Raw genomic sequence first — 57,671 nt, 5'->3', positions numbered from 1 at the left:
TTAAATTATATTTTTGGTAGATGAAATTTTTTAGAGCCGCATTATTTTTTGTTTTGATGCTTGCAGCCTCGGGCGTATTTGCACAAAGCAGTGCCGAGCTAAAACGCAGGCGCGATAAATTGACCGATGAACTGGATCAGTTAAATCGTGAATTTGACGAAACCAAGAATAATAAAAAAGTATCTTTAAAACAGCTTAACATTCTTAAAGCGCAAATAAACCTGCGCGAAGAGAAGATAACCAACATCAACTCCGAAGTAAGAAATTTAGATAATCAAATCTCTGAGAGCAATAACACCGTACATAGTTTACAAAACCAGTTAGACCAGCTTAAGAAAGAATACGCCGGCATGGTATTGTTTGCATATCGTAACCAAAGCGCCTATAATAAGCTGATGTTTATTTTTGCAGCAAAAGACTTTAACCAGGCTTACAGGCGTTTAAAGTATTTACAGCAGTTTGGCACTTATCGTGAGCGACAGGCTGGTTATATACAAGGCACTCAAAAGGACCTGCATGTGAAAATTGTAGAACTTGATAAGGATAAGAAAGAGAAAAATAACCTGCTGCAAAGCCAGGAGAAAGAAAAAAAAGAGTTAGGTAAAGCCAAAAACAACCAGGTAAAAGTAATTACCGACCTTAGCAAGCACCAGGGCGAGTTGAAAACGCAGCAGCGCGATGTGCAAAAAAGGTTGGCACGTAACAGGCAAGAAATTGTTAATACCATTAGAAGAGAAATAGAAGAGGCAAGGCGCAAGGCCGAAGCAGAAGCGAGGGAAGCAGCAAGGATAGCCGCGGCGAAAGCCAAGGCAGAAAACCGCGAGGTAGTTGCCCCAACCAAAAAAGCGATAACAAAAACGTCGACAAACAGCGAGGTGCTGAACTCGACGCCGGAGGCAGCTAAACTGAGTAACGACTTTTTAGGAAACAAAGGCCGCCTGCCGTGGCCGGTTGCTACAGGGCAGTTGGTACATGGTTTTGGTACTTATAATGACGACGGTATCCGTAACGAAAGTAACGGTTACGAGATAAGGACTAACACCGGCGCACCTGTAAGAGCTGTATTTGAAGGCGAGGTAAAAACAATTATGGATATTAGTGGTACTTACCTTGTTATTATTAAACATGGCGAGTATTTTACCGCTTATCAAAATTTAAGAACGGTAAACGTTTCTAAAGGGCAAAAAGTAAGTACAAAACAAATGCTGGGTACTGTTGCGCTCGACCCTTCGACAGGTGACGCGACAACTATATTTACACTGTCAAAAAGTTCAACCTTTGTCGACCCAAGGTTATGGCTCGCTCCTAATTGATTTCTAATCTCGTGCAACACGTAATTGTGTATATTTGTAATCTTAAATTAATATGATGTTAAGTTCAGTTCTATTATTTCTAAATATAGGTAGCGGTGAAATGGTACTAATCGTTTTTGCCGCATTACTGCTTTTTGGTGGTAAAAAGCTGCCGGAATTAGCCCGCGGCCTTGGTAAAGGCATCCGCGATTTTAAGGACGCATCTGAAGATGTAAAGCGCGAGATAAACAATCAGATAAATAATTACGAAGAAAAGAAAACTGAAAAAGCTGCTGAGATTGAAGCGGCAGCTGAGGAAGTTAAAACTGAAGAAGCACATACAACAACCGAAGAAGTGCCTGAGCACGGTTACGAACCGGTAGCGGGTACAATACCGGCGTTTAGGGGCCATGGTGCACCTGCCGGCACTGAGCATTCAGAAGGTGCAATAATAAAAGAAATTGCCGAAGATGCTACATTTGAGCACAATGCCGAAGCAAAGCCGGCGTCAGAAACGGCACAGAGTACTATCAATTTAACCAAAACAGCAGAAGAGCCGGTTAAAAAGGTAGTTGAAGAAGAGCATAAATAACAACAAAAATATTTAACATTACATAAAACTTAAAAATCATGGGTGGATTAGGCGCACCAGAGATCATTTTGATCATCGTTGCAATTTTAATTATGTTCGGAGGTAAAAAAATACCTGAACTAATGAAAGGTTTAGGCCGAGGCGTTAAAGAATTTAAAGACGCGCAGAACGGCGAAACCACTGCAAACACAAACACAACTACAACAGAAGATAAACCTAAGGTTTAATTTCCTGCCATTTATTGCTGCAGCTAACCCTAGCTGTTTAAACGTATAAAACTTATCTGTTGAAATTGTTATGCTTCAACGGATAAGTTTTTTATTTTAGGCCCATGGCTAAAAACTATACCGCTTACATAGAAATTAAGAGCGGGTTGAACAGTGGGGAGATCACAGCTGAAAGCCTGGTAAAAGGCTACCTTCAGCAAATACAGCAAAACGTACATCTTAACGTTTTTAATGAGGTTTTTGATACTGAAGCGCTTGCTGCTGCAAAAGAAATTGACGCAAAAATTAGTAATGGTACCGCCGGCAAACTGGCCGGTATGGTTATAGCTATAAAGGATAATATTTGTTACAAGGGGCATAAAGTAACCGCCTCATCAAAAATTTTAGAAAATTTCACGTCAATATATTCATCAACCGTAGTGGAGCGCTTGCTGGCAGAGGATGCCATCATAATAGGCCGCGCCAACTGTGATGAGTTTGCCATGGGAGCCGCTAACGAAAACTCGTTTTTTGGCCCGGTAAAAAACTTTGCTGATGAAACCCGCGTATCGGGTGGTTCATCGGGTGGCTCGGCCGTTGCTGTACAGGCGGGTATGTGCCATGCGGCTATCGGTACAGATACCGGCGGCTCGGTTAGGCAACCTGCCGCCTTTTGTGGAGTTATTGGCTTAAAGCCGACTTATGGGCGTATCTCGCGCCATGGTATCATTAGCTATGCTTCATCTTTAGACCAAGTTGGCCCAATTACCAAATCAGTATCAGATGCTGCGCTGCTGTTAGAGGTTTTAGCAGGTGCCGATGACTTTGATGGTACGGTATCGCATCAACCCGTACCCGAGGCTAAGAACCTGAAAAAGGAAACAGGTAAAAAGAAGATTGCCTACATGCAGGAGGCCTTATCAAGCCCCGGTGTGGATGCCGAGGTAAAAGCCACACTTACTACGTATATCGAAAAACTACGCGCTGACGGGCATACCGTAAAGCCCATCTCGTTTGAGCATCTGGATTACCTGGTGCCAACCTACTATATTTTAGCCATGGCCGAGGCTTCATCAAACCTTGCCCGGTATGATGGTGTACATTATGGCTACCGTAGCCCTAATGCCACCGATTTGGAATCGACCTACAAGTTAAGTCGTTCCGAAGGGTTTGGTAAAGAGGTTAAGCGCCGTATTATGCTGGGTACGTTTGTGCTGAGTGCTGGTTATTACGATGCCTACTACGCCAAAGCCCAAAAGGTTCGCCGACTGATACAGGATAAAACCAATGAGATCTTAAAAGAGTTCGATTTTATACTAACCCCAACCGCGCCCGAACCTGCGTTTGCCATTGGCGTAAATGAAAAAGACCCCGTGGTAACTTACCTGCATGATATTTTTACGGTTCAAGCATCGCTTTCGGGGATGCCCGCAATATCGCTTCCGGCAGGCAATAATAGTAAAGGTTTGCCGTTAGGATTACAATTATTAACCAAGAGTTTTGGCGAACAGCAACTGTTAAATTTCTCGGAATATTTCTTACAACTATAGATATTTAATACATTAGTAAATAACTGTAAAGCCCATCGCGGCGGATGGCGGACCCTAAAATATGAAGAGACTGTTTACTTTTATTATTTGTGCATTATTCCTACAAGTAGTTAAAGCAAATATCAAAACCGAGTTTGCCATAGAGGCAGAAATGGTTCAGCAGGACACAAATGTGTTGCTCACGGTGATACAAGCTCCGGTGTATATCTACCAAAACAATATTATTAAACGCCGGTTGGATACCATTCAAAAGGAAGTGTCTTTAGATTATAACGGCTATGTGCAGGCTTACATAGATAATTATGTGCGTCGTAAAGATGAAATGGGCCGAATGATAGGCCTTTCTAAATACTATTTCCCTATCTACGAAAGGGCTTTTCAGGATGCCGGTATCCCCGACGAAATCAAATACCTGTCAATAGTTGAATCGGCGCTTAATCCGAACGCGATTTCACGGGTTGGTGCGGCTGGCCCATGGCAGTTCATGTCAGAAACGGCCAAGATTTACGGGCTTGCCATGACGGATTACGTTGATGACCGACGCGACCCGGTACGTGCCAGCATCGCCGCTGCCGAATATCTGAAAGATGCCTACCAGCAATTTGGCGACTGGCTTTTAGCCATCGCATCATACAACTGTGGTAAAAGTAATGTGGAACATGCACTGGAGAAAACGGGCACGCACGATTACTGGTCCATCCGTGAACTGTTACCTCCCGAAACCCGTGGTTATGTACCGGCATTTATCGCTATAAATTATGTAATGAAATATCACAAGTATCATTATATAGTACCACAAACCAGCGATTTGGCTATCATAACCGATACCGTTATGGTGAACAAATTCGTGTCGTTAAGTCGGATAGCTCAGGCATTGGGGATGACTTTAAAAGATATTTGTACGCTTAATCCATCGTACCGCCAGCAGCTGGTGAATGGTACGGCGGCAGTTCCACGCAAAATTGTGATACCGGTGGTGAACCAGGAAAGGCAGTCCATTTTACGGGATGCCATTGCCGACTTATCGGCACCGATACGCACGCCAAAGCCTATCCAATATGTCGCGATTCCAACGCCTTTGCAGGCGTCTTCTACACTTGATCCGGCAACTGGTGTTGCACCAGTCATCCACATCACGAAAAAGGGAGATACCCTTGCTAACATAGCAGCTAAATACAACGTTAAAATTGGCGATCTGCTGCAATGGAATAAAACGTTAGGCACTAATACAACTCTGCCGCTTTTACCGGGATTGCCCGTTAATATAGGCAGGAGATAAATTTTTTATTGAGAATCGTTACTTAGTTGTTTTAAAAGATCTAAAACAGAAGTGAAATAACTTTCCAAGTCATTGTAAGAATGTATTCCTGGTATCCCATTAGCAAACTTTAAATACTTCCAATTTAAATTGTCTGCATTTGGTGGAACCAACAGGAAATATTGTTCGTCATTCAATCCTGCAATAAGTATGCTTCTACTTAGTTCGCGCCCAACCTCTGCCAATTCATCCTGGCTCCATATCTCAATCAGGTATTCGTCAACATTTTTTAAATAGTCGATTTTGTCAATGGTTTCAAATGTTGACTCCGTGGTATCAGTTGGCGTAAAAAAGCCATTCGTTGTTAAAAGAAATTCTTTATAATCTTCGGGCAATTTAACCCCTAAACGTATTTCCGCATCGTTAACATCCGTTGTTGAGACAGCATTTGTACCCAACCATGCAGTTTTAACTTGATCGCTTGTAAAAGTATCTTTACTTAATTTGATGGCTGAGATTGATATTTTCTTAAGTACCTCTTTCATTTAAAATTTATTTGATGACAAGTTTATGTTCTGTATGTTGTTGAATTTAAAGGTTTTTTATTAGCCAGTTCAAAAAAAGTAATCGTAATTTTGGGCGCTTGAATTTTTGAGATCATGAATAAACCAAATCGTAAACAGGACGCCTTAAACTACCACTCAAAAGGCCGTCCCGGTAAAATACAGGTAGTGCCCACAAAACCTACCAACTCTCAACGCGACTTAACATTAGCATACTCCCCCGGTGTTGCAGAGCCATGCCTGCGCATAGCCGATAATGTGGAGGATGTATATAAATATACCGCAAAAGGTAACCTGGTAGCCGTTATTAGTAATGGTACCGCCGTACTTGGCCTGGGTAATATTGGCCCCGAAGCCAGTAAGCCGGTAATGGAGGGTAAGGGCCTCTTGTTCAAAATTTATGCAGATATTGATGTGTTCGATCTGGAGATCAACGCTAAAACTGTTGATGAATTTGTAAATATAGTAAAGGCGTTAGAGCCAACCTTTGGTGGCATCAACCTGGAAGATATCTCGGCCCCGACCTGTTTTGAAATAGAGCGCAGGTTAAAGGCCGAAATGAAGATCCCGGTGATGCATGATGACCAGCATGGTACCGCCATCATATCTGGGGCAGCCTTGATGAATGCCTGCGAGATACAGGGTAAAAAGCTTGATAAAATAAAATTAGTAGTGAATGGTGCCGGCGCGGCAGCGGTATCATGTACCAAAATGTACCTTTCGCTTGGGGTTAAAAAAGAGAATCTGGTGATGTTTGACATCAACGGTTTGCTAACCCCGGAACGTACCGATCTGGACGAAATGCGCCTTCAGTTCGCCACAAACCGTAAGGATATCACCACCCTTGCCGATGCCATGAAAAATGCCGATGTATTTGTTGGTCTTTCGGCAGGCAATGTGGTTACCCCTGCAATGTTGGTGAGCATGGCCAAAAACCCAATCGTTTTCGCGATGGCTAACCCCGAGCCTGAGATAAATTTCGACCTGGCAATTGCCGCCCGTAAGGATATCATTATGGCAACCGGGCGGTCAGATTTTCCTAACCAGGTGAACAACGTATTGGGGTTCCCGTACATCTTCCGCGGTGCGTTGGATGTTAGGGCAACTGCCATTAACGAAGAAATGAAGATAGCCGCGGTAAAGGCCATAGCCGAAATGGCTAAAAAGCCCGTTCCCGAGGCTGTTAATTTAGCATATAACATTACCAACCTTAAGTTTGGCCGCGATTACATCATCCCCAAACCAATGGACCAGCGTTTGATCACCGAGGTGTCTTCGGCGGTTGCCAGGGCCGCTATCGAGTCTGGCGTGGCGCGTAAAACCATTACCGACTGGGATGCTTACAACGAAGAACTACTATCTCGCCTTGGTACTAACAACAAGTTGCTGCGCGACCTGACCAATAAGGCTAAACAAGCGCCAAAACGTGTGGTATTTGCCGAGGCCGATACTTACAAAATATTACGCGCCGCCCAAATCGTTAAAGACGAAGGCATTGCCACCCCGATACTTTTGGGGAATGCCGAGCGTATCCGCGAGATCATGCGCGAGAACGAGCTTGACCTCGACGATGTACAGATCATCGACCCAAAAGTAGAAACCGGGCGTTCGCAGGAATTCGCTGAATTTTTATTCAAAAAACGACAGCGTAAAGGCGTCACCATGATCGAGGCCAAAAAGCTGATGGTAGATCGTAACTACTTTGGTGCCTGTATGGTACATTTTGGCGAGGCGGATGCATTGATCTCCGGCTTAACAAAAGACTACGCAACCACCATTAAACCGGCCCTGCAAATTATCGGTACCGAAGCAAGCGTAAACCGCGTTGCGGGCATGTATTTGATGATCACCGAAAAAGGCCCTGTTTTCTTTGGTGACACTACGGTAAACATTAACCCAACCGCGCAGGAATTGGTTGATATTACCGTGTTGATGGACAGGTCTATCAAACAGCTAAACATTAAGCCACGCATAGCGGTGTTATCCTACTCCAACTTTGGCTCAAACGAGGGCGAGATTCCCGAAAAAACCAGGGAAACCGTGCGCATCCTTCACGAGAAATATCCCGAGATAGTAGTAGATGGTGAAATGCAGGCCAACTTTGCGCTAAACTCCGAACTACTTGCGGATAACTTTGAGTTTTCTGTACTAAACGGTAAGCCTGCCAATACATTGATCTTCCCGGGATTGGCATCGGGTAATATCGCCTATAAATTATTGCAGGAAATTGGCGGCGCGGAAGCTGTTGGTCCTATCCTGTTGGGCATGAAAAAACCGGTGCATGTGCTGCAGTTGGGTAGCTCGGTTCGCGAAATAGTGAACATGGTTACCATTGCCGTAATAGATGCCCAGGTAAAATGTGCAGAAGCAAAACCATCAAAAGCAAAAAAATAACAAAAGATGTACGATTATATTGATGGTAAATTAGTTTTTAGGGGTGGTGCGCACGTGGTGATTGATGCAGGCGGCGTTGGCTACCATATTAATATATCGTTAAATACTTACGGCCAGCTGCCCGAGGGTGAGCGCTGTAAATTATACATCTGGATGCACGTAAAAGAGGATGCGCACACCCTTTATGGTTTTGCTACCGAGGGCGAGCGCAGGCTGTTTACGCACCTGATCTCTATATCCGGCATCGGGCCAAACACGGGGCGAATGATGCTCTCATCAATTACCCCGGCCGAGATCCAGGCGGCTATTGTGCAGGGTAATGTAGCGGCTATCCAGCGCATAAAAGGTATCGGCCCAAAATCGGCCCAGCGCGTGATTTTAGAGTTGCAGGACAAACTTAAAAAAGAAGGGCCAGATACATTAACGGTAATGCCGGGTGTAAAAACGGCAAAAGATGAAGCTCTTTCTGCCCTTGTGATGCTTGGATTTGCTCGTAACGTTGCAGAGAAAGTTTTAGACCAGGAAATAAGCAAAAATACAGGTGTCTTAACTGTAGAACAATTGATTAAAGCTGCACTAAAAAGCTTATAATTACTTTGCAATAATTTATACCACTTGATAAAATTTTTTACTAAGCTTTTTGTAGTGATACTCTTTGTATTTGCTTTAAGCGGAGTGGGTAAATCATATGCACAAACGCCGGTAAACACGCCTACAATACCCCAGCCAACGCGGGGGCAGCCGGGCACTCAAATTTCGGGGCAAGGGCTTCCCGGTCAACAACAGCAACAGCAACTTCCGGGCCAACAGCAGCAAACTACAGGGCCGCAACAACGCCAACCGGGCCAAGGTCAGCAGGTACCCAAAGCTACTACTACAACCTCTACTTTAAAAGTTGATACCAGCATCCAGCTGGGCCCAATAAGTTTGTCGGAACCACATAGTAAAAGGGAACGTAACGGCATATTTTTTACCAATCCCCCGGGGCTTGTACGTACCGTTGAATACGATGCTGCAACCAACAAGTATATTTTATACGAACGAGTAGGCAACCTGCTGTACCGTGCACCGCAGTATTTAACCTTTGGCGAATACCTACTGCTGCAACAGCGCGGTGTAAAGCGCGAATACTTTAAGCAGCTGTCAGACAATTACAATATCGAATCTGAAAAGCCGGGCTTTATCCCGCAGATGAAAATCAGGAGCAAAACCTTTGAGCAGATCTTCGGTAGCTCAAACATCAATATCCGCCCGCAGGGATCGGCAGAGGTAATATTGGCCGGGCAGATCAACAAGAACGAGAACCCGCTGTTCAACACCCGCCAGCGTAACCAGTTCAACTTTAATTTCGATCAGCGCATCCAGCTGAATGTTACCGGAGAGATAGGTGATAAGTTAAAGATCACTACCAACTATAATACCGAGGCACAATTCCAATTTGAGAACCAGATAAAACTGGATTATACCGGCCACCCGGACGAGATCATCCAGAAAATTGAGGCTGGTACCGTAAGCATGCCTTTAAACACTACGCTCATATCGGGCAGCCAGGCGTTATTTGGTGTTAAAACCAAGTTGAAATTTGGCAAGCTGGACGTAACGAGCATTTTCTCGCAACAGCGCTCGCAATCAAAAAATATCACTATTACCAATGGCTCGCAACAGCAAAATATAAACATTACCGCTGCCGATTACGAGGGCAATAAACACTTTTTCCTATCACAATATTTCCGCAATACCTACAACAAAACGCTGGCGAATATCCCCATCATTAGCTCTAATGTAAACATCACTAAAATTGAGGTTTGGACAACTAACCGTACCAACGTAACTACTGATTCTCGCGATATACTGGCCTTTATTGACCTTGGTGAGAACAAGCCATACAATAAAACCTTAATACAGGGCGGCGCGGGCTTTAGCGGCCTGCCCGCAGGCTTCAAAGGCCCTGGCTTTACACAACAGTCAAACTCGTTATTAAACAATTTGCCCCCGGGCACGCGTACTACCAACTCTAACGACGCGGCGGCATATTTCAGGACTACGGGCGCTACAGACAACTACGCGAAACTTACTTATGCCCGTAAACTAACGGATAAAGAATTTACCCTTCACCCGCAGTTAGGTTATATCTCCTTAAATTACCCTTTAAATAACGATGAGGTTTTGGCCGTGGCCTACCAATATTCAGTTAACGGGGTACAGTACCAGGTGGGTGAGTTTAGCAGCGACAGGGCTGTTGACCCAAATACGCCTACGGTTTTGTACACTAAATTGTTAAAGAACGAATTGCTTAAAACCAACCTGCCAACCTGGGGCCTGATGATGAAGAACATCTACTCACTTGGCGCGTACCAGATAAGTCCTACCAACTTTAAACTGAACATTTCTCGTTTGGATGATAAATCGGGCATTGAGAAAACCATTATGGACGATGGCGCAAACACCAAAAGTAAACGGTGGATGCAAATAACGGGGGTAGATAACCTGGATCAGCAAAATGATAAACGCCCCGATGGTTATTTCGACTTTTTAGAAGGTTTAACCATCGATTCGCAGCAGGGGCGCATCATGTTCCCGGTGTTGGAGCCCTTTGGCAGCGACCTTGCCAAACAGTTCACCGCCAGTGAACCAGACCTGGTTGCCCGTTATGTTTACCAGCCCTTGTATGATTCTACCAAGATCATCGCGCAGCAATTTTTCCCAAAACTGAACAGGTATTTAATAAAGGGTACATACACTTCGCAAAGCGGATCGGAGTATCAATTGAACGCCGTGAATGTGCCACAGGGTTCGGTAGTAGTTACTGCAGGGTCGGTTAAATTACAGGAAGGTTCAGATTATACTATTGATTACAGCGCGGGCCGGATCAGGATCTTAAACCAAGCCTTGCTTTCATCCGGACAAACCATTAACGTTAAGTTAGAGAATAACGAGCTTTTTGGTGTACAGCAAAAGTCCTTATTTGGCTCGCGGTTGGATTACCACGTAAGCGATAAATTATTGCTGGGTGGTACCATTATGCACCTAACTGAGCAACCCATCACCCAAAACGAAATTGTTGGCGAGGAATCTATCTCCAACACCATCTGGGGGCTTGATGCAAATTACAGCACCCAATCGCGCTTTTTAACCCGCTTGGTAGATAAGATCCCGTTCATCAACACCAAGGCGCCATCAACCATTAATTTTAGCGGTGAGTTTGCCAAACTGATGCCGGGCAGCCCGGGTGCGTTAAATTTCGCAGGGTCTAAGAACGGCACATCATACCTGGACGATTTTGAGAATAGCCGTTCGGTTATCGATATAAAAAGCGCTTTTAACTGGCAAATTTCGGGCACGCCGCAGATGTTTGCCGAAAGCGATGCCTTTAACGATCTGAGCTACGGCTTTAACCGCGCGCGGCTGTCCTACTTTAACATCGACCCGATATTTTATACCAGTTCCAATACCATCCCGGTATCGCGCAGCGAATTATCAAACCATTATGTTAGACAGGTTATTGAGCAGGAAGTTTTCCCTTACAAGCAATCTACAACCAGCCAACCTTTGAGCCTTTCAACCTTAAACATGGTGTTTTATCCAACTGTTCGTGGTCCGTATAACTACACAACTACTGGCATAAACACCGACGGTACTTTACAAAATCCCAAAGCAAGATGGGGCGGTATGTTCCGTAAATTGGAAACTAACGACTTTGAATCGCTTAACGTAGGTTACATTGAGTTTTGGATGATGGATCCGTTCATCTACAAACCAAACTCGGCAGGTGGTGATCTTTATTTGAACCTGGGTAGCGTATCAGAAGATATTTTAAAAGATGGCCGCAAAAGTTTAGAGAACAGCCTGCCTGTTGATGCTGCCAACGCCGGGAATGTTGATGAAACTGTTTGGGGTAAGGTATCAAAACTACAGCCGGTTATCAATGCTTTTGATAACAATCCGGATTCGCGCCGTTTGCAGGATGTGGGTTTGGATGGATTGAACGATAATGATGAGAAAACAAAATTCGCGCCGATACTACAGCAGGCGCAGGGTGTATTAAGCCCCCTGGCTACAGCTGCGCTGACTGCCGATCCATCAACAGATGATTACCAATACTACCAGGGTGGTGCGCTCGACCAAAGAAATGCCGGCATCCTGGAACGTTACAGCCGTTACAATGGTACAGATGGTAACTCTAAAACAGCGGAGCAATCGCAAGCGGAACTGGGCATCCAAACGTCGGCGTCAACCTCTTTACCGGATGGGGAGGACATTAACCGAGATAACAACATGAGCCAAACGGATGAGTACTTCCAGTACCGCGTTTCTATCCGTCCGCAGGATATGGTTATTGGCCAAAATTTCATCAACGATAAAATTACATCTAACGTAAAGCTACCAAACGGTACTACGCAGGCCGTTACCTGGTACCAGTTTAGGGTGCCTATAAACGAGTACCAAAGCAAGGTTGGTAACATCCAGGATTTTAAGGCTATCCGTTTTATGCGGATGTTCATGACCAATTTTGCCGATACCTCTATCCTGCGTTTTGCTACCCTGCAACTGGTAAGGGGCGAGTGGCGTACCTTTAATGCTGAAAACAACCCGCAAAACGTTATTGCCGACCCTGCCATTGTAAGCCCGGTTATTGATGGCTCAACTTTAAATGTGCAAGCCGTAAACATCGAGGAGAATGGTAACCGCACACCAATACCTTACGTAGTACCGCCGGGCATTAACCGCCAGCGTAACTATAATAACCTACAAACCGATACCAAGCTAAACGAGCAATCGTTATCCTTAAATGTGACCAACCTGCGCGATGGTTATTCGAGGGCAGCGTTCCGTACTTTCTTTAACGATCTACGGTCTTACAAACGCATCCAAATGTTTATCCACGCAGAAGGTGACCAGTTAAGGGATAAAGACCTTAACGGGTTTGTACGTTTGGGTGTCGATTACCAGGATAACTATTACGAATACGAAGTGCCTTTGGCTGTTACCCAGCCCGGCACCCGCGACCCTGGAGCCATATGGCCGGCAGTAAACGAACTGGATCTGCAATTATCCATTTTGATAGATGCTAAACTCGCCCGTAACAATGCCAAGTTAAACGGGCAGCCGTGGCCGTTCACCATCCCGTTCGTATATACTGATGGCACCAATAAGGTAACCATAAAAGGCCAGCCCGACCTGAGCCGACTGCGCACCATTATGCTGGGTGTACGCAACCCATACAAACCCAGGGGACTTGCCGGAGATGATGGATTGAATAAAACAGGTACTGTTTGGTTTGATGAATTGCGTTTAACAGAATTTGACCAGCGTGGTGGCTGGGCTGCTACCGCGAGGGTAGATGCCGCACTGGCAGACTTTGCGAATATCACCGTATCGGGCAGTAAAAGCACCGTGGGGTTCGGTACGCTGGATTCAAGGGTGAGCGACCGTAGCCGAAGCGATAACCAAGCTGTAGATGCATCGGCAAGTATAGAGCTGGGCAAATTTTTCCCGGAAAAAAGCGGGATCCGGATCCCGGCATATGTAAACATCTCTACCCAGGTAAGCACCCCGCAATATGACCCTGGTTCGCCTGATGTGGAGCTGAAAAAATCGCTTGCAGCGGCACCAAATAACCAGGCACGCGATTCGATAAAGAATGTTACGCAAGATTTTACCACGCGCAAAAGTTTCAACTTTACCAACGTACATAAAGAACGTACAAACACTACCGCCCCTGTGCATGTATGGGATGTTGAGAACTTTGCAGCTACCTACGCCTATACCGAATACCAGCACCATGATTTTAACGTGGAGAATGACTTTGCTAAAACTTATCGCGTAGCGCTGAATTATAATTATAATAAAGACCCTAAATATTATACGCCGTTTGCCAAAATCATCAAAAGCAACCTGCTTGCCCTGGCGCGCGATTTTAACTTTAGCATCCTGCCATCGAGGTTGAATTTTAGCATCAACTTTGATCGTTTTTACTCGGAGAATACCCTGCGTAATAATGACCCGAACAATTTTATCGCTATCCCAACAGCTTTCAATAAAAACTTTAACATTACCCGGGTTTACGGTATAGGATGGAATTTGTCGAAAGCCCTAACGCTGGATATAGATGCGACAAACCTATCTGTTGTGGATGAACCGGCTGGCCGTATCAATGGTTTAAAACGCGATACCCTTTGGGAAAACCTTTGGAAGCTGGGCCGTACCACCAACTATAACCACACCATCAATTTAAACTGGTCAGCACCAATAAACAAGCTGCCGGGCCTCGACTGGACAGCCCTAACCGTGCGTTACAGCACCAACTTTAACTGGCAAAGCCAGCCGGAGTTTGCTATAAATAACCCAACGTATGATGTTGGTAACAGCATCCAAAACGCGCGGACTATACAGTTGAATCCAAACCTTAATTTTTCCAACTTTTATAATAAATTTAAGGGGTTGCGTAAGGGTAAGGATGAGAAAACGGGCGCGGCAAAATTCTTCCTGGGGATACTAACGGGCATCAAAAACATCAGCGGTACCTATACCCGTACAGAAGGTACATTCCTGCCGGGATATTTGCCTAAATCGAATCTTTTTGGGCAAGATCTGAAGTATGACGCGCCGGGTATAGGCTTCCTGTTAGGTAGCCAGGCCGATATCCGCCAGCGCGCCATAGTCAACGGATGGATAACCACGGATACCTTACAGAACCAGCTTTATGTAAAATCGTTTAACGAGGACATCCGCCTGCGAAGCATTATTGAGCCGGTATCAGACCTGCGTATCGAGCTGATCGCCTTTAAAACACAAGATAAAAATTACCAAACCAACTTTAAATACCTGGCATCAACCAATAGTATCGAAAATCTGAGCCCGGTAACAACGGGTACCTACAGCATCTCTTTCTTTTCATTAGGTACAGCATTTGCAAAATCTGGCGGTGTTACCAGCAGGTCGCCTACTTATCAAAAGTTTTTAGATAACCGTACTATTGTTTCGCAAAGGCTTGGCCTTACTAATTTAAACTCGGGCGTAGCCGCTAATGGTTATGCCGATGGTTACGGGCCTAATGCGCAAAACGTATTGGTACCTGCATTTTTGGCCGCTTACTCTGGCAAAGATGCAAGCAAGTCGGCCACTAGTCAGTTTCCTAAGATCCCTATCCCTAACTGGCAGATCTCGTACGCAGGGTTGGGCAAGATGCCGTTCTTTGCAGACCTGTTCGACTCGTTCGACTTGAAGCATGGTTACCGTTCATCATATAATGTGAGTAGTTTTACCACCCTGCTGCAATACCAGGAGGCCAACGGCGCAGTAGCTTCGAGAGATTTTAATAACGATTTCCTGCCGTTCTACCAGTTCTCGCAGGTGGCCATATTTGAGCAGTTTGTGCCGTTGTTAGGTGCCGACGTACGTTTCAAAAACAGCATGACGGCCAACTTCGAGTACCGTAAAACCCGCTCGTTAAACCTAAGTTTACTAAACAGCCAGCTAGCCCAGCAGGACGAAAATATTTTGGTATTTGGTTTCGGCTATCGCCCTAAAAACTTCAGGATGCCATGGGGCTTATTCGGCACAGGCAACAAGGATAATAACGACATTAACTTTAAGCTTGATGTTGCCGTACGCGATAACAAAACATTGATCTATCGTGCAGATATAGCCGCTGCTGAAGTATCATCGGGGGCTAAGAATATCACGATGCGCCCTTCTATTGATTACGTGATTAATCAGCGTTTTAACTTAAATTTGTTTTACGATAGCAATATCACCAAGCCATATACCTCGCAGTCGTTCAATACCTCGTTCACTAATTTTGGTATTAATTTGAAGTTGCTGCTGCAGTAGCGCAGGTGTAGATTAAGATTTTTTCTTCTCCTTAAACTTCTTCTCCTCATTCTCTTTCTTTTCTTTCGCTTCCTTCAACCGTTTTTCTTTTTCCTTCTTTAGCTTATCAGCATCTTCTTTCTTGTCTTTTTCTTTTGCATTTCCCACGCCGGCGCCGGCTTTAATGCCATTCAATATGGAAAGCCACACCGTTTTAAAGAATGGGAAATTAGCAGGGCGAATGAAAATAACTTTAGCCGTACGCGGCGCGGTTTTGCCATCATCCGGGTTATCGTGTTTAATGATGAAGGCATTGGTAAGCGTAGATAAGATGGTTTTTTTGCTGTAGCCTTTCTCATCGTCCTTCCTCAATACATCAACATTTAAATCGTTATATAAAAATGTAACCGTGCCCGTAGATATTTTTTGTGTGTTGTTGAAATTAAAGTCGAGGCTTTTTACCCTGCCGGATGTTATTTTAAGCATAGATAGTGGCATAGTTGCGGGGTTGGCGGCAGCAATGTCCATTGGCTCCAGGTGCCCTTTGTAACTATATTTGTAACCGGCATCGTTAAGATTAAATGTAAAGGATAGATCCAGCTTACCTTTGCCCATGAAATAGCTGGTAAGGTTAGCCGTAGCAATATTGTTTTTTGCCAATAAATCTTTTTTGTTGGTAAGGTTGCGTAAACGAGCAGAAATATTGTTAAACACAACCGAGCCTGTTTTCATTGGCCCCTCGTTTCGTTGCGTATAAGTAAAGGTAAAATGTTTCAGGTCGAGCGTGTCTATATTCAGTTTAGCTTTGATGGCGTGGCGTATAGCCCAGTGGGGAAAGGTTACCAGCCTGTCGGTGGTTTGCAGTTGGCCGTTGTAATTGCTGTAAACTTCAAAATAACCGTTGTTTAATACCAGGCGCTTTACATCCAGCGATTGATCTTTTTGATATGTGATGTAATCGAAATTATTTAACTGAATGGAATCTATCCTCAGGGTAAAACGGTCGCGTTTGCTTCGCTTGAAAAATATCGTGTGATCAATGGGCTGCAAATTCAACCCGCGAACGGTAAGTTTTTTAGTTTGGGTGGAGAGTTTAACTGCCCTCACTTTAAAAGTATACAAGCCATCAACTGATTTGCTGCTGTAGTTTTTTAGTTGTGTAGTAACATCCTTACAATATAAAAACCGCGAGGTATCTGTTTGCGTAGCCGAATCTATCAGCAGATCGGTAGCTTTTACATCCATCTCCTTAACCTCTGACATAGCTACTTTTGGCGCGGTGTGATTGCGCTGCTTGTAATTAATATCAGTCAGTAAGATCTCGTCTACATGCACCAGCTTAAGGCTTTTTGATATTTTTTTATATAATGTAGGTTTATCTTTCCTGGCCGTATCAGTGTCCTTATCCGAATATTTATCGATGGCGATTTCCGGAGAATTTAGTGTGATGCGGCTAATGTTGAGTTTCTTTTTAAAGTAAAGTTCAAACGCGTGTGCGCCGGATATTACGAGGCGTTTAACATGCAGTTCGTAAAGTTTACCGGGTGCTGCGCCGCGCTTTCTCATTTGCTGATAAACAGTGGGGTCGGCTTTAAACGTGATATCGTATAACACGGCTTTGCCTTGCAGTATGTTCAGGTCAAGGTCGCTGTAATTGATCGTGTAAAGGCTATCGGTGCCTTTTAAAATAGTCTCTTTTAACTTGGCGGATAGTTTAGGTGCCAGGATGCTATTAATACAAAGGGCTGCAACAAGCATAATTATAACCAGTGCTCCAACTACTATCAGTAGTGTTTTTAGCCAGCGTTGTTTGAGAATATTATTAGCCATGGTTTCGGTTCGTTAAACTTCAGCGACTCTATGGCTGCTTGCGTGGTACTATAACAATAAAAACTGAAAATTGTTAAATGCTGACAAACTGTCACTTCATTATATAAAAAAATTGTATTTTTGCGGTTCAATTTTACAATGACAATGGATTTGCTTATACCGGATAAAGTGCATGATGAGAGCAGGCAGGGCGAGGCTTTTGTATTAGAACCTGTTGGTAAACACAATGGCCGTAAGCTTTATATAGAAAGCTATGGCTGCGCCATGAATTTTTCTGACAGTGAGATAGTAGCTTCGATATTAGCCGAAAAAGGCTTTGAAACCACATCAGATTTTAACAATGCGGATGTGATCTTCATCAACACCTGCTCGATACGAGAGAATGCGGAAGTGCGCGTACGTAACCGTCTGAAAGAATTTGCAGGTGCAAAATTCAGGAACCCCGGTATGGTGATTGGCGTTTTAGGCTGTATGGCTGAACGCTTAAAAGCCAAATTTTTAGAAGAAGAAAAACTGGTTGATGTTGTAGTAGGCCCCGATGCTTACCGCGACTTGCCAAACCTTATAGAACAGGTTGATAGCGGCCAAAAAGCAGTAAACGTATTACTTAGTCGCGAAGAAACCTATGCTGACATCAGCCCGGTACGCTTAAATAGCAATGGCATAAACGCCTTTGTATCCATTATGCGGGGGTGCGACAATATGTGCTCGTTTTGCGTGGTGCCGTTTACCCGTGGGCGCGAACGCAGTCGCGACGCATATTCGGTAGTTGCCGAGTGTAAAGACCTTTTTGATAAAGGCTACCGCGAGGTTACCTTGTTAGGGCAGAATGTAGATTCGTACAAATGGAGCCCCACCCAACAACCCTCCCCGGAAGGGAGTGTTTTAGAAACCAAAGCCGATCAAAAAGTCTCCCCTGCCGGGGGAGATTTAGAGGGGGCTGTAAACTTCGCTAACCTGTTAGAAATGGTTGCGTTGGTTAGTCCGGAGTTGCGCGTACGTTTTTCAACATCGCACCCTAAAGATATCACCGACGAAGTTTTATATACCATTGCTAAATACGATAACATTTGCAACTACATACACTTGCCGGTACAAAGCGGTAACAGCCGTATACTGGATATCATGAACCGTACTTATGACCGTGAATGGTACATGAACCGTATTGATGCCATCCGCAGGATAATACCGAATTGCGCGATATCTACAGACATTATTACCGGTTTTTGTACCGAAACTAATGAAGAGCATAACGATAGCGTAACCATGATGGATTACGTGAAATACGATTTTGCCTACATGTTTAAATACAGCGAAAGGCCGGGAACTTTAGCCGCCAAACGCTATGAGGATGATATCCCCGAAGAAGTAAAACAACGCCGTTTGTCGCAAATTGTAGCTAAGCAACAGGAATATTCTTTCTACAGGATGCAGGCACGTATTGGCAAGATAGAAAAAGTGCTGATAGAAGGCTTCTCCAAAAAATCGGACAAAGACTACTGTGGCCGCAGCGATCAAAACGCTATGGTGATATTCCCGGTAAGCGAAGCTTACAAGCCGGGCCAGTACGTTAATGTGGTGGTGGAAAGAACGACTTCGGCAACGTTGATAGGAAGAATTGTAGATTAATTTGATGATTTGAAAATTTGAAGATGAGCTCATTTCCAAATTTTCAAATTGCCGAATCTTCAAATTTAATAAATGGAAGTACAAGAAATCAAACAACGCTTTGGCATCATCGGCAACTCGCCGTTGTTGAACAGGGCAATAAATATAGCTAACCAAGTTGCACCTACAGATATCTCGGTATTAATTACCGGCGAGAGTGGTAGTGGTAAAGAGGTTTTTTCGCACATTATCCACCAGATGAGTCCGCGTAAGCATGGGCCGTTCATAGCGGTTAACTGCGGGGCTATCCCCGAGGGTACCATCGATTCGGAACTATTCGGGCACGAAAAAGGCGCTTACACAGGTGCCGTTGGCGAGCGTAAAGGTTACTTTGAAACCGTGAATGGTGGTACTATCTTTTTAGATGAGATAGCCGAAATGCCATTAGGCACCCAGGCGCGCTTGCTCAGGGTTTTAGAATCGGGCCAGTACATTAGGGTGGGGTCATCTAAGGTTGAGAAAACCAATGTGCGTGTTATTGCAGCAACCAACGTGGATGTTTACGATGCGGTTAAAGCCGGTAAGTTCCGCGAGGATCTTTACTATAGGCTAAACACCGTTCCGTTGAAAATCCCACCATTGCGCGAAAGGAAGGAAGATGTATTCCTGCTGTTCCGCAAGTTTACTTCAGATTTTACTGATAAGTACCGCAGCCCACCTATCCAATTAGATGAAGAAGCGCAGCAGGTACTCATCAATTATTCGTGGCCGGGTAATGTTAGGCAGTTGAAAAATATGGCCGAGCAATTGGCCGTTTTAGAACGCGACCGCGTAATAACTGCGCCAACACTGCTAACCTATATACCACATGAGGCAAGCCGCAGCAATTTGCCAATGCGCCTGGACAATCAGCCGAAAGAGGATTTTTCTGAACGGGATATCCTTTACAAAGTACTGTTTGATATGAAGCGCGATATGGTTGAGTTGAAAAAACTAGTGGCTGATATTATTGAGCATGGCGGTGTAAGCACAAACTATGCAAACAACTCGCCGGCTGTAACACAGCTTTACCGCGATATTGAATTGCCCACCAATAACCGCGAAGCACAATTTACCCTGCAGCAACCCGTTAACAGTAACGTTAGCAGCAATAACAATAACGATTATAACATAACGCACGAAGCCGAAGAGGTGGAGGAATCGTTATCGCTAATAGAAAAGGAATCTGACCTGATCCGTAAAGCGCTTAAAAAGCACAAAGGCAAGCGTAAGCTGGCCGCAAATGAGCTGGGCATTTCAGAAAGAACTTTATATCGTAAAATAAAAGAATTAGATTTATAGGGTATCATATCAAATGAAGAAAAGGTTATTTTTAAATGTGTTAATATTGGGTACGGTGGTGATGCTTTTTAACTCTTGCGCTTACAAGTTATCGCTTAATGGTGCATCCATACCAGTAGATCTAAAAACAATTGATGTTCAGTTTTTTGAAAATAATGCTCAACTTGTTGTGCCTACCTTAAGCCAAACCTTTACAGAAGCACTAAAAAATCGCATCCGTTCGCAAACCAGCATCAGCATTACCAGGGGCGAAGCTAACGGCACCATGAGCGGAGCAATTACGGGCTACAGTATTGCACCGGTTTCTATACAGGCTACCAATAGTAATGTTGCGCCAATTGCAGGAGCCAGCCGTTTAACCATTACTGTTACCGTAAAATATGTGTACGAAGCCGATAAAAAGCTTAATTTTGAGGAAACGTTTACAAAATATAAAGAATTTACCGGCGATAGTGCATCGCAGGAACAAACTTTGATACCAGAAATTGTTAAACAGTTAACAGACGATATTTTTAACAGGGCCTTTGCCAATTGGTAGGCATATAGTTTATAAAACGTGGATCAATACGTAGATAGCAGGCAGAATTTTTTTCTATGGGACTTGTTGGCTAACCCGGCCGATAACGGATCGTCATATATCCAAAGCCTGGAGCGTTTGGTTCAGGATAACCCGCAAAGTGGTTTATTGCAGGTATTGTTTGCCCGCGCAGGAGATAAAAAGCAGCTAAGTAAAGCAACAGTTTATTTTAACCCTCGCACGCTGCATAAAGTGGTTAACCATCCGCAAGAGCTTGCAGTAGTTAATGAGGCAAGCATTATCCTCTCTACAGCGGATATCTACACAACAACCCAAAACTTATTTAATACAGGCACTGCCACGGCTAAATCTATTGATGCCGATGCATTTGATAATAACGGATACGATGCCCCTGCAAAACAGGATAGTATTGTTGCCGAAGAACTACAAAGTGACCCCGCACAACTTGATGATGCAAATGCTTTTGATAATAACGGATACAATTCGCCGGAACGACAAGAAGTTATTGTTGCCGATGAACCCGTAAGCGAGCCTTTGCAAATTATTGAAGAACAAGACCAAGAGCCGACACAAGTTGTTGAGCAACCTGAAGTAACTGAAGAAGTTACCTTTACGCCTGTTGATAATTACGAGCACCCTGAAACAGGCAATGCGGCGAAAACGCAGGACGCAAAAAAGGAAGAACCTGTTGAAGAAATTACCGAAGCCCCGGTTATTGGCAGTGAATATCACCATACCTATCACGCGTTTGAGAACAGCGAGCCTGAAAATATAGAACAACCTGTAACAGAAACGCCTGTTGAAAATGCTTACCAATATAACGAGCCGGAAGCAACTACACAGCAACCTCTGGTAGAAAAGCCTGCACCAGTTGCCGAACAGCAACCCGTACAGCAAACACCGCCTCCCATCCCCCAATACGAAGCACCAAGGTTTAATTCGCGTTTCCCTAAACCGGGCGCGCAAAATACACCGGAGCCGGAACAAACGCGTCAGGATATTGATGATGACGTTTACGACGAGATAGTAGGTATAGAAGATATTGGCTTTAAAGCCGCCCCTAACGAGGTAGCTACTGCGCCTGTTGAGGCAAGGTTTAGCGAACCGCATATAGATTGCAGCCCCGAAGAAGAGGAAGCATCAGAAGTGTTATTCCACCAGCCGCAGCCGGTTGTAGAGCCATTGCGTGACGAACATAAGCACATCCAGGAACAGGAAGAACGCCTGATAATGGATAGCGCCATAGGTGCCGATTTCCTGTCATTTGATAAAAAGCTTGATGAGTTACGTGGTGTAAACAATACTGCGCCGATTGTTCAGGAAGCTGTACCGGTTGAAAATTTATTCTCTGTAGCAACCCAGCCAATAGCGCAATTGGCAGAGCCTGCCGGGCAGCAGGTATCCCGTTACGATGATGATAAAATGCCATACACTTTTATGTGGTGGCTAAACAAAACCCGTAAGGAGCATGCCGAAACTTTCCAACCGTACACGAATGGCGAAGCTCCTTCAGCCGATACAAAACCTAACGGAGGCGAGGCAGCAAAGCCGGCAAAACGAGGCAGCGGCAATGAGTTACAGCAGCAGTATTACGAGAATATCTTTAGCCTTACATCAATAAGTGGGGTACAAAGGGGCGCAGAGGCGGCACCTGTGGCGTTTGATCCCGATAAAAAGGAAGATGTTATTATAGAACGTTTCATCCATACAGAGCCGCAGATAAAACCGCTGTCGGCAGATAAACTGGATAATGAGAATAAAGCCAAAAGAAGCTCTGAAGACCAGAACGATTTTGTGACCGAAACGCTGGCACGTATTTATTGCGACCAAATGCTATATCATAAAGCTATAGCTACTTATAAAAAATTGATATTGAAATTTCCGGAAAAAAAGCTTTACTTTGTAACCCAGATTGAACAGTTAGAAAAGAAAACCAATTGATATTATAAGAAATGTATTTAGTTTTAATCATCATCACGATCATTTTATGTGTCCTTTTAGGCCTGATCGTATTAATCCAAAACCCTAAAGGCGGCGGTTTAGCTTCAAATTTTTCAGGTACGTCACAATTAATGGGCGTACAAAAAACCGGCGATTTTTTAGAAAAAGGAACTTGGGTGCTGGCTATCAGTATTATGATTTTATCGTTGATGATCAACGTATCTGTTAAAGATGGTTCTCAAAAAGGCAGTGACCCGGCTTTATTAGAGCAGATCAGAAAAGATTCTAAACCAAAGGGTACAACCGCGGCACCTGCACCGTTAAGCACACCAGCTGTTGCACCTGCACCGGCTGCTCAACCCAAAAAGTAATAAGTTTATAAGAAATACTTAAAGGCTTTGGACTATACTCCAAAGCCTTTTTTGTTGAAATAGTGTTGACTGACACGTTGGCACACGGCTGTTAAGATAAAACCAATAGGTTGTAACCTTAGCTTTAAAAGGTGACAATTAAACAGTAAATATGCCAATGCAAAAAATAATTGCTGCTTGGCATAATTGATGTGAAATTAATATACGAAAACTTAAAATTATAAAATCAAAATAGTATTACTATGTCATTAAACATTAAACCCCTTGCGGATAGAGTGGTTGTAGAAGCAGCAGCTGCTGAAACCAAAACCGCTTCTGGTATTTACATTCCTGAAACAGCCCAGGAGAAACCACAAAAAGGAACTATAGTATCTGTAGGCCCTGGTAAGTATGCTGATGTTTCTGGCGCGCTTATCCCAATGACCATCAAGGTTGGCGATTCTGTTTTATACGGAAAATATGCAGGTACCGAGATCAACTTAGACGGTAAAGAATACCTGATCATGCGCGAATCTGACATTTACGCGGTATTATAATTTGTTGCAATATTGAAAGGTTGTAAAGTTGCCTTCCAATATTGAATTTCATAAAATTTTAACTTTACAACATTTAAATATTCAAATAAAAAATCATGGCAAAACAAGTTAAATATAATGTTGAGGCACGTGACGCTTTAAAGCGTGGTGTTGATATTTTGGCTAACGCGGTTAAAGTTACATTAGGCCCAAAAGGTCGTCACGTAATTATCGACAAAAAGTTTGGTTCACCAGTTGTCACTAAAGATGGTGTAACTGTAGCTAAAGAAATTGAACTGAAAGACCCTATCGAAAACATGGGCGCGCAAATGGTTAAAGAAGTTGCATCAAAAACTGCTGATATTGCAGGTGATGGTACTACTACTGCTACCGTTTTAGCACAGGCTATTGTTACTGCAGGTATTAAAAACGTTGCAGCTGGTGCAAACCCAATGGATTTGAAACGCGGTATTGATAAAGCAGTTGCTGCAGTTGTAAAAAACTTAAAAACTCAATCACAAACCGTTGGTGAAGATAACAACAAGATCAAACAGGTAGCATCTATATCAGCTAACAATGATGAAGTTATCGGTGCGTTAATAGCTGAAGCTATGGCTAAAGTTGGTACTTCAGGCGTTATCACTGTTGAAGAAGCAAAAGGTACCGAAACTGAAGTTAAAACTGTAGAAGGTATGCAGTTTGACCGCGGTTACCTTTCTCCGTACTTTGTTACCAATTCAGATAAAATGGAAGTTGAGTTAGAAAACCCATACATCCTTATCTACGATAAAAAAATCTCTTCAATGAAGGAATTGCTTCCTATTCTGGAGAAACAAGTACAAACAGGTAAACCACTTTTAATTATTGCTGAAGACTTAGATGGCGAAGCATTAGCTACTCTGGTAGTTAACAAAATTCGTGGTTCGTTAAAAGTTGCTGCTGTTAAAGCACCAGGCTTTGGCGATCGTCGTAAAGCAATGTTAGAGGATATCGCTGTATTAACAGGCGGTACCGTAATATCTGAAGAACGTGGTTACAAATTAGAAAGTGCTGACTTATCTATGTTGGGCCAGGCAGAAAAGATCACTATCGATAAAGACAATACTACACTGGTTAACGGTGCAGGTGATGCAGATTTGATCAAAGGCCGTGTTGGTGAGATCCGTGCGCAGATCGAAACTACCACTTCTGATTACGATAAAGAGAAATTACAAGAGCGTTTAGCTAAATTATCTGGCGGTGTTGCTGTATTGTACATTGGTGCAGCATCAGAAGTTGAGATGAAAGAGAAAAAAGACCGTGTTGACGATGCTTTACATGCAACCCGTGCGGCTGTAGAAGAAGGTATTGTTGCAGGTGGTGGCGTTGCCTTCATCCGTGCGGTTGCTGCTTTAACAGACCTTAAAGGTGCTAACGAAGATGAGAACACAGGTATCCAGATTATCCGTCGTGCTATCGAAGAGCCTCTTCGCCAGATCTGTGAGAATGCTGGCATCGAAGGTTCGATAGTTGTGCAAAAAGTTAAAGAAGGCACTGCCGACTTTGGTTATAATGCACGTACCGACAAATACGAGAACTTAATTGGCGCAGGTGTTATCGACCCTACTAAAGTAGGCCGTGTAGCATTAGAGAACGCAGCATCTATCGCGGCTATGTTGTTAACCACCGAGTGTGTGTTGGCAGATGAGCCTGATGATGACAAAGGTGGCATGCCACCAATGGGCGGCGGCGGCATGGGCGGCATGATGTAATCATTTCCCCTGTTAAGCATCGCTTAATAAATATTAAACCCTTGTCTGTTAAAATAGACAGGGGTTTTTTGTTGTCGTGTTTTTTACATCGCTTCAAGGGGGCTTTTTGGTGGTTCGGGGGCGTTTATTGGCTTGTGATAACTCGTTTCGTGCGTCCATATTAATCTTTTGTAACATTATTAGTGTTTTGGCAGTTAGGCACAGCATTTGAATAAGTGCCGGTATGAAACAAATAGTTAAAAAAAGGACGCACATACTTAGCCGCATTGTAGAGTGGGTTTTGTTCAAAGGCCCAGAACTGTTTGTAACCCTATACAGTTAATAAAAATTCTTAATTTTGGCTCCTATCTATGGAGCTGCAAGATTTCTATCGTCAATTACATATCTGGTTGGTCGCAAACGGGCCAAAATACTTATTCGGAATAATCCTTTTCTTTGTTGGCCTTTGGGTAATAGCGTTTATTAAATCGCGCCTTACCAGCCGCATGAGTAAACGGGAAGTTCATTCTTCACTACAACCATTTTTCTTAAGTCTTTCTATAACTGCATTATACGCGGTGCTTATCATAAGCGTATTTAATATTATTGGCTTCCAACTTACTTTTATAAGCACTGTTATTGGTGCATTAGGTGTGGCCGCGGGTTTAGCCCTATCCGGTACTTTGCAAAACTTTGCGGGCGGGGTGCTAATCCTGTTATTAAAACCTTTCGGGATAGAAGACCATATCATAGCCCAGGGCCAGGATGGCCGCGTACAGGCTATCCAGCTTTTTTATACCGAGATATTGACCGCCGATAACAAAACGGTTATCATCCCCAACGGGAAGCTTTTTAATGAGGTAATCATCAACATTACCCGCCAGGGCAAACGCCGTTTAGATGTTGATTTTAAGCTTAATTATGGGGCTGATATCGAACAGGTAAAAGGAATATTAACCACAGCTATAAAGAAAGTGCCTAATATATTGGGCGAACCTGCTGTTAAAATTGGCGTACTTTTGTTAGAAACTGATGGTATGCGTTTTACTGTACGGGTATGGGTAGATCCCGCTTACTTCTTAGACACCAAAATAGCCCTTCAGGAAGAAATCATCAATGATGTTAAAGCCGCAGGGATTAAATTCCCGGGGATGGCGTAAGAGACTTAAGAAGTCAAGAGTCAGGAATCAAGATTTCTTCTTGCCTCTTGATTCTCAATATCTTGTTTCTCCTTCTATATTCTTTGTTTCGCCTTTAACTCCAGATAACGGTTAATGGTATTAATGGTAAGGTATTTTGGGGTACTTAATATAGATTGTATGCCATGTTTCGCCAGTTCTTTAACGATCAGCCTTTTATCATAAGCAAATTTTTCTGCTATGGTTTTTATGTAGATCTCTTCCACATCATTCGCGGGTTGTTCGCTTAATTGTTTTAATTCCGTATTTTCAAAAAACACAACCAACAACAAGTGGAACTTGGCTATTCGTTTTAAGTCCGGAAGCTGCCTTTCTAACGCGTTCATGCTTTCGTAATTGGTAAAGAACACTACCAGGCTGCGTTGCTTTATTACGCCCCTGATGGTAGTGTACAGCGCCTCCATGTTGGTTTCCAGGTAGCGGGTTTTTTCTTTGTACAATACATCCAGTATTTTATTCATTTGCGAGTGGCGTCGTTCAGCAGGGATAACTGTGCCTATCTTTTCGGCTACGGTAATTAACCCGGCCTTATCCTCTTTCAGCAATGCGATATTTGAAAGTACTAGGCTTGCGTTTATGGCATAATCTAAAAGGCTTAAACCATCAAATGGCATTTTCATAGCACGCGATTTATCTATAACGCAGTATACCTGTTGCGATTTCTCGTCGGTGTAAAAGTTAGTCATCAGGTTGCCCTGGCGCGCGGTAGCTTTCCAGTTTATAGTGCGAAGGTCTTCACCGGGTACGTAGGTTTTTACTTGCTCAAACTCCAGACTATGGCCAAGGCGGCGTATTTTTTTGATACCTATCTCATTTAACCTGTTTGATATGGCCATCAACTCGTATTTGCGCATTTGGAGGAACGAGGGGTAAACAGGCAATGTTTCGGCCTGTTCAAAATTAAAACGGCGGCTCACAAGCCCTATTGGTGACCGTATAAACACCCGGATATCGCCAAATTCATATTCACCACGTTTGGTGGGGCGCAGCAGGTAACTGATCAGTTTATGCTCACCGGTTTTAAGGATGGTTTTAAACCAGATATCCCTGCGCTGAAACTGGAAGGGGATCTCATCAATAATCCCGGCCGATATAGTGAACGGATAGTGGCTTTCTATGTAGATCCCCAATTCGTTGTCATCACTGTTGCTCAGGCGTTCGGGCGCGTGGCGTTTGGCAAAAACGGCCTTTGCAGTGCGGTAAAGCATCAACACATCGGTAAGTATAAAAAGCACCAGCGCCCAAAATGCCAGTTCGGGTACAACACCCAGCCAAGGGAAAAAGAACGACAACACAAAAAGCACCACGCAAACGCCCAGCCCTGTAAATAAACGCCCAGTTAAAAATAAATTAGTGTAAAATAAGCCTAAGATCTTTCTCACCTGCGTTTATCGTGGTATCTCAATTTTTTGGATGATCTGTGCTATCACTTCATCTGGTGTAACGCCTTCCATCTCTTTATCGGGCGTAAGCATTACGCGGTGCCTTAATACCGGTTTTGCAACAGCTATAATATCATCGGGTGTCACAAAATCGCGGCCTTTTATTGCGGCGAGCGCTTTGGCTGCATTTATTATAGCCAATGATGCCCTTGGCGATCCCCCCAAGAACAACGATTTATTATTACGGCTTTCGTGGATGATCTGCGCAATAAAGGCCAATATTTTTGGCTCTACATGCAGTTCCCTAACCTGTTTACGCAAGTTTACAATATCGGCACCTGCCAAAACCGCGTCAACATGTCTAAGCTGATCGGATGTTTTTTGCTGGTGCTGTTGGGTAAGTATAGCTATCTCTTCTTCCAGCGACGGGTATTTGATTTCGATCTTAAACAGGAAACGATCCAGTTGAGCCTCGGGCAGGCGGTATGTGCCTTCCTGCTCAATTGGATTTTGGGTAGCCAGCACAATAAAAGGCTCGTCCATTTTATAGGTATGGCCGTCAATGGTCACCTGGCGCTCTTCCATTACCTCAAATAAGGCGGATTGCGTTTTAGCGGGAGCGCGGTTTATTTCATCTATCAGGATGATGTTGCCGAAGATCGGCCCCTGTTTAAATTCAAACGCGGCGTTCTTAGGGTTAAATACCGATGTGCCCAACACGTCCGACGGCATAAGGTCCGGCGTAAACTGTATGCGCGAATATTTTGCATCTATAGCTTTGGCAACCAACTTGGCGGTTAGCGTTTTTGCTACACCCGGTACACCTTCTATCAGGATGTGGCCATCGGCAAGTACACCTGCTATGATCAGTTCAATAGCGTCGTGTTGGCCAACAATTATTTTGGCAAGCGTAGCTTTTATCTGCTCAACAGCAGTACTTAATTTGCTAAGGTCTGTTCTTTGTTCAAAATCCTCATTTTCCATATGATCCGGTTTGGATATAAAATTTTTCTATTAGTTGGTTCAGGGTAATAAGTTCGTGGTCGGTAATATTTTTCTGTGGCAATAAGTAATTAATGTGCCCAATAAGGTCTTGTGCCAGCAAAGTTTCTACACCTGTTTTGTTGATGAGCGCATTTAAAAAAGCATCATCATATATGCCTGTTTTTAAATTGTAGGTATTGCGCAGTCGTCCGGTAAAATAGGTTATCTTTTTAAAGGCAATGTCGGCATTATTACGTTGCTCGTAGTAAACTTTACCTACTACGCTCACAAATTCTACCGTCGAATTTTTTAGCGGATCTATGACTGGTATAATGCGCTGCCTGCGTTTAATTTCATATAACAGGAAGAGGACCATCCCGCCCAAACTAAGATAAAATGCCCATCTAAGGGGCGGGTGACTAAAAAACACACGCAGGCTTGATTCATCTAAATCGAGTTCGTTATTTTGATGCTGATCCCAATATACATTATTAGCAACAGGCAGGTATGAGAGCACTTTGGCGGCATATTCTGTACCTGCTGGTTTTAGCAGGTTGTAATTGGTGAAAACCTTAGGGGCTGCAAACATAAACAGGCTGCCCTTACCATATTTGTAGCGTAAAAAAACACTTTTGCCAAATTGATTTTTACTGATAATGGATGCCCTTAATGTATCAAAACTGCTGAAATAGCGGCTTGCAACAGTGTTATCTAATTTATAATCGGTAAGTTGTTTAAGTGCAGGATTAGTGAAATTAAGGCCTATTTTACCGTTTACAAATTCATTTGCACTTATAATTTTAAGGGTGTCTGCAAGATAGTTGTTCCAGGAATCTGATGATATGAACGCCGAGTTGCCCTTGCTTATGAATTTGGTGAGTGCTTTAAAATCATCTTTACCAATGTTTGTAGAATTTGTAACGATCAAATAATTGCCCCCCAATGAATCGTTAGAAGTTAATACCTGATATAAAGATTTATTGGTGTTGATAACATTGGCCTTGGGATAAATATCAGATAGCTGTTTATACAATACATAAGTGCCATAAGGTATTTTATCCGACCGTTTTAGAGACGATTCCCAATCGATACTTTTAGGACGGTTATACTCTGCCACAAAATATAATATAAGTAATACGGAGATAGCGGCCAGGTAAACTTTATATCCTTTCATTTAAGCATCCTCCTAAATTCGCTGAACAAGGCATTGGTCGTTATAAACGAAGCGTTATCTATAGGCAAATCTCCGTACCAAGCATACTCAAACTGCCGGGTAAGCAGTTTGAAAGAATGTTTTTGGGTTGTGTCGTTAATTTCGTGTATATACACGCTGTTGGTTTTGTTTATTTGCCAATCAATAATTTGCGCATCGCTAAGCAGCTTTAAACTTTGTAAATAGAGTAACCTTATGGCTAACCGGTAATTGCGTGCAGCCACGGCATGGGCAATATCTTTTTCAAAATCAATCATATTAATATCCTCTGCCGACTCCGAGTAAGCAAGCGTTACGTCTTTAGATTTGCGCCTGAAAAGCCCATCGAGTTTAAGCATTTTTAAGAAGGCATAAATAATAAATGCACATGCGGCTACCATCAAAGCATCACCTAAAAATCTATTACCGGTTTTAGGATTTCCTGGTTCCCTTTCAAATAGGTTTGAAATAAATTGCCAAACACTATTCCAAAACCGCTCCCAAAAGTTAGTGCCTTTAACTTCGGTATAGTTAAACTCTTTAAGCTTTTTATAGTTGTTTAAGGCATTGGCATTAAAATTACGTTTGGCTACGTTTTCAGTATCTGCTTTGATAATCCCTTTAAAAGTTTTTTTGGCTACTATGGGCAATATGGGTTGCTTACCCCAAACGTTAAGGCTGATAAAAAGGATTGCTGTAATAAATAATAGTAACCTACGCATATTAATATTCCTCTAACGGCAGGTCTTCTGGTTTATCTGTGTTAATAGTGCCAAGCATATTAATGCGCTTCAACAAGCTGTTATCATCCTGTTGTTCGTTAAAGCTGTAAAAGCTTAATGCCAACACAATAACAGGTAATATGTAAAACACTTGAGCAAAACTCATGATAAATGACAGTGTCAGGTATATGGCGTTGTTATCGTTAATATGTGCAAAAAAGTAGAGCAAAAAAATGATAATGGCAACCGGGATACAAAGCAATATTAATGCCGCCACATTAACAAACGTTATAACCATTAAGGAGCTTAGTAACGTCCACCAGTTTTTTTTAAGTAACTGACGTGCTTTACCATATGAGTAGCGCAACCCCCCGTTTTCTATCACCATAACCGTTATGATAAGCATATTGAGCGGGACGAAATAAATACCCGGGAAAAAACACAGTAAAAATGCCAGCGCGTTCATGATTAGTAATACAACAGCGCTCCCCAATACCCGCATAAAGTAGTACCTTACATAAGACCAAACATCCTCTACACTGGGTGGCTGTTTATCATATTGCTGATACAAGGATATGTATGATAATATGGTAATTGTTGTGAGCAGGTAATTTAAAAACGCCAGTATCATGGCAATGATGTAGGTATAGCTAAAAGCAGATTCGCCCTTTGCCTGTAGCTGAAATGTCTGGGTTTGGCCAAACATTGCGCTGATGATACCTGCAACCCAAAACACACCGCATATAAAGAAGTACGATTTTAGTAACGGGCGGTAGTTTTGCTTAAGAAACAGGATACTGTCATCCACCACCTCGCCTAACTTTCGTATTCTGAGCAACTCAACCTTTGGTAACATCAATAATTATAGTTTTATTTTTTAAAAGACAAATAGGGTAGATGACAACATACCAAACAATAAAGGTAAATGAGGCGGTAAGGATAAAAACACTTACCCATGCAGGCATTTCTGTATGCCGTGTTATAAAGCTCTCAAATATGGCGGCAACTACAACAATTGGTAAAATACCTGTCATGATTTTAACACCATCTTTAGCACCTCTCATCATAGATACAAGCCGGGGGTAGGTTTTAGGGAACAAAATGCTGTTGCCAAACGCCAGGCCTGCACCACCGGCAATTATAATGGCCGATATTTCGAGCGTGCCGTGTATAAATACAACTAGTATCGACTGCAACCCCAGCCCTTTTGATATAAAAAAGTACTCGAAGGCACCTAACATAATGCCATTCTTAAAAAGAATATACACAGTTCCTAACGAAAAAAACAACCCGGTTACGTAAGTTACAACGGTGATATAAAGATTGTTGCTTGCTATGCCATAAAACATCCAAAAGGTACTCTTGTCCTTATAAACGCCAAACGGGTCGCCTTTGGCAATATTGGCATTGGTCATATCTATATAACCATCGCCCATAATAAGCCTTACAAAGGTATCGTCGTACTTTGCGGAGATCATTCCCACAAAAAAGAATGTCATAAAAAGCAGGAATGACCAAAGTATCTCTTTATGATACTTTTTGAAAAGGAGTGGTAGCTCAAACTTCCAGAATAAAAAGAACCGGTTGTTGTTTTCCTTTTGGTTTTTATAAATAGACTGATGAAAACCTGCTGCCAGTTTATTTAAGTAAGCCGTTGTTTTTGAATTCGGATAAAATGTTTTAGCGTAAGACAGGTCGTCGGTTATAGCAATAAACCTATCGGCAAGCTCGTCAGGGTTGCTGGTTTGGGTGTTTTTATACTCCGTCCAACGGGTGTTATTTTGCTTTACAAATAAGGCTTCTCGCATTTTGCGGGGGCGGTTAATTTTTGTTGTTAAAATAACAACAAAAATTAAATTAACAGCTATTAATATTTTACTTTGGCAATATATATTTGTTGTATGCCCACTATAAAAATAACCACCACTCAAAATATCAATATTGAGTATGAAGTTGCAAACTTTAGCGATCGTATTGCTGCAAGGTTGATAGACTATTTTTTATTCATGATCGTTTATTCTATCTCTATAACAATCGTAGCGCTTTTTATAAGGGATAATTATGGGCAACAAGGCAATGAAACTGTAGGGATCATAACTATAGTAATATGGTTAGCATTAAGCGTTTTTTATGACCTTATTTGCGAGTTGTTTTTGAACGGGCAAAGTTTTGGTAAACGCTCATTAAAAATAAAGGTAATAAGCCTTAATGGCGGGAGGCCAACAGTTGGGCAATATTTACTTAGGTGGGTTTTTAGGATAATTGATATGGGGTTAAGTCTTGGGGCAGCTGCGGTATTATGTGTTGCCTTTACTGATAACAAACAGCGGATAGGCGATTTGGTAGCAGGCACATCTGTAGTTAAAACCACCCCAAGCCATAATTTCGACAACTTGGTTTTTGGCCCGCCGCCAGAAGATTATCAATCTATATTTGCTGAAGTTACGCAGTTAACGGATAAGGATATTGTACTTATACATGATGTTGTCAAAAACTTTAACCGCACACGTAACAGTTTGCTGGTATATAAGCTGGCGATTAAAATAAAGTCTTTTTTGAATATTACTTACCCGTCTAATATAAACGAGTATCAATTTTTAGAGATGATACTTAACGATTATAACCATTTTGTAGGCAACACGCAGTATAACTAACGGCTAGGCAAAAGCCGGCAATATAATTTTTATAAGATAATTGCAGGCAAATAAAGTTAGCGTTACTAAAAAGATATTGCGTTTTATCCGCTCATTTTTAGGGATACAGCCATTTTGGGTACATATTGAAATAACAAGGCAGAGTAGAAGCGGAACAGTTGCCGGGTGGTACTTTAAACTCTGATAAATATCGCCCTGCAACAAAGCGATAATAGAACGTTGCATGCCACAGCTGGGGCAATCAAAACCGGTTAGTTGTTTAAAAGGGCAGTTAAGCAGGTGATTTTGCAGCCACTTAATTAAGTAAAGCGGCTGCAAAAAATGCTGCTGAGTAGTATTAAGTGGTAGGATCAATATCAAAAGGTTTTTGATAATCCATAGCGCCAAAACCTTCTCTTCCTTTCGGGTCTGGGCCGTATTCGTTGTCGCCGGGCTGGCCGTCTGTACAGGCCAGTATTAAGTTGTAAATAGGGATAAGTATAAACCATCCGCTTTTACCAACATCGTGCATACGGCGTACACCTACCGCAATTGATGGTATTAGTACCGCAAGCGAATATATGGTGTCAATATACGGCGATCCCGCCGCAGTGCCTGCGTACTTAAGTATTAAACTGATAATTGTGCTGAATAATGCAAAATACCAATACTCGCTGCGCCTGGACCTGCCACTAAACTGAGCGTATTTTTGCAAAACTAAAAAAAAGTACTTCATGCTTTATAAAATTTAAGGTTTAAGATTATTAAATATAAAAAGAAGTTTGAAGTTTTCCTGGGATTTTAAAAATTTAACAAAAAAATAATATAGATACTATTCATTAATTTTGGGCATGCAACAGCGCGAACAGATTTCTGTATTTGATATGTTTAAGATAGGCATAGGCCCGTCCAGCTCGCATACGCTTGGCCCCTGGCGGGCCGCGCAACAATTTGTTGAGTTGCTTAAGCAAAAGGATGCCCTGCCACTTGTTGTACAGGTTAAGATTTTACTGTACGGATCATTGGCTAAAACAGGCCGCGGCCACGGTACCGATATTGCCATATTGCTTGGCCTTAGCGGCGATGACCCCGTTACTTTTGAGGTTGATAAAATTGACAGTAAAATAGCCGACATCAACCAAACCCATAAACTGCAATTGGGCGGCGAAAAAGAAGTTGGTTTTTTTGCGGATGATGATTTGCTGTTCCTATTTACCGAGAGCCTGCCGTTTCACCCTAACGCGGTAACCTTCCAGGCGTTTTTAAGTAACGAAACCGCGGTATCTGCCACATTTTACTCTATAGGGGGTGGTTTTGTAGTGAAAGAAGGTGAGCAAACCAGTCATAAAACGGAGGTCGACCTGCCATTCCCCATTGATACCGCCGGCGACCTGCTGCACTGGTGCCGTAAAACAGGCCTCAAAATATCTGAAGTTGTTTTAGAAAATGAACTTGCCTGGCGTAGCGAAAAGGAAACCCGCGATAGTGTGCTTAATATTTTTAAAGTAATGCAGGAATGTATGTACCGCGGCTGCCACACCGCCGGTAACCTGCCGGGCGGCCTTAATGTCGCTCGTCGTGCATCAGCATTAAATACACGGTTGTTAAAAGGGCATAGCTATAGTAATTATACCGAGTGGGTACAGGCTATGCGTCAAACAGGTAACGGCTTCCAAAACATTTTGGACTGGGTAAGCTGTTTTGCGCTTGCCGTAAACGAAGAGAACGCCTCCTTTGGCCGGGTAGTTACCGCGCCTACTAATGGCGCGGCGGGTGTTATACCGGCGGTGCTGCAATACTACATTAGCTTTTGCGATGGTTTTGACGACGGGAAGATAACCCAGTTTTTGTTTACCGCATCAGAGGTGGGCAGTATCTTTAAAAAGGGTGCTACCATATCCGCCGCGATGGGTGGTTGCCAGGCTGAGATCGGCGTATCGTCAGCCATGGCGGCAGCAGCGCTTACCGAGTGTTTAGGCGGCAGCCAGCGCCAGGTTTTAATGGCAGCAGAGATTGCTATGGAACACCACCTCGGCCTTACCTGCGACCCAATTGGCGGACTGGTACAAGTGCCCTGCATAGAACGTAACACAATGGGTGCTATAAAAGCCATCACCGCAACCCAACTGGCCCTGCAAAGCAATCCCGATAAAGCCAAAGTAAGCCTCGACGCCGTAGTACGCACCATGTGGCAAACCGCGCAAGATATGAACTCCAAATACAAAGAAACATCCGACGGGGGCCTTGCCATTAATATCCCTATCAGTTTGCCGGAGTGTTAGTTTAGTTTAAAAAGGATCTTTAACTTTCTAAAGACATAATGTCGTGGTTTAATAAATCATGAGTATCACTACTTAAATTCCTTTACAACTTCTTTTACGATTTTTTATACCCTCCAGCTGTACATTTTGGCAGATGAGTGCAGGTGGTCGGTGGTAACCAGGTCGGTGTTCATACCGTTCGTTCGGGACAGGCCGGTTATGTTGATGTAATGTACCTTTGCAGCATCAGCTACTGCTTTGTTTATCACGTTATATTCATCAATTTCTGTGGTAATTTTATCCAGGTTGCGGCCATTGGCGAAGGGGGTAAACCTCCAGTCGGGTATTGATAGTACAAAAACGTGTTGGGGATTACCTTTTGCCATAACAACGGCTGCAGTAAGTATTTAAGTAAATTCTGTTTAATAGGTTTCGTGGTTTTTGTTTTGGTACTGATTATTAACACCAATCAGCAAGTTTACAAAATCAAAAGTTTCGTTTTTTGAAGTACCGGCAATCCTTTGCAATAACTCGTCTGTACGCCAGCCGTTTTGCGCAAGCACAACAGGCACGGCCACGTTTATACCCGTGCTTTTTAAGGTGACTGCAAGCTGGTAAGAAATGCTTTACGCAGTTGGCACAAAGCGGTCTACGGTGTAAGAGTCGCCCATGGCCAGGTACCTCACCGAATCGGCAATTGCATGGTTTGCTTTAGTAGGTTGGCAAAAAACCGTCCCTGATGCCAAAATAGCCAATAGAAAGCAAAGCGTAATTTTCGTACTTAAATTTAATATAAACCTGCTATTTTACCTGCGCATTTACGATTGGTAATAACTGCGATACCCAAAGGCTGTACATACTGCCCGATGGGTGTAGTCCATCATTGGCTATCAGGTCCGAGATGTAGCTTGCGCGGCGGGATGCGGGGGTGATGTCTACATAGCTTACGCCCAGTTTTTCGGTTTCCTGTTTGTTGATGGCGTTAAACTGGTCAATCTCTGCACCAACCTTTAGCGCATCATAACCACCATTTTTAGCGAATGGGGTAACGCCCCAGTCAGGGATAGAGAGTACAAAAACATGCTTCTTGTTTCCGCCTGCATAATTAATGGCAATGTTTAATAGTTCGGTAAACTCTTTACGATAATCATCCTGGCTATACCCACGAAACTGGTTGTTCACACCTATAAGCAGGGTAACGATGCTATAATCGTGTTTGGTGATACCGCGCTGGATTATGCCTTGTTTAAGATTGCCGGTGGTCCATCCGGTAACGGCAATAATATCGGGACTGGTTGCAAAATGGTTGCCTGCCCTAAGGTTTGCTGCCAATTGATAAGGAAATGATTGTGCAACAGGAACCGATTCGCCAAACGTGTAAGAATCGCCAAGGGCCAGGTAAGTTAAAGTGTCTGTTGCAGGCATATTGTTATTTGTGTTTTGCACGGCCGCTAGTATAGGCACGGGTGCTTTAGTACAGGCCGCAAGCGTGGCCATCAAAAAAAGTATGGTTAGTATCCGCATTATATCATCTCCATACCAAAAAGTACGGAAATATGATGCTTTAGGATTTTTTTAACTTCGTTCATATCAACCGGGTGCCCAAGTTCGGCCTGCATGGACGTTACGGCTTTGTCATCAATCCCGCAAGGGACGATATTCTTAAAATAGTCAAGATCGGGGTTTACGTTAAAGGCTAGCCCGTGCATGGTTACCCAGCGGCTGCAGCGTACTCCCATAGCGCAAATTTTGCGGGCACGCTCGTTATCGGCATCAAACCAAACACCGGTATAGCCAAGGTAACGGCCTGCGGTTAGGTCATAATCCGCAAGGGTGAGGATAATAGCATCTTCCAGCGTGCGCAGGTATAGATGAATATCGGTGAAAAAGTTGTCGAGATCTAAAATGGGGTAACTCACCAATTGGCCGGGGCCATGGTAGGTGATGTCGCCACCGCGATTAATGGGGTAATAAACGGCGTTTTTTTCTTTTAAGCCCTGTTCATCTAAAAGCAGGTGCTCTGCCTTGCCACTTTTGCCGAGGGTATAAACGTGCGGGTGTTCGCAAAAAACAAGGTAGTTGGGGGTAATGGCATCTTCAATCGGCTCATCGCCACCGGCATGCGCCAAGTTGCGGTTACGGGTCTCAGTCTTCAGTTTAACGGTTTCGCCAAATAGCTTTTCCTGGCGGTCCCAGGCCATCTGGTAATCCGTTAATCCCCAATCCTGAAAAATTACTTTTTTGTTCTGCATCTATTATTAATCTGAACTCGAATTTATGGAATTTATAAAAATGCCTATGCATCCGCGCATCTTCATCATCCTTTCACGTATCCTATCATATAATCTTCGTACTGCATGTAGCCAACCTCGTAGTCAATATCAACTTTGCCCTTGTGAAGTTTGGCCTGCAGCACGTCGTGGTGCTGAAACGTAAAGGGCTGCAAAGATATATTATCTGCAAACGATACCTCTTTTTGTCCGTAGCATTTATAAACGGCCTCTTTAGCGCACCAGCAAACGTAAAGCTGCTGAATTTTATGCTGATCGGGTATAAAATTTAATTCGTGCGGCAGTAAAAACTTGTGGGCTATCCGCTCTACTTTTTCTTTTATCTGTTCAATATCAATACCCACGGGTCGCGTCTTGCTGATCATCACCGCGGCATAATCAAACGAGTGGCTAAGCGAGATGTGATAGGGCAGGCTCACCAAATAAGGTTTGCCATGACTGTCGACTTTAGCATCGATGTAATCATCGGTACCCAGCATTTTGCGGAGTAGAACGCGGGTGCCCAGCCAGTGCAGGTAGCGCTTGTTTTTGCTTATTATTTTGGTGTAGGCTTTCTCGGTATCGTTAAGCTGAAGTTGTTTGTATAGTTCGTCGGCGGTTTCTTCTATCCTCCACAGCGCAAACTCTGTATCATCGTCAATCTGTTGTCGGTACGCTATAGCCATGGATGGTAAAATTGCAAAAAAGGCAGCCAAATTGTATCAACTAAATATAATAATTAACGTTAATTATTTCGGCCTGTAACTAATGGGTATAAACGTAAGTCATACAGGCACTAATTTTTTTTGCATCACAATTAACATAAAATGAAGAAGATATACATATCGGCCGCCGTTTTATTTGCTGTGGCCATAACAGAGGGCTGCATCAAACAACGCGTTGCCGAAAACAGTGCAGCAAAACATATCTGCGTACGAAAAGCGCTTTAAAACCTGGGGTAGGATCAGTGTGAGTGAGCATTGCCAATCGGTGGTGCAATTGGCCACTTTATACTTTGTACAAAGCGGTTTTTGTCGTTTTTGGGGCAATAAAGGGTGTAATACCTGTTGGCGGTTAAGGCAAATAATCTTAATTTTAAGCCCAGTATTTTTTATATGATTTTATCAGACAAGCGCATCCTCGAAGAGATTGAAAAAGGGAGTATTATTATTGAGCCGTTTAAACCGGAATGCCTGGGCACAAACTCTTACGATGTGCATTTGGGCAAGCACCTGGCCACTTATAAAGACCGCGTGCTGGATGCCAAACTACATAATGAAATTATTGGTTTCGAGATACCAAAGGAAGGCTTTGTATTACAACCCAATACGCTGTACCTGGGTGTAACGGTTGAATATACCGAAACGCACAAACACGTTCCTTTCCTGGAAGGGAAATCAAGTACAGGCCGTTTGGGTATTGATATCCATGCAACCGCCGGTAAAGGCGATGTGGGCTTTTGTAATACCTGGACGCTGGAGATCTCATGCGCCCAACCTGTTAAGATCTATGCCGGCATGCCAATCGGTCAACTGATCTATTTTGTGGTTGAGGGCGAGATTGAAACCCTATACAACACCAAAAGCAACGCTAAATATAACAACCCTACCACCCGCCCGGTAGAGAGCATGATGTGGAAGAATAAGTTTTAATACTGCAGGTAAATCACAATTATTGCGTAGCATTGTTTTGTATTGTAATTTACCTGTAAATGTATGGCTTACAAACGTATTATAGCCGGCCTGTTACTGGCCATTGGCAGTATTGGCGCTTTTAGTTTTAGCGCCGATGACGATATAATTGCCACCGTACAGCGCCAGCTGGATAAATGGACGGGCACGCATCCCACCGAAAAAGTACACCTGCAATTTGATAAACCATACTATGCCGCAGGCGATGATATCTGGTTTAAGGCTTACGTAATTACCGGCCCGCAGCACCGCCTGCAACCCGATAGCGGCATATTGAATGTGGAGCTGATAGATGACCAGGACGCCATCAAACAAAACATAAAACTGCAGGTTAGAGATGGCCTTGCCTACGGCGATTTCGCACTGCCGGATACCCTGCACAAGGGAAACTATCGAATTAGAGCGTACACCCAATACATGCTTAATGCGGGTAGTGATTATTTTTTTGATAAGGCCATTAGCATCACCAACATCCTCACCAATAAAGTATTTACTAAAACAACTTTTACCAGTACTAATCAAAACGGGCGCAATGCCATTACTGCCGATATTAATTATACCGATGCCAACGGCGCGGCGTACTCCGGCAATGCGGTAATTTATTCTATTATGCTTAACAATGCTATTGTTACAAAAGGCAAAGGTGTAACGGATGCCAATGGTAACCTGTATGTTAATTTGCCCGCAGACAATGCCGAACTGCTTAAATCGGGCAGAATAGTGACCGGCTTGAGCGGGACAGGCCAGAGGGGCATGGTTTATAAAAGCATCCCCATAAGGGCGATAGCCGGGCATGCCGATGTGCAGTTTTTCCCGGAAGGCGGTGTAATGGTTAACGGGATTGAAACCAAAGTAGCTTTTAAGGCAATAGGCACCGATGGACTTGGTGTTGATATAAAAGGTACGGTTACAGATAGCAAAGGCAAACAAGTTGCAACATTAAACACGGCCCACCTTGGAATGGGTTTATTTGACTTTACGCCCGGGGCTGGTAATACTTATAAAGCAAACCTGATTTATGCCGATGGTTCAAAAGCATCAGTTAATTTGCCGACAGCTGCTGATAACGGTTTTGTGCTCAATATTTCCACCTTCGGCCCGGATTTAAAAGTGGTAGTAAGTACTACAAAGCAAAATAGCGCTCAGTTTAGTTTAATTGGCAAAAACGGCGGCAAGGTTTATTATGCGGCTAAGAGCAAGCCGGGCAGCACGGCATTCTCGGCAACGGTGGCAAAGAATAAATTTCCATCGGGGATAGCACAGTTTACGCTATTTTCATCGTCGGGCACACCGCTAAACGAACGTTTGGTGTTTATAGATAACCCCGAAGACAAGCTTAATTTAACCGTAAATGCCGATAAACAAAGCTACTCGCCAAGGCAAAAGATAATTTTAAATATCGATGCAAAAGATAACGGGGGTAAACCCGCTGTGGGCAGTTTCTCTATAGCCGTAACTGATGAAAGCAAAGTGCCGGTTGATGAGACTAGCGAGAACAATATTTTAGCTAACCTGCTGCTAACGTCTGATCTTAAAGGATACATAGAGCAGCCTGCCTATTACTTTAATAATAAAAACGATAAAATCCGCGCCGATCTGGATGCTTTAATGCTTACCCAGGGCTATCATAGATACGAGTGGCAAGATGTGTTAAGTACAAATCAAACTGAAAATAAGTACTTGGATCAAAAAAACTTTACCATATCCGGCAGGGTAACCACACCATCGGGCAGCCCGGTTGCAAGGGGGAAGGTAGAGCTGATAAACTTTGACGACGGCTTATTACAGGTAGAGACGCTTACTGACGTGAACGGCCGCTTTGCCTTTAACGACGTAATGTTTGCTGATAGCGTTAAATTTTTGATCCAGGCACGTAATGCTAAAAACAAGCGCGATGTGGTAATCACCATGGATAGCATCCCGCCGCCGCCAACGGCTAATTATAAAAGCATAGCCGATTTTAAGCTAACCAACAATACCTTCCTAACCACTTATGCGCAAAGCAGCAAGGCTTTGTATTACGAGCAAATGAAATATGGGTTGGGTAACCACGTCATCAGCCTGCGCGAGGTGATAATAATAGAGAAACGGAATGTCCTTAAGCATTCGGCAAACCTAAACGGACCTGGTAATGCCGACCAGGTATTTTTGGCCAAAGATTTTTTTAGTATGGGTTGCCTCCAATTGGGCGATTGCCTGCAGGGGCGCTTGCTTGGTGTGGTATTCCGCAATGGAATCCCATACACTACACGTGGCGGTGGCCGGATGCTGGTGGTCATAGATGGGTTGAACTCCAGCCTAAATGCTATAAATACCTTAAATGTTAATGATGTACAATCGATAGAAGTGCTGCGTAATATTGGCAGCTATGCCATATATGGAAGCCAGGGTAGTAGCGGCGTGTTGGTCATCACCACAAAACGCGGCGATGAGCCTGTTGAGTACCCGCAAACATTTGGCCGTGGCATAAAACCATATGCGCCTAAAGGCATTTACCGTTCGCGCGTGTTCTATTCACCAAAGTACGATGTTAAAAACCGCCAAACCCTTGCCGACCTGCGTACCACCATCTACTGGAAACCAAACATAGTTACAGTCGGCGGCAAATCATCTGTAGATTATTTTAACGCCGGCAAAGGAAACTATCGTGTGGTAATTGAGGGGATTGATAGCGAAGGTGATATTGGCAGGCAGGTATTAAGATATAAGGTAGAGTAGTAAGTCAAAAGTCAAAAAATCGCCCGGCGATTTTTTGACTTGGAGTTTTGAATTTTATTTTTGACTTAACAAGAACTTCTCCCAAAATCTATTGATTTAAAGATCTCGCCGCGGTTGGCATCGCCGCCTTGTGCGCCGCCTCGGCCCATTCCTCCGCGGCCGTTCTTTTGGACATCACCACCTTCGGTTTCACGTTCGGGTTTTTGCATGCCGTTTATTTTAAAGTTGAACGCCCAATCATTTTTGGCAAGATCATCGGCATGGAAGAATTTAAGGGGAATAGCTGCTTCGTACACGAAGTTACCGTTTGCATCGTAGTCGATAGCCACTTTTATACCGTAGGTGTTTGATGTGGTGATCATCTCGTTCTCAATATCCTTAAAGCCAGTCATTTTTATACTGCGCAGGGTGGTAATGCGTTCCCGCATCAGTTCGTCGCGCTCTTCTTTGGTAATATCGCCACCGTCATCTTTTTGGCCTGTAAATGCAGGTGCGGGGCTACCAGGGTAACGCAGTGGGAAGGTCATGCTAAAGGTTTCCTTCTTTTTGCCTTTGGTATCTATGCTTAAAGTAATACCTGCGTTTAAAACACGCGCCTACTCTAAACGGTCGCTGATGCGGATGGCGGCGTATAGGTTTTCTACATCATTGGATAGCGTGTAATTGATGTTTTTATCGTCGTTATGGTAACGCAGGCTATCGCCCCGGTTTTTTAGGTTGCCGTTAACAACAATGCTTGCAGGTGGCTGTAAAAGTTTTTGGCTTAGTTTTGATTGCGATTTAGCCGTGCCTGTAAAAGCAAAGGCTGCTATTAGCAGCAATGTGGCGCTACGTTTCATTTTGTGATTTATTAAGGATAAGTGTGTTGCGTGTAATTTTTATAAAACGATAACCATCATTTTAACGCTTTTATTGCTGTTTTTGAGTAAATTTGCTAATACATATGCCAACTGAAGTACAGGAAGAGACACTCACCTTAGAGGAAATATTAGCCGGGCTTAAAGAAATGCACCGTCTTATTTTGTGGAACGATGATCATAATACCTTTGAAAACGTTATCCACTGCATGATGAAATACCTGGATTATACCGAATCACAGGGCGAAAAAATTGCCTGGAAGGTGCATAACGAGGGCAAATGCGCGGTACTGGAAGGCTCATTCACCGAGATGGAGATCTACCGCAAAATACTTCAGCAGGAAGGCCTTACCGTTAGCGTAGAATAGTCCATTAGCATGAAAAAGAAAAATAATTTCCTCCTGTATTTAACAATAGGAATAGTGTTGGGAGTGGTATTCCATAAACTTGCTATTGGTATGATAGTAGGCATGGCTGTTGGCATAACCCTTGATGCCCGTTCCGCAAAACAAAACGCCCGGGATAATGCAAATATCGGTTATGAAAATAAGGGTAATTTCGACGAAGAAAATACTGATCAAAATCACCAAAAATAGACTTTAAAACGACTTTAAAACGCCTCTTTGCGGATCCACAAAGAGGCGTTTTAGTTTGGTTACATTTTTAACCCAATTTCGCGTAAACGTTCGTCGAGATATTCGCCGGCGGTTGTGTCGGTATATAGTTTTGGGTGCTGCTCATCAATGGTTGATGGCAGGCTGGTAAGATCCATACTGGTTTTTGGGTGCAGGAAAAACGGTACCGAAAAACGAGAGTTCTTCATCTGATCGCGCGGTGGGTTAACCACCCTGTGCGTGGTAGATTTTAGTTTGTTATTGGTTAAGCGCTGCAGCATATCGCCAACGTTCACCACAAGGTCCTCACCAAAGGCTGTAACCGGGAACCATTGGTTATCGCGGGTTAGCAATTCAAGCCCATCGGCACTGGCACCAATTAAAAGGGTTATCAGGTTAATGTCCTCATGTGCACCGGCGCGTACGGCATCGTCAGGCAATGCATCCGGGTTTTCTATAGGGAAGTAATGCAAGGTGCGTAATATGGAGTTACCGTTATGCACCTTATCATCAAAATAATTTTCATCAAGCACTAAGTATACCGCAATGGCGCGTAACAGGTGTGCGCCTGCTGCTTCCAGCTTTTTATAAACTTCTAAAGTGGTAGTGTTAAACCCGGGCTTTTCGGCTACCTGGATATTATCCGGGTACAATTTTTTTATAGGGTCGCCATCGGTTACGGTTTGTCCAATCTGCCAAAATTCTTTCAGATCGGGCACTTTAAAGCCTTTGGCGGTTTCTTTGTTTTTGCCGGTGTAACCGCGCTGGCCTGCCAATCCCCGGATCTCGTATTTGTCTTTTACATCTTGCGATAAAGCAAAAAGTACTTTAACTTCTGTATAAAGCTTATCAATCAACTCCTTACTTAATCCGTGGTTGGTGATGGTTACAAAACCTGTTTCGTTAAATGCTTTACCAATGCTGTCCGAAAACGCTTTGCGCTCATCGGCAGTGCCGTTTATATAGGTGTTAAGATCGAGGCGCGGGATGTTTATTGTACTCATAGGGTTGAATATTATAAGGCAAAATTATCTATTTTTTGCGTAGATAATGGTGACAGTATATAAAATATCTGTTTTGACGGATTTGTTTTATAACATTGCCTTTAAAACAAATAGCCGGTTAAACGTTTGAATTAATAACCAGTCAAATACAATATATCAGTTATATTAAATCTCATAGTATGAAAATCTTAAATAAAATATTGGGCATAGCGTTATTGGCGTTTTTGTTCACATCCTGCGCATCAAGCAGGATTATGGCCCAGCAGGAGGGCCAATATATATCTGACCAGCAATTTTATGACGAGCTGCAACCCTACGGCACCTGGATCTACGACCAGCAATATGGTAATGTTTGGATCCCGAATGTTGAGGAAGATTTTAAACCCTATGCTACCCGTGGATATTGGGCTATGACGGATGCAGGTAATACTTGGGTGTCTGATTACCCATGGGGATGGGCAGCCTTCCACTACGGCAGGTGGCACTACGATAATTACTATGGCTGGGAATGGTCGCCGGGTAGCGCATGGGCACCGGCTTGGGTAAACTGGAGAGATGGCGGTGGTTATTACGGCTGGGCGCCAATGCAACCCAATATGAATTATGATACCTATTATGATGATAATAACTATGCTATAAGTGATAATTATTGGGTGTTTGCACCATACGCTTATATTAACTATCCAAACGTGTATAATTACTACGTGCCGTATAACAGGGTAAGCGTAATTATCCGCAACACCAATTGGGTGCGTAACCGCTATACTTATAATAACAATAGCTACTACAGCCCAAGGCGCGAGGATATACAGCGTTACAGCAACAGGCCGGTAAGGGTGTATAATATTACTAACGTAAGCAGGCCATCGCGCACTACAATTAATAACAATAATATTAATGTATACAGGCCGGGGGTGAGGGATAATACTAATGCACGCCCTGCAAGGGTGGTAGATGGCGCGGCCTACAGGCAGCAAAACCCTGCACAGCGTATTGGCGGCACTGACCGCAGCCGTGGTACACGTTATAACCCTGCCAATGCCTCTAAACTGGCCGAAGCAGCAAGGACCAATAACCCCGATGGCAAAATTGTAAGGGTAAATAATAACAATGCAAATGTTGATGGCAGGCCACAGCGTAATAACCCGGCCAATAACAACCGCCCCGGCACAACCCCGGGCAATGTATTGCCCGATAATAACAACAATGGTAACAGGCCAAACCGTGGTAGCCGCCCGGTATCCGGTGATGTACAGCAACAGCGAAATGTTGACAGGCAACAAGGTGATGCGCAGCAACAACAGGTTCGCCAACAACAGCAACGTGATCAGCAAAGGCAGCAGCGCGAACAACAAACCCAGCAACAACAAGCTACCCAGCAGCAAACCGACCAGCAAAAACAAGTTGCCGATCAGCAACGCCAACAGCAGCAACAACAGGGACAACGACCAGGCAGAGGGACACGCCCCGGGGTTAGCGATGATGCACAGGCGCAACAACGCGAACAGGCCCGCCAACAACAGGAGCAGCAAAGGCAACAACAGGATCAGCAACGCCAGCAACAGCAAGTTCAGCAGCAACAACAGGTTCGTCAACAACAGGATCAGCAGCGCCAGCAACAGCAAGTTCAGCAGCAACAGCAGGTTCGTCAACAACAGGATCAGCAACGCCAGCAACAGCAAGTTCAGCAGCAACAACAGGTTCGTCAACAACAGGATCAGCAACGCCAGCAACAGCAGGTTCAACAACAGCAAGCCCGCCAGCAGCAGGATCAACAGCGCCAGCAACAGCAAGTTCAGCAGCAACAGCAAGTGCGCCAACAACAGGATCAACAGCGCCAGCAACAGCAACAGCAAGTTCAGCAACGCCAGCAACAGGATCAACAGCGCCAGCAACAGCAAGTTCAGCAACGCCAGCAACAGGACCAGCAAAGGCAGCAACCGCAACCGGCAGAATCAGCACCGGCAAGTAGTGGCAGGCCCGTAAGAAACTAAAATAAAAGCAAAAAGCACGGGTATTATTCCCGTGCTTTTTTGTTGCCACATTATGTCAAACAAAAAAACGACCGGCATATTGCCGGTCGTTTCATTATAACATCAGTATTAAAATACTAATTAGTAACTATAAATGATCCAACTACTAATGCAACAACATCTTCTTTTGATAATGGCTCATCAAAAGATGCGGTAGCTACCTGGACAGAAACACCAAGTGCAGTAACTAAATTAACGCCACCTTGTGTTACGTTTTCTTCGCCTTTGTAGTTGTTGTTAGCGGCAGGTACACCGGTATCGTTACCTAAAGTAGCCGAACTAACAATATAAGGTTTAATGGTAGGTGCCTGGCCTAAACTGCGGCGCAGTTGACGGATGGCAGCTGCGTGGCGTGCCTCAACAGCGTGTATTGATAACGCAGGGGTAAGGATATCCTTGTTACCAATAAGGTTTGGCGCCTGGCCTTTATAAGCACGTACACCTGTATCTTCAAGCACTTGTGCTACCGCTAAAAATGTAGCGTAGTTTGAAAGCACATCTGCAAACGGGCCGTTACCTTTGTTATTACCACCTGTAAAATCATAAGTAGCCGGGGTTACAGGCATACCGCCAAGGGTGGTAATAACACCTTGTAAAAACTTTACGTGAGCATTCTCATCCCTTTTGATCAGGTTTAAATAAGCGCTGTCGGCAGCAGGTATTAAGCCAGCTTTTGCAGCACCTGCATTGTAAAATGCAGCCTCAAGGTGTTCTAAAGTTAAGGCAAAGTTTAAAACTTCAGTAACAGATGTTGAACTTTGGCCATATGCTTTTTTAAACATGGTACCAATTGCAAATGGCATAGCAGCAACAGCTACTTTTGAACCAAAGCTGGTTATATTTTTGATCGCAGCACGGCGTGGGTTTAACCTGTCGCGTATTTCGGGATCAACTTTTTCTATTTCGTCTATTATATTAAATAAATTCATGGCGATGTGTTTTAAGCTTTATAATTATAGTTAACCGCGTTTACTTTGGTTTTTAAGAAACCGTTAGCAGCGCCTAATACTTCGGCAATAGTATTTGATTTATTCAAGCCATTTATGTCTACCTGGTCATCTCCAACAAAACTTCCCGGAGCTATCAGATTAGATATTAAAGCAGCATGCCTTGCCTCTACAGATACAATTTTACCTGCAATGGTTAAATAACCCGGGTCTTTAATTAAATAGCCGGCACCATCATAAGCACGTACACCGGTATCTTCTAACAATTTAGCTGCAGCAAGCACTGATGCACGGCTGCTAAAATTAATTGTAGAGAAATCGGTTGTTAGCATGCCAATCGCCTTAGCGCCAATGGCTGCTTTAAAGAAATCGCGGTGCAAAACCTCGTGGTCACGAATGTCTGTCAAATAGGTAGTTTCCACGGAAGTCATTCCGCTGTAAGGGGTTGCAATTACTTGTAGGTAAAACGAAGCCTCTAACTGTTCAAGCGCATAAGCATAATTTAATATACCAATGTCGCCACTGCCAATGTCAATACCATCGGTTGTCATGATCCTGTCTTTCTTACATGATGCCGCAGAGCCTATTAAGGCTATACCCGCTGCGCTTGCACCCGCATAGCGCAAAAACGACCTTCTGGCCATATTTGCCCCGTCTGTTGTTGGGTTAAGTTCTGTTTTCATAAAGTTGGTGTTTAGTAGTTATTTTATATTACTTATAATACAAGCACTTACGACCAAAGTTTTAACTCGGATTTTAAAAAGTGTCGTTTATAGCAAAAGGGAGTGAGGAAAGTACAAGGCACAAAAAAGGCCGAAACACTCTCGCAGTATTTCGGCCCTACATCTACCTATGAAAAACTCCCTTTTAGAAGGGTTCTTAAAGTGTATACAAACCTGGTGCCCAATTGCAAGCAGCCCAAATTTGCTTAAAAAAATTTTTTTTTAAATATGCCATATTTTGGATGTAGAAATGGCTTCCCACACTGTAGAAATTATATTCCCTGAAGCTATATGCCAAATAATTACACTTACACTTATACATTTACCGCTATAATAAATTATTGGAAACTTATTATAACTACCAATGTTATAAACATTATGGATTACAATGTGTATTTATTGGCTACCGATCCCAACAACCCTTGCAGGGATGTGATACACTCGCGCGATACCGGATTAAAGATTCGCGTATATTGCCTTACCGAAGACCGTTTTACCCCAACCGAAAGCGAAATTCAGCTTTATGGCTATGCCAATGCTAAGCTGTATGCCTTTGAAACCATAAACATTACTGCCGATGATTCGCTTGATGTAGTAGGTGCAATACAGTGGTATGCAGATTATATCGAGTTTCCGGAGATGGAAATTTTACCCGAAGACCCCCGCGGAAGCCAAAATATAGCCATGTAATTAAATACAATAAGCTGTATATGTACCAATTATAAATTATTTGAAATATTTTTTTGACGAATAGGCTGTAATTTCTATATTTGCAATCCCAAAACGAACGGGCATTCGCCCATCTTTTAAGGAAAACCAAAGGGAGTTTAGCTCAGCTGGTTCAGAGCATCTGCCTTACAAGCAGAGGGTCACTGGTTCGAACCCAGTAACTCCCACAAAGCCTCACAGAAATGTGAGGCTTTTTTGTATAATATGTTTTTCACTTATATACTTTATTCGCAATCGCTTAATAAATATTATGTTGGGTCAACATCCAACGTGGAAGAGCGTTTAAAAAAGCATAATTCTTATCATAAAGGGTTTACAGGCAGGGCACCGGATTGGATAATCAAATGGTTGGAGCCACATCTTACGAAAGAAGAAGCTGGAAGAAGAGAACGGCAAATAAAGGCTTGGAAAAGCAGAAAAATGATAGAACAACTAATTTCTACAATAAAATAGCTGGTTCAGATCATCCCGATTTTACATCGGGAGGGTCACTGGTTCGAACCCAGTAACTCCCACAAAGCCTGCGTACTATTTTTGCTCAGACCCTCGCTCGACTCGCAGGACGTCTCGCGTAAAAGTAAACTTACTCTTACGACTCAGCAGTATTATATGGCTTTAATTAACTTTGTAAAATGAAAGGAATAATACTTCTTGTTAACGGCTTCGATTTGGCTCATAAACCATGCCATCCCTACCATTTTGGGGATTGACCCTTCCATTTCGGTAAGCTTTGAAAAAAGTTTATAAAAATTAAAAATCATATATGCCTCATATATAAATTATTAGTAAAGCTTTTGCCAAAATGGTATGGTTTTCGCCTATTGTGGAAAATGCAATTTGTACCACTCCCCAATTTGGGTTTTTTTAAAGAATTTTTAACAAATGAAATTTCGGATATACAGTTAGGTCATTTGAATTCTACAAATAATTTTATAACGCTTATTAACGAATCAGTAAATCACATAGTTATTGTCATATCTTCAGGGAATTCATTAGTAAAAAGTAAAAGGATAGCCATATCTGAGCGATTTTTTCTATTAAAAAATAAAGCATTCAACTCGGTTTTGGTAATGAATTATATTACCGTAACCTTTCCTTTATTAGAAAAATTTCGACCTTCCCATGACTATCACGAAATCTATCCGCCATCACACACCAATTTATTTAATTATTACACCATATTGGACCATAGCTGGTTTTATTAAATTAACACATGAATTCACATTTAAAGAAACTTTCAGCAGCAGGAATGCTGGTTACATTGGGTATAATTTTTGGAGATATTGGAACATCACCTTTATATGTTTTTCAAACTTTACTCATCGAGGGCGGAAAAGTTAATGCAGACCTTGTTTTGGGTTCCATTTCTTGTATTTTTTGGACTCTTACCTTACAAACAACATTCAAATATATTATCATAACCTTACAGGCGGATAACCGTGGCGAGGGTGGAATTTTCTCGTTGTATGCGCTAGTCAGAAGATATGGTAAATGGCTTGCAATACCAGCAATTATAGGTGCAGGCACCTTACTTGCAGACGGGATCATTACTCCTCCTATCTCAGTTACTTCGGCTATTGAAGGTTTGAACCTTGTGCCGGCTTTTGCGAAGGAGATTGTTCCAGGAAATAATCTGGTTTTAATTATTGTGATTTCCATAATGATCGTCCTGTTCTTCTTCCAGCAATTTGGGACCAAGATTGTGGGCTCGTGTTTTGGGCCTGTTATGCTAATTTGGTTTTCAATGCTTAGCATTTTAGGTATAATACAGCTGATGCATTATCCGCAAATATTTAAAGCCCTCAACCCATATTATGGTGCGCGGTTATTGATATATCATCCCAATGGTTTCTGGCTATTAGGAGCTGTTTTTTTATGTACAACAGGAGCTGAAGCTTTGTATTCTGATTTGGGCCATTGTGGCAGAAAAAACATTCAGGTTACCTGGATATTTGTAAAAACCGCATTAATGCTAAATTACCTTGGCCAGGGGGCATGGGTATTAATGCAGCCGGTTACTAAAAATTTTAACGGGGTCAATCCTTTCTTCGAGATTGTACCACATTTTTTTCTAATACCAAGTATAGCTATTGCAACCTTAGCAACTATTATTGCAAGCCAGGCGTTAATAAGCGGATCGTTTACGTTGATAAGCGAGGCAATCAGTATGAATTTCTGGCCACGCATAACGGTGAAATACCCGTCAAATATTCGCGGGCAGATCTATATTCCAAGTATCAACTGGATTTTGTGTTTTGGCTGTATCGCGGTTTCCTTATATTTCCGCACATCTGCTAACATGACCAGTGCCTACGGTTTCTCTATTACTATCGCTATGTTGATGACTACAATATTAATGTATTATTTTATGCGTTACGTAAAGCATTGGCCAGTATGGCTGGTTACTATTATTCTTTGCGTGTTCTTTACTGTAGAGTTTTCTTTTTTTGTTACTAATGCCGTTAAATTACTAAAAAGGTTGTTCTTTCTTTTCTTTGAATTTGGATTGATTTTTACCATGTATATCTGGTTTAGGGCTCGTAAGATCAATAACCGGTTTCTCCATTTTATTGATCTGAAAGAACAAATTCCTTTTCTTAAAGCATTAAGTGCTGATCAGACTGTTTCAAAATATGCAACACATTTGATTTACTTAACAAAGGCCAACAACAGTAAGCAAATCGAGCAAAAAATAATGTATTCCATATTAAGCAGAAAGCCAAAAAGAGCTGACGTTTACTGGTTTATACATATTGAGCGCACCGATGAACCGTACACTATGGAATATACGGTGGATGAGATGGAAAATGATAAAGTAATCAGGGTGGAGTTCCGGTTAGGATTTAGAATCCAACCTCGTATCAATTTGCTTTTTAGAAAAGTTGTAGAAGAAATGGTTGCAAGGAATGAGCTCGATATAACCAGCAAGTATGCATCTTTAAGCCACTTTAACCTCGCAGCCGATTTTCAATTTGTGATCATGGAAAAATTTCTATCCTATAATAATGAATTCAGTGTACGGGAAGGGTTTATATTGAATAGTTATTTTGCGATCAAAAAATTAGCCCAAAGCGAAGCCAAAGCGTTTGGGCTGGATACTAGCGAAACCCGCATTGAAAAAATACCGCTTATTGTTAAACCGGTAAGTAATATTGTTTTAATAAGAGTAGAACCGAATTAAACTAATTTAATTAAAACAAAATAGATTACTATATTGCTGATAAAACCTTCCACAATGGGAAGGTTTTTTGCTTCAAAGAGTATTGCTTCACAGTTTGACTATTTATTTATAAGGTACTGCGTAATTTACCTTTTAAAAAATAAAGGTAAGCTGTATGTATAACTTACATCAAAATCCGAATCAAATAACAGTAATCTACAATCCTATTCAATATTTATCTACTATACATTAGTTAACAGGGGTTTATAATAACCTTTTTTTTGTATTACGTAATAGTAGATTTATAATTACTATAAATGTAGTTAGACCGACTATCTCGCAAAGTACTTTTTTAAAATAAAGGAAAACCGGACAAGAAGTGCCGTAGCTTTTAATTTTTATTTAAGGTTAATTCATTAAATTTAATAGAATAAACCTCGTCCTGTAACATCATCAGGTAATTATGAAACACATTTCTATTTTAGTGCCGTATGAATCGGTGCCTTCATCTGTGGTTGATCCTCGCTATATGTTTACCGCGGTAAATCAATTCCTCATTAATTCGGGCAAGCATCCCTTGTTTAATGTGCAATTAGTAGGGCTTACCGAGCATGTGCCATTAAACAGCGGCAGCTTTTCGGTTAAAACAGATGTGCTGATAAAAGATCTTAAAAAAACCGACTTGGTGGTTATACCGGCTTTAGCGGGAGATATGAAAACCATGTTACGGCTTAACGAAGAGTTGTTGCCCTGGATCGTAACTCAACACAAAAACGGCGCGGAGGTAGCATCACTTTGCCTTGGTGCGTTCCTATTAGCATCTACCGGTTTGCTTGATGGTAAATCGTGTTCTACGCACTGGCTTTCGGCAAATGATTTTAGGGAGATGTTCCCTAAGGTTACCATGACCGAGGGTAGTATCATTACCGAGGCAGATGGCCTTTACTCAAGCGGCGGCGCAAGCAGTTACTGGAATTTGTTGCTCCACATTGTAGAGAAATATGCCGGGCGCGAAATGTCTATTATGGCAGCCAAATTTTTCGCGATAGAAATAGACAGAAAAAGCCAATCGCCGTTTGTGATGTTTAACGGGCAAAAAAAGCACGAAGACGAGTCTGTTAAATTAGCGCAGGAGTATATTGAGGAAAATTACACATTAAAATTTTCTGTTGACGAACTGGCAGATAAGTTTGCCATTGGAAAGCGCCATTTTGAAAGGCGTTTTAAAAAGGCCACAAATAATACCCCCGCCGAATATATACAAAGGGTAAAGGTAGAAGCAGCAAAAAAAGAACTCGAAAATTCCGCTAAGAATATATCAGAAGTTATGTACGATGTTGGTTATACCGATGTAAAAGCGTTTAGAACGGTGTTTAAAAAGTTAACCGGGCTATCGCCTATTAATTATAAAAATAAATATAACAGGCAGGCCGCGGCTTAAAAGCCTTAAGTTACTCGCCTGAGGCATTGGTTATTGGCAACGCAAAATAAAACCTGCTGCCTGCCCCAATCTCACTTTCAACACCTATAGTACCGCCTTGCGCGTTTATAAAATCTTTAGAAATAGCCAGGCCAAGGCCCGAACCTGATTTGTTTTGCCCATCAGTCGGTACCTGGAAGTAGCGGTCGAACAGGCGTTTCTGGTAAGTTTCGTCGATACCTTTTCCAAAGTCTTTCACCGCGAATTGCACTTGCTTGTTTTTGGCGGTTACCCGGATCTCAATTTTTGATTTCTCGGCACTGTAGCGTAAAGCGTTGGATAGGAAATTGACAAGCACCCAGGCCGTTTTTTCGATATCTACCTGCACCTCGGGCAAATCATCATCTTTTAGTATCTCCAACTGTACCTGTTTTTGATCTGCCTGGAACTTGATGGATGTGATGGCATAATTAACTATCTGCATCGGGTTTACCGGCACAAAGTTGAGTTGGATATTACCGGTTTCTACCTGCGAAAGCTCCAGCAATTCGCTGGTTATTTTTAACAGGCGGTCGTTATCATCTTTGATGTGGTTAACCAATTGTTCCTGCTCGCTGTTAATGGTGCCCACGCGCTGGTCGTTTAGCAATTGCAGGCTCATTTTTATGGATGCGATAGGGGTTTTTAGCTCATGAGATATGGTTGCAATAAAATTTGTTTTGGCCTCGTCGCGTTCTTTAAACTCGGTGATGTTTTTAAGAATATAAACCTTACCTGCCGAGCGGTTTGCCAGTTGCAGCGCGCCTTTTTTCTCCTGCATATTGGGTACTACAATATCGCTGCTCTGCATCTGGAAATACATTTCGCGGCTATCCAGCACAATTTTGAATGGTTTAATACCGGCATCATCCTTCAGGATAGATTTTAGCAGATCGTTATTTTTAGCGAGGTTGGCTGTGTTTTGGCCAATCACCTTATCACCCGTAATATTCAGTGTTTTACGGGCGGCATCATTCATGAAAAGCACCTCCTGCTTTTCGTTCACGCCTATAATGGCATCCTGCATCTGATCTATGATGGTTTCGATGCGTCGTTTCTCGGATATTACCGTTGCCAGGTTGCTATTCTCCCAATCATTTAACCTGGCAGCCATTAAGTTAAAGGCATTTGCTACCTCGGCAAACTCATCGTTTTGTTCAAAATGCAGGCGTTTGCCATAATTGCCCTGGCCAATCTCACGGATCCCATCTAACAATGCCTTAAGCGGATTGGCGATGTATCCCGGGAAATTCACGCTAAAGCTAAACAGCACCAGGAATGTAAAAGTGCCCACCAGCCCAAGAAACAATGTCGCACTTTTTACCGATGCACGGGCGTTGTTGTCCTTACGGACGATGGCTTGCATGTTTAATTGCTCGATCTCGCGCAGGCTATGGCGTACAGTACGGTCTGCGTGCTGTTCTGCCGGGGTGTTGGGTGGCAGTTTTTTAAGTTCTTCAAATGAGGCGCGAAGATTGGTGGTATACTTGCTTTCGCCGGGCTCGGTGATGTTATTTTCCTGTTTTAGCAGGTAATCGTTAAACTTTGCTGTAGCTGCGGTGCTAAGCGGCAGGTCGTTGTCGTCTAAAATAGTCCGAATTTCCCTTGCAAAACTCAGCGATTCGTAGTTATTCTTCAGAATCACCTTAGAGTTTTCGGAGATATCGCGGATATAAAACAAGGCGGTAGCGCCAAAAAATAGCACCACTATAAATAAAAAGCCGAAGCCTAACCGGAGTTTAGTTCTTACTTTCATGATAATATGACCAGGTCAGTTTCTGTTAGCGCAATCTTGTTTAGTAACTCGTTAAATATAGCTGTTCTTAATATAACCTGCCATAAATTTAAATGGGGCTTGCCAATGCAAATGGAAGTCACTTCTTTTTCTTCGGCTACTTTCATAATTGTTTGGGTAATGGCGTCGCTTTTCAGCTTGATGAGTTCGGCACCAAGCTCGGTAGCCAGTTTAAAATTGTTAATGAGGTAGCGTTGCTTATCCGGTTTTATCCTGTCTAAACTTTCACTGCTGCTTTGTACGTAAAGCACAATCCACGGCGACCGGTAGTAGGAAGCCAACCGGGCGATTTTGCGGATAACGATCTTAACCGTTTCGGCATTGGAAGAGGTACAGGACAGGGATTTCTCAGGGCGAAGTTTGATCTGCTTTGGGATCTCGTTATCTATCTTGCGCTCTACATGGTGGGCAACTTCTTTTAAAGCCAGCTCCCGCAGTTGCAGGATCGTATCACTATGGAAAAAGTTTTGCAGGGCGCCTTCAATTTTTGCTTTTTCGTAGATCTTGCCTTCCGTCAACCTGTCCACCAATTCATCGGCGGTTAGGTCTATGTTCACCATTTCATCTGCCAGGTCTAATATTTTATCGGGGATGAGTTCGGTAATGGCAATGCCGGTTATCTGCTCTTCGTCCTCGTTCAGGCTTTCGAGGTGCTGGATGTTTACCGCGGTTATCACGCTAATGCCGGCCTCTAAAATATCCAACACATCCTGCCAGCGTTTGGAGTTTTTACTGCCCTCGATATTGCTATGGGCAAGTTCATCCACAATAAGAACCTCGGGGTGGCGGTTAATGATGGCTTGCAGATCCATTTCTTCCAATTCCTTGCCCTTGTAGAAGGTTTTACGGCGGGCAATAATGGGCAGGCCATCCAGCAAGGCATGGGTTTCGGCGCGGTTATGAGTTTCTATATAACCTATGCCATTGCGTTGCAAAGCGTGGGCTTCCTGTAGCATCCTGTAGCTTTTACCCACACCGGCACTCATGCCGATGTAGATCTTCAGCTTACCCCGCCTGGATTTTTTCACCAGATCGAGGAAATTTTTTACGGATGTGTCTTTTTCTGCCATTGTTTTATTTTGTTACCTCACCTAGATCCTCTCCAAAGGAGAGGATCTAGGTGAGGCCCTTAAAATGCGTAAACCGCAGCTACTAAAAATTGCGAAGCCTGTTTTGTTGGCCCTGCATTTTTGTTGAAGAACTGCGCTGTCGAGTCGTTATCTAACCTAACCTCGGGTATCAAATTTAACGGGCCTGCTTTAATATTTGCGGTTATAGTAAACGCGGTGATAGATTCGCCTGCCGGTGGGCCTGTGGTTACAAAGCCACCGCTTTTAGTTTTAATGTATTCGCCCCTTAAGCCTAAAATTACATCTTTTGACACTGCTAATTGCGGGTATAATGCTACACCCTAAAAACCACTTTTTACAGCAGCGGGTGCCAAGAAGCTTGCGCCATTCAGCCCTTATTTAAGGGCATCCGTAATTTGGTAAGCGGTGGTTAGGTCGATGATGGTACCTTATGTTTTACAGCTAAACAGGTTGATGTACTTTATTCATATTAGTATGATTGAAACCGCACAGCACAATTTGCTGTGCGGCAAGCTATATATATGTAATTAGAGGCAGTTATTTTTTTAATTCATCAAGTGCTACATTCAATTTTAAAACGTTCACTTTTGCGGGTCCAAACAGGCCCAATAGCGGGTTTTCGGTATGCTGGTTTACCAATGCGTTCACTGCTTCCACATCAAGGCCG

52 protein-coding genes, 1 tRNA gene and 1 pseudogene (1 of these 54 running past the window's edge) are annotated in these 57,671 nt (G+C 43.0%); 30 read left to right on the top strand and 24 right to left on the bottom strand.

Translation table 11 applies throughout. The annotated features are described in order from the left end of the window. The 6 genes from lolB1 to NAF17_RS17595 all read left to right on the top strand — a co-directional run. Window positions 1-4: the final stretch of a lipoprotein insertase outer membrane protein LolB1 gene (gene lolB1, locus NAF17_RS17620; protein ID WP_252759343.1), read on the top strand. 794 nt of this gene lie to the left of the window's left edge; only the last 4 of its 798 coding nucleotides appear in the window; its start codon lies off the left edge, out of view; its stop codon occupies window positions 2-4. A 16-nt stretch (window positions 5-20) separates the two neighbouring features. Continuing rightward, window positions 21-1,313, top strand: coding sequence for a murein hydrolase activator EnvC family protein (locus tag NAF17_RS17615; protein WP_252759342.1), 1,293 nt, complete (start codon window positions 21-23; stop codon window positions 1,311-1,313). Window positions 1,314-1,365: 52 nt separating this feature from the next. Continuing rightward, a complete protein-coding gene (locus NAF17_RS17610) occupies window positions 1,366-1,884 on the top strand; it encodes a Sec-independent protein translocase subunit TatA/TatB (RefSeq protein WP_252759341.1) in 519 nt (172 codons plus the stop codon). A 38-nt stretch (window positions 1,885-1,922) separates the two neighbouring features. Next, a complete protein-coding gene (gene tatA, locus NAF17_RS17605) occupies window positions 1,923-2,111 on the top strand; it encodes a twin-arginine translocase TatA/TatE family subunit (protein ID WP_252759340.1) in 189 nt (62 codons plus the stop codon). Window positions 2,112-2,215: 104 nt separating this feature from the next. After that, a complete protein-coding gene (gene gatA, locus NAF17_RS17600) occupies window positions 2,216-3,640 on the top strand; it encodes an Asp-tRNA(Asn)/Glu-tRNA(Gln) amidotransferase subunit GatA (RefSeq protein WP_252759339.1) in 1,425 nt (474 codons plus the stop codon). Between the two features lie 61 nt (window positions 3,641-3,701). Next, window positions 3,702-4,919 carry a lytic transglycosylase domain-containing protein gene (locus NAF17_RS17595; RefSeq protein ID WP_252759338.1) on the top strand — a complete coding sequence of 406 codons (1,218 nt, stop codon included), beginning with the start codon at window positions 3,702-3,704 and terminating at the stop codon, window positions 4,917-4,919. Window positions 4,920-4,924: 5 nt separating this feature from the next. Here NAF17_RS17595 and NAF17_RS17590 read toward each other — a convergent pair whose 3' ends face one another. Continuing rightward, a complete protein-coding gene (locus NAF17_RS17590; protein ID WP_252759337.1) occupies window positions 4,925-5,443 on the bottom strand; it encodes an SMI1/KNR4 family protein in 519 nt (172 codons plus the stop codon). Between the two features lie 114 nt (window positions 5,444-5,557). On the opposite strand from NAF17_RS17590, the gene NAF17_RS17585 reads away from it, so the two are divergent. Genes NAF17_RS17585 through sov form a run of 3 tightly spaced genes read left to right on the top strand, consistent with a single transcriptional unit; the run spans window position 5,558 to window position 15,688 of the window. After that, window positions 5,558-7,855: an NADP-dependent malic enzyme gene (locus tag NAF17_RS17585; protein ID WP_252759336.1), complete on the top strand. Its 2,298-nt coding sequence runs from the start codon at window positions 5,558-5,560 to the stop codon at window positions 7,853-7,855. A gap of 6 nt (window positions 7,856-7,861) precedes the next feature. Then, window positions 7,862-8,446: a Holliday junction branch migration protein RuvA gene (gene ruvA / locus NAF17_RS17580; protein WP_252759335.1), complete on the top strand. Its 585-nt coding sequence runs from the start codon at window positions 7,862-7,864 to the stop codon at window positions 8,444-8,446. 24 nt (window positions 8,447-8,470) lie between these two features. After that, complete coding sequence (gene sov / locus NAF17_RS17575; protein WP_252759334.1) at window positions 8,471-15,688, top strand: T9SS outer membrane translocon Sov/SprA; 7,218 nt, start codon at window positions 8,471-8,473, stop codon at window positions 15,686-15,688. A gap of 12 nt (window positions 15,689-15,700) precedes the next feature. Here the strand turns inward: sov and NAF17_RS17570 are convergent, their stop codons facing one another. Next, window positions 15,701-17,497, bottom strand: coding sequence for a hypothetical protein (locus tag NAF17_RS17570; protein WP_252759333.1), 1,797 nt, complete (start codon window positions 17,495-17,497; stop codon window positions 15,701-15,703). Window positions 17,498-17,641: 144 nt separating this feature from the next. Here NAF17_RS17570 and NAF17_RS17565 point away from each other — a divergent pair, with 144 nt between their 5' ends. The 8 genes from NAF17_RS17565 (at window position 17,642) to NAF17_RS17530 (ending at window position 26,701) form a co-directional block, all read left to right on the top strand. Then, entirely contained in the window at window positions 17,642-19,126 is a 1,485-nt protein-coding gene (locus NAF17_RS17565; protein WP_252759332.1) for a MiaB/RimO family radical SAM methylthiotransferase, read from the top strand. 72 nt (window positions 19,127-19,198) lie between these two features. Next, complete coding sequence (locus tag NAF17_RS17560) at window positions 19,199-20,446, top strand: sigma-54 interaction domain-containing protein (protein WP_252759331.1); 1,248 nt, start codon at window positions 19,199-19,201, stop codon at window positions 20,444-20,446. 13 nt (window positions 20,447-20,459) lie between these two features. Then, window positions 20,460-20,984, top strand: coding sequence for an LptE family protein (locus NAF17_RS17555; protein WP_252759330.1), 525 nt, complete (start codon window positions 20,460-20,462; stop codon window positions 20,982-20,984). 18 nt (window positions 20,985-21,002) lie between these two features. Beyond that, window positions 21,003-22,925 carry a hypothetical protein gene (locus tag NAF17_RS17550; protein WP_252759329.1) on the top strand — a complete coding sequence of 641 codons (1,923 nt, stop codon included), beginning with the start codon at window positions 21,003-21,005 and terminating at the stop codon, window positions 22,923-22,925. An 11-nt stretch (window positions 22,926-22,936) separates the two neighbouring features. Then, window positions 22,937-23,296, top strand: coding sequence for a preprotein translocase subunit SecG (secG, locus tag NAF17_RS17545; RefSeq protein WP_252759328.1), 360 nt, complete (start codon window positions 22,937-22,939; stop codon window positions 23,294-23,296). 242 nt (window positions 23,297-23,538) lie between these two features. Further along, window positions 23,539-23,832 carry a co-chaperone GroES gene (locus tag NAF17_RS17540; RefSeq protein WP_252759327.1) on the top strand — a complete coding sequence of 98 codons (294 nt, stop codon included), beginning with the start codon at window positions 23,539-23,541 and terminating at the stop codon, window positions 23,830-23,832. A gap of 95 nt (window positions 23,833-23,927) precedes the next feature. Next, window positions 23,928-25,562 carry a chaperonin GroEL gene (gene groL, locus NAF17_RS17535; RefSeq protein ID WP_256474554.1) on the top strand — a complete coding sequence of 545 codons (1,635 nt, stop codon included), beginning with the start codon at window positions 23,928-23,930 and terminating at the stop codon, window positions 25,560-25,562. 485 nt (window positions 25,563-26,047) lie between these two features. Further along, the gene (locus NAF17_RS17530) at window positions 26,048-26,701 is read left to right on the top strand and encodes a mechanosensitive ion channel family protein (RefSeq protein WP_252759326.1); all 654 of its coding nucleotides are present in this window, start codon (window positions 26,048-26,050) and stop codon (window positions 26,699-26,701) included. A gap of 74 nt (window positions 26,702-26,775) precedes the next feature. On the opposite strand, the gene NAF17_RS17525 is transcribed toward NAF17_RS17530, so the two are convergent. From NAF17_RS17525 to NAF17_RS17500, 6 genes are read right to left on the bottom strand one after another with little or no spacing between them, the layout of a single operon-like run. Continuing rightward, window positions 26,776-28,122: a DUF58 domain-containing protein gene (locus NAF17_RS17525; protein WP_252759325.1), complete on the bottom strand. Its 1,347-nt coding sequence runs from the start codon at window positions 28,120-28,122 to the stop codon at window positions 26,776-26,778. 6 nt (window positions 28,123-28,128) lie between these two features. After that, window positions 28,129-29,106, bottom strand: a complete 978-nt coding sequence (locus NAF17_RS17520; protein WP_252759324.1) for an AAA family ATPase — start codon at window positions 29,104-29,106, stop codon at window positions 28,129-28,131. Next, a complete protein-coding gene (locus NAF17_RS17515; RefSeq protein ID WP_252759323.1) occupies window positions 29,096-30,280 on the bottom strand; it encodes a DUF4350 domain-containing protein in 1,185 nt (394 codons plus the stop codon). The genes NAF17_RS17520 and NAF17_RS17515 overlap by 11 nt, the downstream gene beginning before the upstream one ends. Beyond that, window positions 30,277-31,020 (bottom strand): DUF4129 domain-containing protein, encoded by a 744-nt coding sequence (locus tag NAF17_RS17510; RefSeq protein WP_252759322.1) that lies wholly within the window; start codon window positions 31,018-31,020, stop codon window positions 30,277-30,279. Before NAF17_RS17510 ends, NAF17_RS17515 begins: the two co-directional genes overlap by 4 nt. A 1-nt stretch (window position 31,021) precedes the next feature. Next, window positions 31,022-31,876: a hypothetical protein gene (locus NAF17_RS17505; protein ID WP_252759321.1), complete on the bottom strand. Its 855-nt coding sequence runs from the start codon at window positions 31,874-31,876 to the stop codon at window positions 31,022-31,024. Beyond that, window positions 31,860-32,828: a stage II sporulation protein M gene (locus tag NAF17_RS17500; protein ID WP_252759320.1), complete on the bottom strand. Its 969-nt coding sequence runs from the start codon at window positions 32,826-32,828 to the stop codon at window positions 31,860-31,862. The genes NAF17_RS17505 and NAF17_RS17500 overlap by 17 nt, the downstream gene beginning before the upstream one ends. 93 nt (window positions 32,829-32,921) lie before the next feature. On the opposite strand from NAF17_RS17500, the gene NAF17_RS17495 reads away from it, so the two are divergent. Continuing rightward, window positions 32,922-33,674, top strand: a complete 753-nt coding sequence (locus tag NAF17_RS17495; RefSeq protein WP_252759319.1) for an RDD family protein — start codon at window positions 32,922-32,924, stop codon at window positions 33,672-33,674. A 3-nt stretch (window positions 33,675-33,677) separates the two neighbouring features. Here the strand turns inward: NAF17_RS17495 and NAF17_RS17490 are convergent, their stop codons facing one another. Together NAF17_RS17490 and NAF17_RS17485 are read right to left on the bottom strand one after the other, a co-directional pair. Beyond that, window positions 33,678-33,899 carry a DUF2752 domain-containing protein gene (locus NAF17_RS17490; protein WP_252759398.1) on the bottom strand — a complete coding sequence of 74 codons (222 nt, stop codon included), beginning with the start codon at window positions 33,897-33,899 and terminating at the stop codon, window positions 33,678-33,680. A 112-nt stretch (window positions 33,900-34,011) separates the two neighbouring features. Beyond that, a complete protein-coding gene (locus NAF17_RS17485; RefSeq protein ID WP_252759318.1) occupies window positions 34,012-34,389 on the bottom strand; it encodes a DUF805 domain-containing protein in 378 nt (125 codons plus the stop codon). A gap of 115 nt (window positions 34,390-34,504) precedes the next feature. Between NAF17_RS17485 and NAF17_RS17480 the strand changes: the two genes are divergently transcribed. Next, a complete protein-coding gene (locus tag NAF17_RS17480; protein WP_252759317.1) occupies window positions 34,505-35,935 on the top strand; it encodes an L-serine ammonia-lyase in 1,431 nt (476 codons plus the stop codon). A 104-nt stretch (window positions 35,936-36,039) separates the two neighbouring features. Here NAF17_RS17480 and NAF17_RS17475 read toward each other — a convergent pair whose 3' ends face one another. The 5 genes from NAF17_RS17475 to NAF17_RS17455 form a co-directional block, all read right to left on the bottom strand. After that, window positions 36,040-36,300 (bottom strand): SGNH/GDSL hydrolase family protein, encoded by a 261-nt coding sequence (locus NAF17_RS17475; RefSeq protein ID WP_252759316.1) that lies wholly within the window; start codon window positions 36,298-36,300, stop codon window positions 36,040-36,042. Between the two features lie 36 nt (window positions 36,301-36,336). Then, entirely contained in the window at window positions 36,337-36,492 is a 156-nt protein-coding gene (locus tag NAF17_RS17470; protein WP_252759315.1) for an SGNH/GDSL hydrolase family protein, read from the bottom strand. Between the two features lie 223 nt (window positions 36,493-36,715). Then, on the bottom strand, window positions 36,716-37,411 hold the full coding sequence (locus NAF17_RS17465) for an SGNH/GDSL hydrolase family protein (RefSeq protein WP_252759314.1): 696 nt from the start codon (window positions 37,409-37,411) through the stop codon (window positions 36,716-36,718). A 26-nt stretch (window positions 37,412-37,437) separates the two neighbouring features. Next, on the bottom strand, window positions 37,438-38,166 hold the full coding sequence (lipB, locus tag NAF17_RS17460; RefSeq protein WP_252759313.1) for a lipoyl(octanoyl) transferase LipB: 729 nt from the start codon (window positions 38,164-38,166) through the stop codon (window positions 37,438-37,440). Between the two features lie 65 nt (window positions 38,167-38,231). Beyond that, entirely contained in the window at window positions 38,232-38,870 is a 639-nt protein-coding gene (locus NAF17_RS17455; protein WP_252759312.1) for a 4'-phosphopantetheinyl transferase family protein, read from the bottom strand. Window positions 38,871-39,011: 141 nt separating this feature from the next. Between NAF17_RS17455 and NAF17_RS18175 the strand changes: the two genes are divergently transcribed. The 3 genes from NAF17_RS18175 to NAF17_RS17445 all read left to right on the top strand — a co-directional run bounded on the left by NAF17_RS18175 (window position 39,012) and on the right by NAF17_RS17445 (window position 42,593). Continuing rightward, window positions 39,012-39,134 (top strand): hypothetical protein, encoded by a 123-nt coding sequence (locus tag NAF17_RS18175; RefSeq protein ID WP_256474553.1) that lies wholly within the window; start codon window positions 39,012-39,014, stop codon window positions 39,132-39,134. A gap of 165 nt (window positions 39,135-39,299) precedes the next feature. Next, window positions 39,300-39,836 (top strand): dCTP deaminase, encoded by a 537-nt coding sequence (gene dcd, locus NAF17_RS17450; RefSeq protein ID WP_252759311.1) that lies wholly within the window; start codon window positions 39,300-39,302, stop codon window positions 39,834-39,836. A 63-nt stretch (window positions 39,837-39,899) separates the two neighbouring features. Then, entirely contained in the window at window positions 39,900-42,593 is a 2,694-nt protein-coding gene (locus tag NAF17_RS17445; protein WP_252759310.1) for a TonB-dependent receptor plug domain-containing protein, read from the top strand. Between the two features lie 65 nt (window positions 42,594-42,658). On the opposite strand, the gene NAF17_RS17440 is transcribed toward NAF17_RS17445, so the two are convergent. Both NAF17_RS17440 and NAF17_RS17435 read right to left on the bottom strand, forming a co-directional pair. Beyond that, window positions 42,659-43,120 carry a DOMON domain-containing protein gene (locus NAF17_RS17440; RefSeq protein WP_252759309.1) on the bottom strand — a complete coding sequence of 154 codons (462 nt, stop codon included), beginning with the start codon at window positions 43,118-43,120 and terminating at the stop codon, window positions 42,659-42,661. Between the two features lie 69 nt (window positions 43,121-43,189). Further along, a complete protein-coding gene (locus tag NAF17_RS17435) occupies window positions 43,190-43,432 on the bottom strand; it encodes a hypothetical protein (RefSeq protein ID WP_252759308.1) in 243 nt (80 codons plus the stop codon). Window positions 43,433-43,536: 104 nt separating this feature from the next. Here NAF17_RS17435 and NAF17_RS17430 point away from each other — a divergent pair, with 104 nt between their 5' ends. Together NAF17_RS17430 and NAF17_RS17425 are read left to right on the top strand one after the other, a co-directional pair. Next, complete coding sequence (locus NAF17_RS17430) at window positions 43,537-43,818, top strand: ATP-dependent Clp protease adaptor ClpS (RefSeq protein ID WP_252759307.1); 282 nt, start codon at window positions 43,537-43,539, stop codon at window positions 43,816-43,818. 9 nt (window positions 43,819-43,827) lie between these two features. Further along, window positions 43,828-44,046 (top strand): glycine zipper domain-containing protein, encoded by a 219-nt coding sequence (locus tag NAF17_RS17425; RefSeq protein WP_252759306.1) that lies wholly within the window; start codon window positions 43,828-43,830, stop codon window positions 44,044-44,046. Window positions 44,047-44,105: 59 nt separating this feature from the next. Here the strand turns inward: NAF17_RS17425 and NAF17_RS17420 are convergent, their stop codons facing one another. Further along, window positions 44,106-45,068 (bottom strand): isopenicillin N synthase family dioxygenase, encoded by a 963-nt coding sequence (locus tag NAF17_RS17420; RefSeq protein ID WP_252759305.1) that lies wholly within the window; start codon window positions 45,066-45,068, stop codon window positions 44,106-44,108. Window positions 45,069-45,247: 179 nt separating this feature from the next. On the opposite strand from NAF17_RS17420, the gene NAF17_RS17415 reads away from it, so the two are divergent. Further along, window positions 45,248-47,062: a DUF6600 domain-containing protein gene (locus NAF17_RS17415; RefSeq protein ID WP_252759304.1), complete on the top strand. Its 1,815-nt coding sequence runs from the start codon at window positions 45,248-45,250 to the stop codon at window positions 47,060-47,062. A 116-nt stretch (window positions 47,063-47,178) separates the two neighbouring features. On the opposite strand, the gene NAF17_RS17410 is transcribed toward NAF17_RS17415, so the two are convergent. Next, the gene (locus NAF17_RS17410; RefSeq protein ID WP_252759303.1) at window positions 47,179-48,030 is read right to left on the bottom strand and encodes a ferritin-like domain-containing protein; all 852 of its coding nucleotides are present in this window, start codon (window positions 48,028-48,030) and stop codon (window positions 47,179-47,181) included. An 11-nt stretch (window positions 48,031-48,041) separates the two neighbouring features. Next, on the bottom strand, window positions 48,042-48,731 hold the full coding sequence (locus tag NAF17_RS17405; RefSeq protein ID WP_252759302.1) for a ferritin-like domain-containing protein: 690 nt from the start codon (window positions 48,729-48,731) through the stop codon (window positions 48,042-48,044). Between the two features lie 330 nt (window positions 48,732-49,061). On the opposite strand from NAF17_RS17405, the gene NAF17_RS17400 reads away from it, so the two are divergent. The 5 genes from NAF17_RS17400 to NAF17_RS17380 all read left to right on the top strand — a co-directional run bounded on the left by NAF17_RS17400 (window position 49,062) and on the right by NAF17_RS17380 (window position 54,100). After that, on the top strand, window positions 49,062-49,460 hold the full coding sequence (locus NAF17_RS17400) for a hypothetical protein (RefSeq protein WP_252759301.1): 399 nt from the start codon (window positions 49,062-49,064) through the stop codon (window positions 49,458-49,460). A 131-nt stretch (window positions 49,461-49,591) separates the two neighbouring features. Then, window positions 49,592-49,666, top strand: a tRNA-Val gene (locus NAF17_RS17395). A 37-nt stretch (window positions 49,667-49,703) separates the two neighbouring features. Continuing rightward, window positions 49,704-49,952 (top strand): GIY-YIG nuclease family protein, encoded by a 249-nt coding sequence (locus NAF17_RS17390; protein ID WP_252759300.1) that lies wholly within the window; start codon window positions 49,704-49,706, stop codon window positions 49,950-49,952. A gap of 760 nt (window positions 49,953-50,712) precedes the next feature. Next, the gene (locus NAF17_RS17385) at window positions 50,713-52,680 is read left to right on the top strand and encodes a KUP/HAK/KT family potassium transporter (protein WP_252759299.1); all 1,968 of its coding nucleotides are present in this window, start codon (window positions 50,713-50,715) and stop codon (window positions 52,678-52,680) included. A 442-nt stretch (window positions 52,681-53,122) separates the two neighbouring features. Next, a complete protein-coding gene (locus tag NAF17_RS17380) occupies window positions 53,123-54,100 on the top strand; it encodes a GlxA family transcriptional regulator (protein WP_252759298.1) in 978 nt (325 codons plus the stop codon). Between the two features lie 10 nt (window positions 54,101-54,110). On the opposite strand, the gene NAF17_RS17375 is transcribed toward NAF17_RS17380, so the two are convergent. From NAF17_RS17375 to NAF17_RS17360, 4 genes and pseudogenes are all read right to left on the bottom strand, one after another. Further along, window positions 54,111-55,874, bottom strand: coding sequence for a HAMP domain-containing sensor histidine kinase (locus NAF17_RS17375; protein WP_252759297.1), 1,764 nt, complete (start codon window positions 55,872-55,874; stop codon window positions 54,111-54,113). Continuing rightward, on the bottom strand, window positions 55,871-56,983 hold the full coding sequence (locus tag NAF17_RS17370) for a sensor protein KdpD (protein ID WP_252759296.1): 1,113 nt from the start codon (window positions 56,981-56,983) through the stop codon (window positions 55,871-55,873). The genes NAF17_RS17375 and NAF17_RS17370 overlap by 4 nt, the downstream gene beginning before the upstream one ends. Window positions 56,984-57,042: 59 nt before the next feature. Beyond that, a pseudogene (locus NAF17_RS17365) lies at window positions 57,043-57,312 on the bottom strand (outer membrane beta-barrel protein); the annotation flags it as partial. Between the two features lie 229 nt (window positions 57,313-57,541). Continuing rightward, window positions 57,542-57,671: potassium-transporting ATPase subunit C (locus NAF17_RS17360; RefSeq protein ID WP_252759397.1), on the bottom strand; the 130-nt coding region annotated here is incomplete at its 5' end.

Source organism: Mucilaginibacter aurantiaciroseus (assembly GCF_024055595.1).
Lineage (GTDB): Bacteria > Bacteroidota > Bacteroidia > Sphingobacteriales > Sphingobacteriaceae > Mucilaginibacter > Mucilaginibacter aurantiaciroseus.
The sequence above is the reverse complement of the archived record's forward strand: the minus strand, read 5'-3'. Positions and strand labels throughout refer to the sequence as shown.

What these genes read in the sequence shown, in the direction of transcription:
- NAF17_RS17615 (WP_252759342.1), top strand. Translation starts at nt 21, where the DNA reads ATGAAATTTTTTAGAGCCGCATTATTTTTTGTTTTGATGCTTGCAGCC.
- NAF17_RS17610 (WP_252759341.1), top strand. Translation starts at nt 1,366, where the DNA reads ATGATGTTAAGTTCAGTTCTATTATTTCTAAATATAGGTAGCGGTGAA.
- tatA (WP_252759340.1), top strand. Translation starts at nt 1,923, where the DNA reads ATGGGTGGATTAGGCGCACCAGAGATCATTTTGATCATCGTTGCAATT.
- gatA (WP_252759339.1), top strand. Translation starts at nt 2,216, where the DNA reads ATGGCTAAAAACTATACCGCTTACATAGAAATTAAGAGCGGGTTGAAC.
- NAF17_RS17595 (WP_252759338.1), top strand. Translation starts at nt 3,702, where the DNA reads ATGAAGAGACTGTTTACTTTTATTATTTGTGCATTATTCCTACAAGTA.
- NAF17_RS17590 (WP_252759337.1), bottom strand. Translation starts at nt 5,443, where the DNA reads ATGAAAGAGGTACTTAAGAAAATATCAATCTCAGCCATCAAATTAAGT.
- NAF17_RS17585 (WP_252759336.1), top strand. Translation starts at nt 5,558, where the DNA reads ATGAATAAACCAAATCGTAAACAGGACGCCTTAAACTACCACTCAAAA.
- ruvA (WP_252759335.1), top strand. Translation starts at nt 7,862, where the DNA reads ATGTACGATTATATTGATGGTAAATTAGTTTTTAGGGGTGGTGCGCAC.
- NAF17_RS17570 (WP_252759333.1), bottom strand. Translation starts at nt 17,497, where the DNA reads ATGGCTAATAATATTCTCAAACAACGCTGGCTAAAAACACTACTGATA.
- NAF17_RS17565 (WP_252759332.1), top strand. Translation starts at nt 17,642, where the DNA reads ATGGATTTGCTTATACCGGATAAAGTGCATGATGAGAGCAGGCAGGGC.
- NAF17_RS17560 (WP_252759331.1), top strand. Translation starts at nt 19,199, where the DNA reads ATGGAAGTACAAGAAATCAAACAACGCTTTGGCATCATCGGCAACTCG.
- NAF17_RS17555 (WP_252759330.1), top strand. Translation starts at nt 20,460, where the DNA reads ATGAAGAAAAGGTTATTTTTAAATGTGTTAATATTGGGTACGGTGGTG.
- secG (WP_252759328.1), top strand. Translation starts at nt 22,937, where the DNA reads ATGTATTTAGTTTTAATCATCATCACGATCATTTTATGTGTCCTTTTA.
- NAF17_RS17540 (WP_252759327.1), top strand. Translation starts at nt 23,539, where the DNA reads ATGTCATTAAACATTAAACCCCTTGCGGATAGAGTGGTTGTAGAAGCA.
- groL (WP_256474554.1), top strand. Translation starts at nt 23,928, where the DNA reads ATGGCAAAACAAGTTAAATATAATGTTGAGGCACGTGACGCTTTAAAG.
- NAF17_RS17530 (WP_252759326.1), top strand. Translation starts at nt 26,048, where the DNA reads ATGAGTAAACGGGAAGTTCATTCTTCACTACAACCATTTTTCTTAAGT.
- NAF17_RS17520 (WP_252759324.1), bottom strand. Translation starts at nt 29,106, where the DNA reads ATGGAAAATGAGGATTTTGAACAAAGAACAGACCTTAGCAAATTAAGT.
- NAF17_RS17515 (WP_252759323.1), bottom strand. Translation starts at nt 30,280, where the DNA reads ATGAAAGGATATAAAGTTTACCTGGCCGCTATCTCCGTATTACTTATA.
- NAF17_RS17510 (WP_252759322.1), bottom strand. Translation starts at nt 31,020, where the DNA reads ATGCGTAGGTTACTATTATTTATTACAGCAATCCTTTTTATCAGCCTT.
- NAF17_RS17505 (WP_252759321.1), bottom strand. Translation starts at nt 31,876, where the DNA reads ATGTTACCAAAGGTTGAGTTGCTCAGAATACGAAAGTTAGGCGAGGTG.
- NAF17_RS17500 (WP_252759320.1), bottom strand. Translation starts at nt 32,828, where the DNA reads ATGCGAGAAGCCTTATTTGTAAAGCAAAATAACACCCGTTGGACGGAG.
- NAF17_RS17495 (WP_252759319.1), top strand. Translation starts at nt 32,922, where the DNA reads ATGCCCACTATAAAAATAACCACCACTCAAAATATCAATATTGAGTAT.
- NAF17_RS17490 (WP_252759398.1), bottom strand. Translation starts at nt 33,899, where the DNA reads ATGCAACGTTCTATTATCGCTTTGTTGCAGGGCGATATTTATCAGAGT.
- NAF17_RS17485 (WP_252759318.1), bottom strand. Translation starts at nt 34,389, where the DNA reads ATGAAGTACTTTTTTTTAGTTTTGCAAAAATACGCTCAGTTTAGTGGC.
- NAF17_RS17480 (WP_252759317.1), top strand. Translation starts at nt 34,505, where the DNA reads ATGCAACAGCGCGAACAGATTTCTGTATTTGATATGTTTAAGATAGGC.
- NAF17_RS17475 (WP_252759316.1), bottom strand. Translation starts at nt 36,300, where the DNA reads ATGGCAAAAGGTAATCCCCAACACGTTTTTGTACTATCAATACCCGAC.
- NAF17_RS17465 (WP_252759314.1), bottom strand. Translation starts at nt 37,411, where the DNA reads ATGGCCACGCTTGCGGCCTGTACTAAAGCACCCGTGCCTATACTAGCG.
- lipB (WP_252759313.1), bottom strand. Translation starts at nt 38,166, where the DNA reads ATGCAGAACAAAAAAGTAATTTTTCAGGATTGGGGATTAACGGATTAC.
- NAF17_RS17455 (WP_252759312.1), bottom strand. Translation starts at nt 38,870, where the DNA reads ATGGCTATAGCGTACCGACAACAGATTGACGATGATACAGAGTTTGCG.
- NAF17_RS18175 (WP_256474553.1), top strand. Translation starts at nt 39,012, where the DNA reads ATGAAGAAGATATACATATCGGCCGCCGTTTTATTTGCTGTGGCCATA.
- dcd (WP_252759311.1), top strand. Translation starts at nt 39,300, where the DNA reads ATGATTTTATCAGACAAGCGCATCCTCGAAGAGATTGAAAAAGGGAGT.
- NAF17_RS17445 (WP_252759310.1), top strand. Translation starts at nt 39,900, where the DNA reads ATGGCTTACAAACGTATTATAGCCGGCCTGTTACTGGCCATTGGCAGT.
- NAF17_RS17440 (WP_252759309.1), bottom strand. Translation starts at nt 43,120, where the DNA reads ATGACCTTCCCACTGCGTTACCCTGGTAGCCCCGCACCTGCATTTACA.
- NAF17_RS17435 (WP_252759308.1), bottom strand. Translation starts at nt 43,432, where the DNA reads ATGAAACGTAGCGCCACATTGCTGCTAATAGCAGCCTTTGCTTTTACA.
- NAF17_RS17430 (WP_252759307.1), top strand. Translation starts at nt 43,537, where the DNA reads ATGCCAACTGAAGTACAGGAAGAGACACTCACCTTAGAGGAAATATTA.
- NAF17_RS17425 (WP_252759306.1), top strand. Translation starts at nt 43,828, where the DNA reads ATGAAAAAGAAAAATAATTTCCTCCTGTATTTAACAATAGGAATAGTG.
- NAF17_RS17420 (WP_252759305.1), bottom strand. Translation starts at nt 45,068, where the DNA reads ATGAGTACAATAAACATCCCGCGCCTCGATCTTAACACCTATATAAAC.
- NAF17_RS17415 (WP_252759304.1), top strand. Translation starts at nt 45,248, where the DNA reads ATGAAAATCTTAAATAAAATATTGGGCATAGCGTTATTGGCGTTTTTG.
- NAF17_RS17410 (WP_252759303.1), bottom strand. Translation starts at nt 48,030, where the DNA reads ATGAATTTATTTAATATAATAGACGAAATAGAAAAAGTTGATCCCGAA.
- NAF17_RS17405 (WP_252759302.1), bottom strand. Translation starts at nt 48,731, where the DNA reads ATGAAAACAGAACTTAACCCAACAACAGACGGGGCAAATATGGCCAGA.
- NAF17_RS17400 (WP_252759301.1), top strand. Translation starts at nt 49,062, where the DNA reads ATGCCAAATAATTACACTTACACTTATACATTTACCGCTATAATAAAT.
- NAF17_RS17390 (WP_252759300.1), top strand. Translation starts at nt 49,704, where the DNA reads ATGTTTTTCACTTATATACTTTATTCGCAATCGCTTAATAAATATTAT.
- NAF17_RS17385 (WP_252759299.1), top strand. Translation starts at nt 50,713, where the DNA reads ATGAATTCACATTTAAAGAAACTTTCAGCAGCAGGAATGCTGGTTACA.
- NAF17_RS17380 (WP_252759298.1), top strand. Translation starts at nt 53,123, where the DNA reads ATGAAACACATTTCTATTTTAGTGCCGTATGAATCGGTGCCTTCATCT.
- NAF17_RS17375 (WP_252759297.1), bottom strand. Translation starts at nt 55,874, where the DNA reads ATGAAAGTAAGAACTAAACTCCGGTTAGGCTTCGGCTTTTTATTTATA.
- NAF17_RS17370 (WP_252759296.1), bottom strand. Translation starts at nt 56,983, where the DNA reads ATGGCAGAAAAAGACACATCCGTAAAAAATTTCCTCGATCTGGTGAAA.